The organism is Cryptosporangium sp. NPDC048952, from assembly GCF_043197895.1.
Taxonomy (GTDB): Bacteria; Actinomycetota; Actinomycetes; order Mycobacteriales; family Cryptosporangiaceae; genus Cryptosporangium.
This window is the reverse complement of record NZ_JBICTY010000004.1, coordinates 556772-608744: the sequence shown is the minus strand read 5'-3', so window position 1 is coordinate 608744 and position 51973 is coordinate 556772. Positions and strand designations below refer to the sequence as shown.

Here is a 51973-nt window from a genome sequence, read left to right as displayed (position 1 = left end):
GCTTGAGGGTGGCCGGGGCGATGCTGTGCCAGTCGAACGTCGAGACCGAGACGATGATCATGACCGCGACCAGCGCGGCCATCGGGATCAGCGCGACGACGTCGCCGAGCGCCACGACCAGGATCAGCAGGAACACCCCGGCGAGGAACGTCGAGAGCCGCGTGCGGGCGCCGGACGTCTTCACGTTGATCATCGTCTGGCCGATCATCGCGCAGCCGCCCATGCCCCCGAAGAACCCGGTGACGATGTTCGCCACACCCTGGCCCCAGGACTCGCGGGTCTTGTCGGAGTGGGTGTCGGTGATGTCGTCGACGAGTTTCGCGGTCATCAACGACTCCATGAGCCCGACCAGCGCGATACCCAGCGCGTACGGGGCGACGATCGTGAGGGTGTCGAGCGTCCAGGGCACGTCGGGCAGACCGAACGTCGGCAGGCTGTCGGGCAGCGCGCCCTCGTCACCGACCGTCGGCACGGTGACCGACGCGACGACGGTGAAGAGCGTGAGCACGACGATCGCGACCAGCGGCGCGGGAACCGCGGTGGTCAGCCGAGGCAGCAACCAGATGACGCCCAGCGCGACCGCGACCAGCGGATACACCAGCCATGGCACGCCGATCAGGTGCGGGATCTGCGCCCAGAAGATGAGGATCGCCAGCGCGTTGACGAAGCCCACCATGACGCTGCGCGGAATGAACCGCATCAGCTTCGCCACTCCGAGCGCCGCCAGCACGATCTGCAGCAGCCCACCGAGGACCACCGCGGCGATCAGGTACTGCAACCCGTGCTCCCGCACGAGCGGAGCCACCACCAGTGCGATCGCACCGGTCGCCGCCGAGATCATCGCCGGTCGGCCACCGCAGATCGCGATCGTCACCGCCATCGTGAACGACGCGAACAGACCCACTCGCGGGTCGACGCCGGCCAGGATCGAGAAGGAGATCGCCTCGGGGATCAACGCGAGGGCCACGACCAGGCCGGCCAGCACCTCGGTACGCAACACGCGCCCGGAAGTCAGCCACGACGGCCGGGACCACCGCGGCGGCCGCACGGCCGGAGACAGCGAAGACATGTAACTCATTTCGGCTCAGTCGCGTGCGCCCGGAGCACACGCGGTAACCGCCGCACGCGACAGCAGTCGGAACCCTACCCTCCCGTGAGAGGAGAGTTGCCCTCCCGCCTGCCGCAGCACCGCCAATGCTCGACGTCCGCGGTGGGCCTCACCGCCTCCTTCGTGCCGTCGTGGTCGCAGCCCGATGCCGTCGTCGAGGACTCCTCCGCGCTGCGTCACGCCCTCGTCGGGTAGTCGACGATCCTCGACGTGATCGTGCCCAACTGCTCGACCCCGATCGTCACGGTGTCACCCGGCCGGAGCGACGGATGGGCGTCGAGCCCGTGACGATCCCACAGCTCGGCCAGGCACCCACCGCCGCAGGTGCCGGAGCCGAGGACGTCCCCGGGCCGTACCTCGGTCCCCCGGCTGGCGTGGGCGATCATCGCGCCGAAGGAGAAGTGCATCGACGAGAGACTGTCCGCGCCGATCGGGCGCCCGTTGACCGAAGCGGTCATGCGCAGGTCGTAGGAGGATCCGGAGCGGTAGGGCTCGATCTCGTCGGGGGTGACGAGCACCGGCCCGAGCGTGGTGGAGGTGTCCTTGCCCTTGGCCGGGCCCAGCCGGACATTCATCTCCGTGAACTGCAGGTCGCGGGCCGACCAGTCGTTCATGATCGTGTAGCCCGCGATGTGCGCCTCGGCATCGGGGCCAACGAGATCACGACCGGCACGGCCGATGACCGCGGCCACCTCGAGCTCGAAGTCGAACAGCGAACTGCCCGGCGGCGCGACGACGCCGGCCCCCGCGGCGCCCGTCTCGTCCGCGTAGCTCACGAAACGCATCAGAGGTAGTAGCGGGCCGCGGGCGCGGCATGCAGTCCGAGCGCCCCCGTCGTCGCCACTGCGCTGGCGATCGCCTCCGGGCGGCGCACCGGCTCGAACGCGTGCACGTCCCCCGCCGCCGGGCCCAGCCAGGCTGACATCGCCGCGCTGGTCTTCACCATCGGAGCCCACCGCTGCCCTTCGAGCTCCGACGCGGACAGGCAATCGCGCTCGACCCATGGTGACCACGCGGGAACCACCGCCACGCGCGGCGCGGAGAAGACCACACCTCGGGGCTCTCCTGCTCCAGGGTCTGCCTCGCCGACTTCCACAGCTCGGCGAGGCCGAACCCGAGGACGCCGATCACGAGCGTGTCGTCGCCAGGTGCGTCGTGCTCGTGGGTGAGCTCGTCGAACCGCCCGAGCGCGTCCCGCGCTTTCAGAACGAAAAAAGCTCACCTTTCGACGTCAGCGCGACGCGACGGGAGGAGCGGGTGAAGAGCGCGAAGCCGAGTTCGCGCTCGAGCTGTTTGATGCGCTGCCCGAACGGCTGGGCCGAGATGTAGTGACGCTGCGCGGCGCGGCCGAAGTGCAGCTCTTCGGCCAGTGTGAGGGCGTACCCGGACTGCGCGAAGGTCCATGCCGCTCCTTCCGACCGCTTCGGCGGATTGTAGCCAGCGTCCGCCCTTCACCACTCGAAACGGAACAGCTCGAAGGTCCGCAGCGCGGCCTCGCTGACCCGGGCGAACTGCGTCGACCCGCCGCCGCGGGCCGACCTCCGGATGCCCGGCCGTCGCACGACGCTCACCGACATCGAGCACACTGTGTCGGCCGCCGACCTACGCTGCGCACCATGAAGCTGTTGCTGACGTCGGGCGGCGTCACGAATCCGAGCATCCACTCGACGCTGGTGCAACTGCTCGGGAAGCCGATCGACGAGTGCCGCGCACTGTGCGTCCCGACAGCACAGTGGGGCCATCCGATGTGCCGCCCGACATCGGTGCGAAGCTTCATCGCCGCCCACCCCGGGAGCGATCGGCAGAACCTGACCAGCCTGGGCTGGGCGTCGCTCGGCGTCCTCGAGCTCACCGCGCTGCCCACGATCGGCACGGATCGATGGGTCGACTGGGTCCGCGAGGCCGACGTGCTGCTGGTCGGCGGCGGCGAGGCAACCTATCTGGCCCACTGGATGCGCGAGTCCGGGCTGGTCGACCTGCTGCCTTCCCTCACCGAAACGGTCTGGGTGGGAGTGAGTGCGGGAAGCATGGTGATGACGCCCCGGATCGGGACGCACTTCCTCGAGTGGGCGTCAGCGCCGGACGATCGCGCGCTCGGACTCGTCGACTTTTCGATCTTCCCCCATCTCAATCTCTTCCCCGCGAACACTCCCGCGGACGCGGAGCGGTGGGCCGCCGAGATCGGCATTCCGGCCTACGCCATCGACGAGCAGACGGCCATCCAAGTCGTCGACGGCACGGTCGAGGTGATCTCCGAAGGCCAGTGGACGAAATTCGAATCCTGACTCCCAGATACGCTGGCGACATGGCAGACCTCACCTCGAACCGGCCGACGCGGACCCTCGCTGACGGCAACGAGATTCCGCTGCTCGCCCTGGGCGTGTGGCAGGTCCCCGACGGACCCGAGTGCGAGAACGCGGTGCGGTGGGCGCTGGAGGCCGGCTACCGCCACATCGACACCGCGCAGGCTTACGGCAACGAGGCCAGCGTCGGTCGTGCACTCCGCGACAGCGGCGTGGCCCCGGAAGACGTCTTCCTCACGACCAAGTTCAACCCGGGGCTCCGTGACCCGGAGGCCGAGGTCCAGCGGAGCCTCGAGCGCCTCGGCGTCGAGGCGGTGGATCTCTACATCGTCCACTGGCCCCAGGGCGGGCCGACCTGGGCGTGGGACGGCATGCAGCGCGCTCACGAACGCGGCTACGCCCGCTCGATCGGCGTCTCGAACTTCAACGTCTCCGAGATCGACGCCGTGCGGAAGGTCGCCGACGTGGCGCCGGTCGTCAACCAGGTGCAGTTCAGCCCGTTCGAGTTCCGCCGCGAACTGTGGGAGGCGTGCGAGAGCCGCGGGATCGCGCTGGAGGCGTACAGCCCGCTGGGAACGGGTCGCCACCTGCGCGACCGCCGGGTGGCCGACGTCGCCGAGCGGCTCGGGCGCACCCCGGCCCAGGTGCTCATCCGCTGGGCGCTCCAGCGGAACCTCATCGTGCTGCCCAAGTCCACCCACCGCGACCGGATCGAACAGAACGCCCAGGTCTTCGACTTCGAACTCTCTCCTGGCGACATGGAGACGCTCGACGGATTGGACGGCACCGGCGGCACCGATCGGGCCCTCGAGCGTTCTTGGTGGTGAGCTCCGTTCCCGGGAAACCACCCGGATGGATTCATCCGGGATGAATGACGCTCTCCCGACAGTTGGTCGTAGTCCGACCAGGACGCTGCATACTCTGCCGCCGTGCCCAACCGACTGCGATTCCTGACCCTGGCCGTACTCGTCACCGCGACTGTTCTCGTCGCCGGGTGTTCGGGGCCGTCGGCGGCGGCGCCCACTCCTACCGAGCCGCCCCACTCGCTGTCTCGCGTCATCTGCGATCTGAAAGGCAAGGAGATCGCGATCGGCTGCACGACGGCCAACACGGTCCGGGTCGAAGGCGGACCGCCGGTCGCGAAGGGCACCGACGCCAACCAGACGTACGACAACCTGGGCGCCGCCTACGACTTCTTCGCGACGTACCTGGGGCGGGACTCCATCGACGGCAACGGCATGCCGCTGCGGGCCCTCGTCAATGGCTGCGACGGGCTGAACTGCCCGGTGCGGGGCAGTTTCTGGGCGAACGACTACTTCGTCGTCGGGGTCGACGCCGCGATCGGCGACGACGTCGCCACCCACGAGCTCACGCACGGTGTCACCTCCTACGAAGCCAACCTCGCGTACACCTTCCAGTCGGGCGCGATCAACGAATCGATGTCGGACGTGTTCGGCGAGTTCGAGGACCAGGTCACCGCGGTTCCGGGTACCGACGACAAGCCGCAGAGCGACTGGTTGTTCGGCGAGGACCAGGCCGAGTACAACCCGGTCCGCAGCCTCGCCGACCCGACGAAGGTCCTGGGCACGGACGGCTACCGGTCACCGGACCGGATGCGCTCGCCGTACTACTTCGTCTCCGGTGACGACGTCGACCCGGCGTCGCCCGAGGACAGCGGCGGCGTGCACTACAACAGCGGGGTCGGGAACAAGGCCGCGTGGTTGATCGCCGCACCGGGCACGCACGCCTTCAACGGGCAGCAGGTGACCGGGATCGGCATCCCGAAGGCCGCGAAGCTCTACTACCGCGTGCTGCAGATCCTGCCGTCGGCGGCCAACTACACCGACCTGGCCGATGCACTGACCATCGCCTGCGACGAGCTTCTCACCGACGATGACTGCCTGCAGGTCGAACGGGCCGTCACGGCCACTGAGCTGCGGCTTCCGCCGGTGAAGCCCGGGGCGGCGCTCGTTCCGCCGGCGCCGGTCTGCCCGGCCGGCACCGACGCTTCCGAACTCGCGGCCGACGGTTTCGAGGACGCCGAAGCCGGTCCGTGGGACGTCACCGGGCAGTGGCGCTACCCGCCCGCCCAGGGCAACGACCCGAAGTACACCGACACCCAGTTCCACGTCTACGCACGCGAGGGCAGGCGCTCGCTGGAGTCCTACACACCCAGCGACCTGCTCGACGTCCCGCCGCCCCGGCAGAGCACCGCGACGTGGAGGACCGTGGTCGACGTCCCGACCGGTACCAGCACGTACGTGCGGTTCCAGCACGCCCGGCAGATGTCGGTCGAGGAGGGCAGGAACCTCGGCGCGGGCTACGTCCAGTACCGGCTGGACAACGGCCAGTGGCGCGGCGCCGGGTCGTTGATCACCGAAAACGGGTACACCGGCGCCCTCGACAAGTCGTCGGGGTACGGCACCGCCCGCGGTTTCACCGGGAGCACTCATGGTTACACGGCCAGCCGGCTGGACCTGACCTCGCTGGCCGGACACCAGGTGCAGATACGCTTCGTGTCCGTGCTCGACGAGCACTACTCCTCGGCCTGGTGGCTGGACGACGTCCGTGCGTACAGCTGCGATTAGTCCTTCGCTCGCCTCGCTCGTGTCAAGCTTCCGCTCAAGCCGATACCGGCCCCGCCGTCGATCGGCGCCACGAGTCCGGTGACGAACCTCGAGTTCGGCGACACGAGCGTGGCGACAAGGTCGGCGAACTCCGCGGGCCGGCCGATGCGCCCCATCGGGACCCCGCTGCCCAAGCCCGCCTTCGACAGCTCCGGTTGCCGATCGAGAGCTTTCCCCAGCAGCGGGGTGTCGAAGAACCCCGACATCAACGTGTTGACGGTGATGTCGTGCTCGCCGACCTCCAGAGCGAGGGTCTGCGCGTAACCGACCACTGCCGACCACACCGCGGTGGACGCCGCCATGCCGATGGCCGGTCGCTGCACGACGCTGGAGACCACGTTGAGAATGCTGCCACCGTCGGATTTCAGGTAGGGCAGCGTGGCCCTGACCGACCTGACCACGTAGAAGAAGTGACGGGCCAGAGCCTGCATCCAGATCTCGTCGGTGAGTTCGTCGATCCGGCCGATGGGCGGTCCCCCGTCATTGGTGACCAGCACGTGGACGGCGGGACCGAACCGGTCGACCGTCGACGCCGTCACCCGGTCGATGTCGGCGGCATCCGAACAGTCGGCCGCCAGCCCGAGAACCCGCTCCCGCCCGTGCTTGCTGCCCAGGCGCTCCGCGGCGTCGGACACCTTCTGCGCGCGTCTGGCGAAGATCGTCACGAGCGCACCTTCGCTCAGCAGACGATCGGCGATCGCAAAGCCCAGGCCGTCACTACCACCACCGACGATCGCCACCTTGCCGGTCAGTCCCAGGTCCATCAGTCCACTCCGATCGAAGCGAGAAGCGATTCGGCATTCCCGGAGAACACGCCGTCGAGGACCTCGTCCGAATAGCCCTGCTCACGCCACTCGGTCACGATCCGCTCGTGGCTGAGCATCGGGTAGTCCGCTCCGAACAGCACTTTCTTGCGAAGACGTTTCTTGATTTCGTGCCTGAGTTCGTCGGGGAAGTACCGGGGAGCCCAGCCGTGAAGCTCCATCCAGACGTTGGCCTTGTGGAGCGCGACGGCGATCATCTCGGACTGCCACGGCCACGCCACTCGGGCCGCGATCACGTTCAGATCGGGATACCGGGCCGCGATCCGGTCGACGTAGCGCGGATGACAGTCCTCGAGCACGAGACCCCCGCCCCCGCGCAGGCCGGCACCGGCGGCCGTCATGCCGACGAACATCAGCACCGGGCGGTTGGCCTCGACGCACAGGTTCAGACAGGCCTCCCACGCCGGCCCGTCCGGGAGCCCGGCCGCCGCCGAAAACGGGTGCACCGACAGACCGACGAGCCCCGACCCGTCGCTGAGGCAGCGCTCGAATTCCTTGACGTGGCCCGGTCGCGTCGGATCGATACCGATCCAATTGCCGAGCACCACGTCCGGGTGATTACGAGCGAAATCGAACGCGTAGTCGTGCTGCTCGCGAACCGCACCGACGTCCATCGTGTAGGTGAACCCGAGATCGAGCATCACCCTGACGTTGTCGCGGCGGAACTGAGCCGCCTGCTCTTCCTCGCTGACGAACTTCATGTCCCACTTGAAGTAGTCGCGCACGGCCGCGCGGGCCTCGGGAGACTCGTACGGACTCCCCCGCCAGCCGCGCTCGGTGCCCCAGTGCGAGTGGAAATCCAGCAGTCGGGGGATCATCGAGTTCCTACCTGGTCGGCGAGCTCGCGTTTGAGCACCTTTCCCGTCGGTCCCAGGGGAAGGAACTCGAACAGCTCGAGGCGTTGAGGGAGCTTGTACTTGGCCACTTCGCTCTTCATGAAATCGACGACGTCCTCCAGCGTGAGGGCCTCACCGGATCGCGGCACGACGCACGCGCACACGTTCTCGCCGAAGTAGTCGTCCGGAATGCCGATCACCGCGGCATCTGCGACCGCGGGATGCTTGAACAGAACCTCTTCGAGTTCACGGGGCCAGATGTTCGCGCCACCGTGAATGATCATGTCCTTGGACCGGCCCGAGATCGTGAGCCTGCCGTCGGCGTCGAGGAAACCACGGTCTCCGGAGCGGAACCACCCGTCCGACGTCCAGCTCTCCGCGTTCTTCGCCGGGTTGCGGTAGTACCCGACCGTCAGCGTCGGGCCGGTCTTGACGATCTCGCCCTCGGTGCCGATGGGCGCGTCCCTGTCCTCGGCGTCGAGGACCCGCAGTTGCAACCACGGGTAGGGCCTGCCCACCGTGCCGACCCATTCCTCGTAGGGCTCGTCCGGTGATGTGCACGAGGTCAGCCCCGTTTCGAGCATGCCGTACAGGTCGACGACCGGGCACCCGAGCCGTTCGTTGGCTTCCCGGAGCACTTCCACGGGGGTCGACGAGCCGCCCGATTCCACGACCTTCAAGGACGAGAGATCCCGGTCGCCGAGGCTCTCTTCGGCCAGGATCGCGATGACCGCGGTGGGCGCGGCGCAGAACGTCGTCACCGAATACCGCTCGACCAGATCCAGTAACGCCGTCGCCTGGAACTTCTCCATCAGGACGGCGCGGGCACCGGCGAGTGCGGCTTCGACGATCCCGAAGAAGCCGGCGTTCAATCCGACGGGCAGGAGCACGAGAAGGGTGGCATCCCGATCGATGCCCAGCTCGTCGATCTCGTGCTGAATGGTGAACAAGGTGGTGTTCGCGGTGTGCATCACCGCCTTGGGCTCACCGGTGGTGCCCGAGGTGAACGAAATGCGCATCACGTCGTTGGCGTCGCTGGGCCGATCGGGTGCGGGATCGTCGGGGTCGGGGTCGCGGCGGACCTGGTCGAGCGTGACCCACCCGTCCGCGGGTTCCTCGGTACTGACAGCGACGGTATTGACCAGCCGGGGAAGGCGGCTCCGGATGCCGTCGATCATTTCGACGTGGTCGAAGTTCCGGAACCGGTCCGGCACCACGACGGTGTGCGCCTCGGAGAAGCCGAGAATGAACTCGACCTCGCGTGCGCGGTAGTCCGGCGGGAACTGGCAGAACACCGCACCCAATCGGACGACGGCCGCGAGTACGTGCACGAATTCGAGCCGGTTCGGAAGCTGAACCGCGACGACGTCGCCGCGCCGAACTCCCCGCCTGGCCAAGCCGGACGCCACTTCGCCGCTGATCCGCCACAGCTCGCCCCAGGTGATCTCGGCCCGGTCGTCGACGTAAGCGACGCGGTCCGGGAACTCCTGGGCATTGCGCCGGAAGACGTCGGCGAGAGTCGCGTCCGACCAGTAGCCGGCCGCGGTGTATCTCTCGATCAACTCCGGCGTGAGGAGGGTGTCGTCGCGCGTGATAGCCATGAGATCCCCTTCGTTGGGTGTCAGACCGTGAGGACGAGCTTTCCCGTCAGGTGGCCGCCGTCCAGGAGTCGATGAGCGTCGGCGACGCGCTCGAACGGGAACGTCTCCTGGACGTGGACCCGCAGCTCACCCCGCTCGACGAGGTCGACGAGTCCTCGCAGGGCAACCGGATCCGGGTCGACCGCGACGCCGCTGAACCGCATCCCGGCGGCCTCGAACTCGGCGATGAGCTCCGGATCGTCCTCGGCGGTCGCCGTGACCAGATGCCCACCGGGGCGCAGCACACCGAGCGACCGCCGGACCGTGTCGCCGCCGATCGTGTCGAGCACGACGTCGACGTCGTGGACCACCTCGGTGAAATCGACGGTGGTGTAGTCGATCACCTCGTCGGCGCCGACCCCCTCGACGAACTCCCGCTTGCTCCCACTGGCGGTCGTGATCACGTACGCACCGAAGGCCTTCGCGATCTGGATCGCGACGTGACCGACCCCACCACCGCCGCCGTGGATCAGGACGCGATCGCCCGTGCCCACACCGGCGAGGTCCACCAGCCCCTGCCACGCCGTGAGCCCGACGATCGGCAACGCCGCGGCGTCGACGTGGGAAAGCGACGGCGGTTTGCGCACCAGGTGCAAGGCCGGAGCGGAAACGACCTCGGCGTATCCGCTGGCCACCCGCGGGAAGAGCGGCATGCCGAAGACCTCGTCGCCGGGTCGGAACCGCCACGTCTGCGGTGCTTCGTCGACCACGCCGCTGATGTCCCAGCCGAGGACGAACGGCGGCTCGCCCATCATCGGGAACTCACCGGAGCGCAGGCGCGCCTCCAGCGGGTTCAGCCCGATCGCTTTCACACGGACGAGGACTTCGGTCGGTAACGGCCGAGGCGACGGCGCGTTGACGAGCGTGAGCACCTCGGGGCCGCCGAGTTCGTGCTGGGTGATGACTCGCATGGATCCGACGCTAGGTTTCCGATAGGAACCAGCAGGTACCGGTAGCAGCGGGTAGCTTGGCGTTCGTGAGCGGTATGGGGCCCGGTGACTTGTTTCTCGCCGACTGCCCGGGGCGTCTCGCCTTCGACTTGATCTCCGACAAGTGGTCGGCGATCGTGCTCTACGGCCTCAGCGAGGGTCCGCTGCGCCACGGTGAGCTGATCGAGCTGATCGGCGGCATCTCCCGCAAAGTGCTCACCCAGACGCTCCGGCGGCTCGAGATGCACGGACTCGTCCGCCGCCACGCCTACGCCGAAGCGCCACCTCGGGTCGAGTACGAGCTGACCCCGCTCGGAGCGACGCTGATCGGGCCGATCCACACCCTGACCGAGTGGGCGAGGGCGAACGGGGACGCGGTCCTCGACGCGCTCGACGCCAACTCCGAACCAACCTCCCGCTAGTCCGGTAGGTCGCGAGACTCTCGTCCCTGGGACCGGCTCACGACGCAGCACCTGAACGGATGTCGGTGAGCGCGTGAACGGTGCGCCGGATGCGATCGGCCGCCGCCGGGGCGGTTCCGTCGGTCAGTGCGACGTGATGGACGACGCCGACGACGGCGAGGGCCAGTGCCGCTGCGTCGGCGTCGGCGGGAAGCCGTTGTAGTTGCTGTTCGGCGAGCACGTATTCGGTGGTCACGCGCTCGAGGGCTTGCGGCGGAGCGCTGCCGTCACCCAGCACGCGGCATCGAACGACAGAGCCGTTGAGACGCCGTCACGATTCGGCCGGCAGCAGCCGCCGACCGCGAGTACCACCCTCACTACCAACCTGGGGTGGTACTCGCCGGGGAGCAGTCGGTCCAACCTCGGGGCATGACGCTCACGACGCTCGTCGACATCGCTCTCGGCCTCGCGCTCCTCGCCTATCTGAGCACCCGCCAGCTCCGCTGGGCGCCGGTGGACACCGCACGGATGTGGCGGCTTCCGATCGTCCTCGGCGCGATCGGCCTCGCCTCGATCGCAGCGACCGACAAACCCTTGACCACCGCCGACGTCGCCGTGCTCGTGGTGTCGGGCCTGCTCGCGGTCGGCTCGGGCGTCGCGATGGGCTCGCTGGCCCGGTTCCGGCCGATCCCTGCCGGCGCGACGCCCAAGCGGATGCGTAACGGCGAGCTGCCGGACGTCGAGTCCCGGACCGGGTGGGTCGGTGTCGCGCTCTGGCTCGGGTTGATCGTCGCCCGGATCGGGCTGGACGTGGTCGGTAGCCACCTCGGCGCGTCGCTGGCCACCGGCGCCGGCGTCATCCTGCTGGTGCTCGCGGTCAACCGCGCGGTCCGCGCCCGGGTGGTCACCGGCCGGATCGCTACTGCCCGGGTGAAGATGGTCGCGTGAGCTCATCGCCGTCCAGGCGGTCCACGATGACGACGACGCTGAATCTCGTCGGGGCCGCCTTCATCTCCTACGACCTCGCGGACCGGGCACTGCAGGGTGATCATCCGGTGATCGCCGTGCTCGCCTGGGCCGCGGTCGTGGTGTGGGTGACGGCCACGCTGGTCCCGGAGCGACTCGTCCGGCTGCGGACGGCGCTGTACCTGGTGATGATCGTCGCCGGTTCGTTCGTCGCGTGCGCCACCAACGTCGTCGGCTTCGTTCCCGCGATCGCCGGGCTGCTCATCTACATCGGCAGCCTCGGTCGCCGCTGGCGGGCCGTCGTTCTCGTGGTGGCCGCGTCCGCGGCGCTGGTTTCGGTCGGCGCCCTGGTGGCAGGTTCGTCGGTCAGCACGCTGATCTCGGTCCTCTCGGGTCTGCTGGCCGTCGCGCTCGGCGGGTTGAGCCGGCGGCAGTTCCACGCCGCGGAAGCGCAGACCCGCGCGCTGCTGGAGGAACGTCTGGCCGTCGAGCAGGAACGCGCGCTGGTCTCCGCGCTCACCGAACGGTCGCGCATCGCCCGCGACCTGCACGACGTCCTCGCGCACTCCCTCGGCGGTCTGGTCATTCAACTGGACGCGGTGGACGCGCTGCTCGAGTCCGGACGCGACGCCGAAGCACGCCAACGGGTGATCTCCGCCCGCGAACTGGCGGTGGACGGACTGGCCGAGGCCAAACGAGCGGTCACCGCGCTGCACGAGCCTCCGAGTGACGTCGAGTCCGCGCTCGCGGAGATGGCGGCGACCCACCGCCAGCTCGGAGGTGCGGTGGTCGTGCAGCAGACCGGACAACCGCAGCCACTCGGATCGGACGCCCGGGTCACCTTCCGGCGCGCACTCCAGGAACTGCTGACGAACGCCCGACGGCATGCCTCCGGCTCGCCGGTAATGCTGACGCTGACCTGGCAGCCGTCGCTGCTGGAGCTCATCGTCTCTACTGCGGCGTCAGCGCGGACTCCGAATTCGATTGCTGTCGGTGGCGGTCATGGGTTGGTGGGAATGCGGGAGCGGGTCGAGGCGGTGGGAGGATCGATGAGCGTCCGGCCGGGCGACCCGTTCATGGTCGTGCTGACGCTACCGACCGGCGGAAAGGACGCGCAGTGATCCGTGTGCTGGTGGCCGACGACCAGGCGATCGTGCGTGACGGCCTGGTGACACTGCTGGACCTCGCCGAGGACATCGAGGTCGTCGGTGCCGCCGCCGATGGCGCCGAGGCAGTGCGCCTGGTCGACGAAGCGCAGCCGGACGTCGTCCTCATGGATTTGCGGATGCCGAACGTCGACGGCGTGGAAGCAACAGCACGGATCACGGACCGGTACCCGGCAACGGCGGTGCTCGTGCTGACGACCTATGCCGACGACGACTCGATCGGCGGCGCGCTGCAGGCCGGCGCCCGCGGCTACCTGACCAAGGACACGGGCCGCGTGGAGCTCGCCGCGGCCGTCCGCGCGGTGGCGGCGGGCCAGTCGACGTTCGCGCGCGAGGTCGGAGATCGGCTCGTCCGCGGGTTCGCCAAGCCACCGGCCCCGGTTCGGGACCGGTTCCCCGCGCTGACGTCGCGGGAGGCCGACGTGCTGGACGCGATGACGCAGGGACACAACAACGCGCAGATAGCGGCCGACCTGTTCCTGTCGGTGGCGACAGTGAAGAGCTACGTCAACTCGATCTTCGCGAAGCTCGGCGCACGCGACCGGGCCCACGCGATCGCGATCGCCCTGGGACGGGACTAGGTTCCACCCTCCCCACCACCCGTGGGTGGTGCCCGTCCACCCGGGCGGAATTCCAGGATCACCGCCATGACACGGTTACTCGAACGGCTCGGCGCGTTCTGCGCGCGGCGCAAGTGGTGGGTGGTGGTCGCCTGGGCGCTGATCCTGGTGCTGGCGGTCGGTGCGGCCGGGCGGCTGTCGGAGCCGCTCACCGACGAATTCTCGATCGACGGCATGCAGTCCACGGACACGCTGCAGCAGGTGCACGACGAGTTCGGTGACAGTGACGGCGGCACCGTGGTCTTCTCCACTGACGGTTCCGCGGCCGCGCTCTCCACCTTGCTCACCGAACTGAAAGCCGTGGCCGAGGTGTCCGCACCGACGCTGTCCCCGGACGGTCGCATCGGGCGCCTCTCGGTGAGGCTGACGTCTGATTCGGTGCCGTCCGGCGTTGACGCTGCGATCGCGCACGCCCGGGACGCCGGTCTGACCGTCGAGACCTCCTCGGACCTGGCCGACGCTCCCACATCGTCGAGTAGCTCGGCCGTCGGTCTGATCGTCGCGCTGCTCGTGCTGCTGGTGACGTTCGGGTCGCTGGTCGCCGCCGGCCTGCCACTGCTCACCGCGATCCTCGGCCTGATCACCAGCATCGCGCTGATCCACGCGGCGACCGCGCTGGTGACGCTCAACTCGGTGGCGCCGACGCTGGCGCTCCTGCTCGGGCTGGCGGTCGGCATCGACTACGCGCTGTTCGTCGTCAGCCGGCACCGGCAGCAACTGCTGGCCGGCACCGACGTCCGCGCATCGATCGCCCAGGCGATGGGGACGGCCGGCGAAGCCGTGTTCTACGCGGCGCTCACCGTCATTGCGGCGCTCGCGGGGCTTGCCGTCGTGCGGATCGGCTTCCTCACCCAGATGGGGCTGGCCGCGGCGGCCGCGGTGCTGGTCGCGATGCTGATGACGCTGACGTTGGTCCCGGCGCTGCTCGGCGTCGCGGGCTCCCGGGTCCTCGGTCGTCGGGCGCGTCGTCGGTTGCCGGCCGGGAACCGGGCTCTGCGGTGGGCCCGAGGGGTGAGCCGGCACCGGATCGTCGCTCTCGTCGGAACCGTCGTGGTGCTCACCGTGCTGGCGATACCGGTCGCGGGCCTGCGCCTGGACCTGCCGAACGACGGCACCGACCCGTCGTCGACCACGCAGCGCAAGGCCTACGACCTGATCTCCGAGGGGTTCGGGCGGGGCGCCAACGGGCCGCTGCTGGTCCTGACCAGGGATCCGGCCGCGGTGCGGACGATCAGCGCGGTCGACGACGTCGCCCGGGTCGTGCCCAGCGGGAAGCATGGCAACGACCTCCTGCTGACCGTGATTCCGTCCAGCGGGCCCACGGACGAGGCGACCGCGACGCTGGTCCGCACCCTGCGCGCCGACGGCTGGGTGGTCACCGGTCAGACGGCCGTCGCCATCGACATCTCCCAGCGCTTGGCCGATGCGCTCCCGCTCTACCTGGCGCTGGTGGCCGGGTTCGCCTTCGTGCTGCTGCTGATCATCTTCCGGTCGGTGCTGATCCCGCTCACCGCGACGATCAGCTTCCTGCTCAGCCTCGGTGCCGCCCTCGGGTGCACTGTCGCGGTGTTCCAGTGGGGGTGGCTCGGCTCGGTGTTCGGCGTCGACCCGGCCGCGCCACTTCTGAGCTTCCTGCCGATCCTCGTGATCGGCGTGCTCTTCGGCTTGTCGATGGACTACGAGATGTTCCTGGTTTCCGGCATGCGCGAGGAACACGACGCCGGGGCCGACGCGGCCACCGCGGTGACGGCCGGATTCGCGCACGGAGCACGGGTGGTAGTCGCGGCGGCGCTGATCATGGTGGGCGTGTTCGGTGGTGGGGTGGTCACTGGTGACACGACGATCCGGCCGATCGCGTTCGCGCTCGGGGTCGGGGTGTTGGTGGATGCTTTTTTGGTGCGGTTGGTGCTGGTGCCGGCGACCATGGCGCTGTTCGGAAGGGCTGCGTGGTGGTTACCGGGGCGGTCACGTCACAGGCACGTCTCCGACGGCGAACCGCGCGTCGAGCAGTCTGGTGACCGCCCTCGAACGGCCGGGATCCACTAGACCGACCTCGCCGGATAGTGGACCTCGTTGGGGCGCCGGATCACCCGGATCGGCGCCCCAGCGGACGGACGTCAGCTCGCCGTGGGCCGCGCCGGCCGCCACGGCTCGTGCTCGTGGGGAGCCAGACCAGTTCGGGGTCGGCTCAGCGAGCTCAGCGGGGACTCAGGTCGGCCACGCGGACCGGCGTGATGGTCAGCGGCGGAATCTCGGATGCCACTTCTTCGCCTTTCATCGCGCCCGATCCGCACGAGACACGCGCACCTTCGGGATGGACGTCCCGCGGCAGTAGTCAGCGCACTCCCGGTGAAGGCTTGACCGGTCGGTACCGCACAGTGAGTTCGGCCGTCGGGTCGGCGGCGCCGACCCGGTGCGATCCGCGCCGGTGGTCTTGACGTACTCCTCGATCAGGCCCCGCTAGGGCGAGATGCCGGTCATCATCCAGTCGACGTGTGATTCAGCTACCTCAGCCCGGGAGCGGGCACGCCAGACGATCAGTACGCACGCGGCCGTGCCGTCTCGCATGGCACGCTCATGCGCCATGATCGACGATTCTGCGAAGGACTTCCTGCACGGCCGTCTCACGACGATCCGTGAGGCGCTGGTCTGGAAGCTCGACGCACTGTCCGAGTACGACGTCCGGCGCCCCCTGACAGCGACGGGAACCAATCTCCTCGGCCTGGTGAAGCACATGGCGACCTGCGAGGCCTGGTATTTCGGTGAGGTCTTCGGCCGCCCGTCCCCGGAGCCGCTGGGGCGATGGCAGGACGCCGACGGCAGCGACCTGTGGGCGACCTCGGACGAGACACGCGAACAGATCATCGACTTCTACCAGCGCGCCTGCATGCACGCGGACGTGACGATCGGAGAGCTTCCTCTCGACGCGCCCGGCCACGTGCCGTGGTGGCCGCGGCCCGACGTCGCGCTGTTCGGCGTCCTGATCCATGTCCTGCAGGAGACCACCCGGCATGCCGGCCACGCGGACATCCTGCGTGAGCAACTCGACGGCCGGACCGGGCTGAGGGCCGAGTTCGAAGAGCAGATCGACATAGCAGCCCGCGCGACCCACCGCGCGAAGATCGAGCAAGCCGCCCGAGCAGCGGCTGGCAGCTGATCCGGCCTGTTCCGGCGTGGGGAACGTCCGGCCACCGAGGATCATGCGCACCGTCGCCGAGGCGCTCGACTTCCGCGGCAAGACTGTCGGTGGTGACATTGCTCCGCGAAGTCGGCCTCCGTTGAGCGCCCAGCATCGGGTGACCCTCGGCTGCTGGCACTGAAAGGGGCTGCCTCCGAGCATTCCGGAGGCAGCCCGCGCAGGTAGATCTGTCCGGCGCTACTGCGCGCAGTACAGGTCCCGCTGCGGACGCTTGCCCGTGGTGAGGAAGTTGTTCATCGCGTCGCTGGCACACGTGTTGGCGCCGAATCCGTAGACGCCGTGCCCACCCTGGTCGACCGTCACCATGCGGGCGCGGTCACCGAACGCCTTCCGGAGCTTGCGGGCGTTGACCAGCGGCGTGCCGGGGTCACGCTCGTTCTGCACGATCAGCACGTTCGACGGACCGTTGTCAGTGATCGGGACCTTGGATTCCGCGGACGGGTTCTGCCAGTAGGCGCAGGCGGAGATGTTGGCGGACGCGGCCCCGAGCAGCGGATAGCGGATGCGGTCGATGGCGACATCGCGCTGGTAGTTGGCGACCGAGCTCGGCCAGTCGGACTCTCCGCAGATCACGGCGAACCGGGCGGCGATGACGTTCTGGATGTCCGCGCCGTCGGTAGGCAGCTTCGGCTCGACGCCTTTGTTCAGGAACTGCCACATCGTGGCAAGGGCGTCGAGATCGCTGGTGTAGAGCTTGCTGAAGGTGACTCCTCGGAAGACCGACTCTGTGAACGTGCCGACCGGCTTGCGGTAGAGCCGATCGGCCAGCTCGTGATACTTCTTCGTCACCTGCTCAGGCGTGTCGCCGAGTCCGTACTCCGGGTGCGACGCAGCGAACTCCGCGAAGTCGGGGAACCGGTCTTCCATCCCTCGAGCCAGGCCGCGCATCGCGGTGATGTCGTACCCATTGGGCCCCAGAGCACTGTCCAGGACCACCCGGTCGGTGGTCTTCGGGAACAGGCTGGCGTACACCGCTCCGAGGTACGAGCCGTAGGACACACCCAGGTAGGAGGCAGTGGGTTCGCCCAGCGCCTGCCGGATGGTGTCCATGTCCCGCGCGGTGTTCGCGGTGGTCATGTGCGGCAGCATCCAGCTGGTCTTCGCGTTGGCGCACTGCGCGGCCTCGGCCTTCGCGACCTTCGCCTGGTTCGCCACGTCAGCGGAATTGCGTGCGTAGGGAAGGTTGCTGATCGCGATCTGCTCGGGCGTCACATTGCACGTGACCGGGGTGCTGCGCCCGACACCCCGAGGGTCGATCCCGATGATGTCGTACTGCTCACGCACACTCGCCGGAAACGGCGCCGGGAGGCCCTTCAAGGAGAAGAGCTGCGGGGTATCCAGCCCCGAGCCACCCGGGCCGCCCGGATTGGTCAGTAGCACACCCCGGCGCTTCTCGGGGTTCGTACTCGGCAGCCGCGAGATCGCGATGGTGATCTTCTTACCGTCTCGCTGCTGATAGTCCAGTGGGACCTGCACTGTCGTGCACTGCAACTCCGGCAGACCCGGCGTCGCCGATAAGGCGGTGGCGGGGCACTTTCCCCATTTCAGCTCCTGGGTTGCCCCGGCTGGGGCGGAAGTTGCGTCCGACACCGTCGGAATGACCACAGCGGCCGCCGCCACGGCGCCGCACGCCGTTGCCAGTAATACCTTGCGCATGAAGACCTTCCCTCGTTGTTCCAGCCGTACGTGATCCTCTTTTGCCATAGTCTTTTATGCCAAAACTATGACGTTTGGGCCGGGTACACGATGGCGTTCACGCGTTGGAGGACGTCACGCTGCGCCGAGTTGTGGAGCTCGGCGATCCCTTGGACGACGACCGCCCAGATCCGCGGATCGCCGCCCGACCGGGCCCGTTCGGCGAGCTCGTGCAGCCGCGGGTGTTCGCGGTGCTGACGCTGCACCTCGAGGGCGAACCGCTCCGCGAGGTTCTGCCGGGCCTCCTCGCTCGCGTCCTCCGTCAGCACGTCGAAGTCCTGCTCGGCTGCACTCCGAGGCGTCTTGTGCAGCTCCCGGTAGGCGTCGGATACGCAGTAGCCGGATCAGATGGGCCACTCGGTACCGCTTGTATCCGTTCGCGCCCCGCTCCGGTTCCGGGAGCAAGCCGACCCGGTGGTAGTGCCGGACGGTCTTCACCGTGGTACCGGCGAGGTCGGCCAGCTCGCGGGTGCTCCAGCCCACTTCCACGATCGGTCCTCCCCTCGACGGCGTCTGGTCCCAGGAAAGACCGCGCCCTAGGGGCAGGCTCAAGAGGCAACGCAGTGATCTAGGGCACTAGGCCACTGACGTGATCCGCACCGTGGCGGACCACGACCAACGCTGCGGAGGCCCGTACACCGACTTCCTCGCCGCAACCGCGGTGACGGGGCCTCGAGGTGGCCGACCAGGCCATCAGTGGCCAGGGTAGTGAGTAGCGGGTCAACCGAAGAGCGCGACGGGAATCAGCGCGGGGTGACGTCGTACTTCGCAATGCCGCACGCCCTGGCCCACGAGGCCCGCACCCCGGGCCGGCACGCGAAGGCCCACGCTCGCAGGAGTGACCAGCCGTGCGGCGCCGCCGGGCGCCCGGCGGCGCGCGACCGACCCGGCGTCGATACCAACACCGAGGGCCGGCCGCGCAGAACGCGGCCGGCCCTCGGTGGAGATGCGGGGATCAGACGGAGCGGCGACCGCGACGGCCCCAGAACCCAGCAACCAGGGCGACGCCGACCGCAGCGAGCACGATCTGGAAGATCAGCTCGATCCAGTCGAAGCCATCGGTGTCGGCCACCCCGGCACCGCGGGCGATCGCGGTGCCCAGCAGCGCGGCGACGATGCCGATGATGATGGTGAGCCAGATCGGGATGTTCTGCTTGCCCGGAACCACCAGGCGTCCCAGGGCGCCGATGATCAGGCCGACGACGAGCGCGGAAATGATGCCGGCAACAGTCACTGGTTACTGCCTTTCCTTGTCGCCGCACGGCGTGCGGCGTAGTCGGTCGGCATGATGCCCCGTCCACATTCGCGCAAACCTCAATGACGTTCCGAACCGTCCCCTTCAAGGTCTCGAAATAGTCACGCCGGGGCACGTTTACCTATTCGTTCCATTCACAACACCGGTGCGTGTTTCGCCTGCTGCCTGCGGAGCTATCCCGACGTTGCTCGTAGGCCGACGACGGGAGGGACAAGGCATGACCGGGTCCGGTGACCAGTGGGAGGAGACGTTCCCGCCCGACCCGGCGGTGACTCCCGGCATCCGCCGTCGAATCCGTGGCCTGCTCAGTGAGTGGAAAATCGCGGACCCGGCCGCCGAGGACACGGTGCTGGTGGTCCAGGAACTCGTGGCCAACGTGATCGACCACGCCCGCACACCGTTCCGGGTCATCGTGCAGATGTGCGGGTCAGTGGTGAAGGTGTGCATCCGTGATTACAGTGCGACGCCGATCAATCCGCGCGAGCGGGACACCGGCGCATTCCGGGGCCGTGGACTGCAATTGGTCGCCGGGCTATCGCAACAGTGGGGATGTGAGCCGGAAGAGCCCGGAAAGACGGTGTGGGCAGCTATTCCGGTCTGAACGTCGAATACCCCTATCGGCGCCGGGCATCGGGCGAATCGTCGGCGGTGTCCGCGATGTGGATCACCCGTGGGCGGCGGTCGCCCCAGGTGAAACGCTACGTCCACTGAGGTAAGGGCGTTCCGAATCGATTGAGTCGCCTATCGGCCGGGTATCCCGGGACGAACTTCCGCCCCCGCCACGAGGAGGCCCCATGGCTCAACCCGCCGGCTCCCCTGCCGATCCCGGTGACCTTTCCACCGGCGAACTGATCACCCGCATCACCGGCCAGGTGTCCACCCTGGTGCGCGACGAACTCGCCCTCGCCCGGATCGAACTGACCCAGAAGGGCAAGAAGGCCGGCGTCGGTGCCGGCCTGTTCGGTGGCGCGGGCGTCGCCGCGCTCTACGGGGTCGGCGCGCTGCTGACCGCCGCGATCGCCGCTCTCGCACTCGTCCTGCCGGTGTGGGCATCGGCGCTGATCGTCGCCGCCGTCCTGTTCGTCGTCGCGGGGATCGTCGCCCTGCTCGGCAAGAAGAACCTCTCCCAGGCCACACCGCCGGTGCCGGCCGAAGCCGTCGAAGGCGTCAAGACCGACGCCGCAATCATCAAGGAGCACGCACACCGATGACGACCTCCCCTCCCGCCAAGCCCGAACCGTCCACTGATCCCGACGCCCTTCGTGCCGAGATTGCCGAGACCCGCGCCGACCTCGGCGACACCGTCGACGCACTCGCCGCCAAGGCTGACGTCCGCGGACGCGCCCAGGCCCGCTTGGCCGATACGCGCGCCCGCGCCCGGCAGGCGACCGCCAGAGCCAACGTCACGGTCCGCGCCAAGACCGGCCCGGCGGTGGAGAAAGCCCGCACCTACACCACCACCGCCCGGCAATCGGCGGCCGACAGCAGCCCCCGTACCCGCGCGCTGACCGGCGCGGGTGCCGCAGCTGCGCTCCTTCTCGTGTTGGTCGGTGTCCGCCGCCGGCGACGCGCTGCCCGCACCCCGTGGTACCGACGCTGACCTTCCCATTGGTCAGGCGGGTGGACGGGCGCCCGCCTGACCAGCTGCCCGCGTCAGGCGTCGATGGTTTTCAGCGTGGCGGCACTCCAGCTGAGGGTGGCTGATCCATCCGTGACGCGGACTTCGCCGTCGGTCCATCGGATCTCGAGATCCCCGCTTCCGACGAACGGATTTTTCTCGACGAGATACCGACCGGAGCCGGGGTGGTGATGCCGACGTACAACGCGCGCCGGGGTTTGCGTTGCGCCACACCGAGCGCGTCGGATGCCGTCATGTCCCGCAGAGTACGAACCGCAGGCCACCGGCCCAGGTGGACGACGGGAATCATCGGGACACTGCCCGCTCGATCAGCTCGACGGTCGCGGCCGGGTCAGGGACCTCGACGACGAGGCGGGCGTAGCGCTCGTCGGTGAGGGCGATGACGACGGCTCGGGCGCCGTCGCGGATATTCCAGAAGACGCGCTCACCGTCCTGGTGAAAGGTGCCGGCCGTGAGCACCCCGGGCAGATGCGTGCCCGGCGCCCGCAGGCCTTTCGGGTCGGCCTTGATACCCGGGTCGGCCGTGGCGCCGCGCACGTTGACCAGCGGGATCGCCAGGCGGCTCTTGAGCGACCAGAGCTTGTCCATACCTTCGATCTCAACGACGAGGTCGTCGCCGGCAATGCTCACGGTAGCCATGAGATTGGTCCTTTCATCAGCCCAACGGCACCGGCCGAGGGCAGGGCGAGTCACAGAAACGAGTACTGACCAGCAGCGCGGCGTCTGCCGCCGAACCGCAGCTACGGCTGGTCAGCGGCCGCGCGCCTGCGCAGCCGCGCACCCAGCAGCGCATCCAGCGCGTTCCGCGCAGGCAGCGCAGCCGGCTCCGCCTCCGATCCCGGCAGGGCCTGCTCCAAGGCCTGCCACGCCTCGGACACCAGCGCGGTAACGTCGACATCGACAGGCGCACGCTCCACCGCCGCCAGTAGCAGCAGGTCGAGCCCCGGATCGTCGACAACGTCGTGACCCGCGGCGAGCCGCTCGACCACCAGCGGCAACTGGTGATCGAGGTACCACCGCAGAGCGGTGAGATACAGCCCCCGCTTGCTCCCGAACGTCTTGTACAGACTGTTGCGGTGCACCCCCAACTGCTGAACGAGGTCATCAACAGACACCCCGTCATAGACCCGGCTGGCGAACAACGCCACTGCCGCGGCCGTGACGGCCTGCTCATCGAACCCTCTGGGGCGTCCCACGCCCACGACGTTAGCCATTAAGGAACGACCAGTCAAGAACGATCATTCCTCAATCAGAACGAGCCCTTGACTCGGTCCTAGGGACACGGTTTCTCCTGGAGACCCACGCGTCGACGAGGAAGGCTGGAGAATGCTCAGGTCCCGGTTAGGTGCGGCCCTCGCTGCCGCCGCGATGGTCCTCGCCGCCTGCAGCGAGCCACCCGCGAAGGCACCGACCCCGGACCCCCTCAGCTGGTCCCCGTGCGAGCCGAAGCTCGAGTGCGCCACCGTCACGGTGCCCCTCGAGTACACCGACCCCGACGGAGAACAGATCCCGCTCGCGGTCATGCGCCACCGCGCCACCAACCCGGCCCAACGCATCGGCGCACTGTTCTTCAACCCGGGAGGCCCCGGGGTAGCCGCCACCGACACGGTGACGGCCCTGTTCTCCCCGGACATCCTGGCCCGCTTCGACATCATCGCCATGGACCCCCGCGGCGTAGGACGCTCCCGAGCCGTCCGCTGCCTCACCGACGAGCAACGCGCCGCCGCACTCGCCGCCGACCTCGACGCGAACCTTCCCGGCGGGAAACCGCTCCCGCAACTGATCGCCGACGCCAAGACGTTCACCAAGGGCTGTGCTCAACACCAGAGCCGCGAATTCCTCGCCAGCCTTTCCACCGACAACGTCGCCCGCGACATGGACCAGGTCCGCGAAGCGATCGGCGAGGACCAGATCACCTACTACGGCGTCTCCTACGGCACCGTGGTCGGCCCCACGTACGCCACGCTCTTTCCCGACCGCGTCCGCCAGATGGTGATCGACGCGCCCGTCGACACCGAGAAGTGGCGCGCGAACTCGCTCGAGTTCCTCGACGAGGTGGCAGTGGCCAGCGAGAGGACCCTCGACGCCTGGCTGGCGGCCTGCCGCGCCGAGAAGTGTCCTTTCGACACAGACACCCTCGACGCGCTGATCGTCCAGCTGGAAGCGCGCCCGTTGAAGGTCGAGCCGGTCCAGGGCCTCACCCCGGGCGGCACGCTCGACGGCGCCAAGGCACGCGAGGCCATCCGCGCCGCTGCCGGTGCAGCGGCCACCTGGCCGGTGCTGACGGCTGCTCTCCTCGCCGCGCAACAGGGCAATGGCACTCCCCTGCTCTTCCTGTGGACGGCAATCACCGTGTCGCCGTTCCCGGTACCGACGGCCGGTAACGAGGTCCACAACGCGGTCCGCTGCGTCGACTGGAGCACCCCGACCGACGTGGCCGCGCACACTGCCGCCGCCGCCGAAGTCCAGGAACACGCGAAACGCATCGGTACCGAAGCCGCCTACGCCGCCCTGAACTGCGCCTTCTGGCCCACGGAGAACAAGGACCGCTACACCGAGCCGCTCACCGCAGCCGGCGCCCCGCCCATCCTGGTGATCGGCGGCCGCCTCGACCCCGTCACCCCACACCACTGGGCCGAAGCCGTCGCCCACACCCTGCACCACGCGGTCCTGCTCACCCGCGAGGGCGTCGGCCACGGCTCCTACCGCTCCAGCGGCTCCTGCGTCGACACGGCAGTGGACGAAGCACTGATCAGCAAGAAGCTCCCCACCGACGGAACCGTCTGTCAGCCGGACAAGCCCGCTACAACGATCCCCACGAAGTAGCCACCTCTGCGGAGGTTCTCAGGGGCTCGAGGGCGGCAAGGAGCAGGTCGAGGCCGAAGATGAACTCCTCCGCCGGGTCGTAGCCGACAGCGACGAGCGCCGCGGCGGACTCGTTGAGGCTGGGGAATTCTGCTGGCCTACTACGCGGCCAACCGCGACGCGGTCGCGATCGTCTCCGGTCTGGTGGCCCTCCGCCGACGGGCTCACCGAGCCGACGGCCGCGTTCGAGCTCGGCTGGCGGATTCACGCGGCGGCGTTCGCGCTGGCGCTGCCGACGCTCGGCACCACCTGCATCGGCTCGGCCCTCGCCGCGCACGCGAGTGGGCTGACTCCGGCTTGGCTGCGCCTGCTGGGCACGGTGGGCGGGAGCCTGCTGCTCGCCGCGGGGCTGGGCAACCTCGCGATCGCCGTCGGCTCGCCGCTGATCTTCGTCGGACTCCTCGGGTTCCTCGCCTGGCTCGTCTGGCTGCTGGCAACCGGCGCGCGCCTCGTCCGAGCGTGACCGAGATGAGAGCGGCGCAGGCCGCCGACGATCTCACGAGCACCTGGAACGATCGACCACCATGAGGAACCTGTACTCGGAAGTCGCCGGAAACGGCGACCCCGTGCTCCTGCTGCACGGCGGCTTCTGCTCGCTGGAGTCCCTGAGAGCCCAGTCCGACGCGCTGGTCCCTGATCACCGCGTCCACGCGTTCGAGCGCCCCGGCCACGGCCGCTCCCCCGACATCGACGGCGAGTACAGCTACGCGCAGGGCCTCGCGGACACGATCGCCTACTGTGAATCCGCCAACGTCACGAACGCGCACGTCATCGGCTACAGCGACGGCGCGATCATCGGCCTCCTGCTCGCCCTCGCACATCCCGAGCGAGTGCGCTCACTCACCGCCATCAGCGCCAACCTCGACCCGTCCGCCTTCACGGACACCAGCGCTCCCGTGCTCGATACGCCCGAACAGAACCCGCGGCCCGACGTCGAGCGGATGCATTTTGAACGCCTGTCGCCCGACGGACCAGAACACGCCGACGCCGTACTCGCCAAACTGTTCCGCCTGTGGACCAGCGAGCCCCACATCACCCCCGAGCAACTAGCCCGGATCACCGCACCGGTCCTCGTCATGTCCGGCGACCGCGACACGATCCCACCCGGCCACAGCCTGAAAATCGCCGCATCGATCCCCGGCGCCCAGCTGTGCATCGTCCCCGGAACCACTCACCACCTGATCGCCGAGCGCCCCGACCTGATCAGCGACCTCATCCGGACCTTCCTGACCGACGCAGCAGCCACACGAAATACGGGGCTCCGATCAGCGCCATCATGAGCCCCGCCGGGATCTGCGCCGGAGCGATCACCGTCCGCCCCAACGTGTCGGCAACACCCACGAGCAGTGCGCCGATCAGCATCGCCACCGGCACGATCCGCCCGTGCCGCGCGCCCACCAGCCCCCGCGCGATGTGCGGCGCCACCAGCCCGACGAACCCGATCACCCCGACCGCGATCACGCTCACCACCGCCGCGGACGCCGCGATCGTCAGCAGCGACAGACGCGTGACCTCCCGGCGCACCCCGAAGATCGCCGGCGTGTCCTCGTCGATCGCCAGCAGATCCAGTTCACGCCGCATGCCCAACACCACGGGCGTCGCCACCAGCAAAGCAACACCCACCGGCAGCACGTCGACGAACGTCCGGCCGTAGGTGGTGCCCGACAGCCACGTCAGGATGCGCGGGGTGTCCCACGGGTCGGCGCGCAGCAGCAGGAACGTGCTGATGTCGGTGAGCGCGTAACCGCAACCGATGCCGATCAGCAGGAACCGGTCGGGAAGCAGGCCACCACGCCACGCCAGCGCGACGATCACAGCGAACGTCGCGAGTCCGATCGCGACCGCAGCGACGATCAGTGCCGGACGCCCGCCGACACCCGACGTCACCACGATCACCGCGCCGAGCCCCGCACCAGCCGTGATACCGAGAATCCCTGGCTCGGCCAGCGGATTCCGGACCGTCCCCTGCACCACCGTCCCGGCCAGCGCAAGCGCCGCACCGGCGGTCACCGCAGCCGCCACCCGCGGAGCCCGGTCGTCGAGCGCACTGGCGATCAGATCCGGCGCCGTGCCCTGCAGCCAGAGCGCGATGTCACCGGTCCGCAACCACAGACTGCCGGCCAGCAGTCCCACCACAGCAACTGCCACCAACAGCACAACCGCCACACTGACGACGCTCAGAAAGCGCCGCCGCGAATGAACGGCGACGTGCGCCCGCGGCGCCTCCCGAGCGGCCCCCGCGTCCCGCAACCGGAGCGCGAGAACCACGATGACCACGGCCCCGAGCAGCGACGTCGGAATGCCGGTGGGAATCGACGCAGCGGCCCGCGCGCCCATCACCGCGCGGAGCACGACGTCGGCCACGAGCACGAGCAGAGCACCGGCCAGCGCGCACGCCGGAATCAGGAACACGTGCCGGCCGTTACCCCTGGCCACCAGCCGCACGATGACCGGCGCGGCCAGACCGACGAATGCGATCGGCCCGGCCAGCGTCACCGAAACACTCGTCAGCAGCACAGCGGAGACCACCGCAACGATCCGCGTCGACCGGATCGGCACACCCAGCGAGGCAGCCGCGTCGTCCCCCAGACTCAATATGTCGAGCCGTCGAACAAGCACAAAGGCAACTACCAGTACGACGACGATAATCGGCGCGGCGCGGAGAGCGGCATCGATGTTGAGTTGGGCCAGTGAGCCGCTCCCCCACGCGTACAGGCCGGTGGTGCTCTCCTTGAACAGGATCAGCAGCATGGCGGTCGCCGCATCGAGCGCCAGCGCGACCGCCGACCCGGCCAGGATCAGCCGCGTCGAGCCGATGCCCGACGCCGTACCGGCCAGGCCGAGCACGAGTCCCGCGGCGAGCAGACCACCGCCGAACGCCACGGCGCCCGACGCCCACAGCGGCACGGCGAGCCCGAGGACCGCGACCACGGACAGGGCGAAGTACGACCCGGCGGTGACCGCGAGGGTGTCCGGAGCGGCCAACGCATTACGGGTGACCGACTGCAGCAGCAACCCCGCCGAACCGAGCGCCACGCCGACCGCGATCCCGGCGAGCACGCGCGGCACGCGGGAGCCGGTCAGGATGTCGCTGAGCGGTACGCCCCCGACCTCGTCGCGCCCGGAGACCAGGTCCCAGAACCCGACCCCGGACGTGCCCTGCGTGACGTGCCACAGCCCGGTGACCACAACCGCGACGAACAGAACAACGAGGACGATCGCCCCGCTGCGCCGCCTCACTTCGCGGTCAGGATCTTCACGTACGCGTCGACCGCCTCCTCGTTCGACTTCGGGCCGCCGGCGCCCCACACACCCGCGGGGAACGGGTACGCGCGTCCCTCTTTCACGGCCGGCAGCGCGGTCCAGATCGAGCTCTTGCGCAGCTCCTTGACGTAGCTGTCGGGAGTGTCGTCGTCGCCGTAGAAGAGGGTCGCGTTGCCGACGGCGGTGAGACCCTCGATGTCGGTCTGCGCCAGACCGTAGGCGGGATCGACGCCGCCGCTGCCGTAGGCAGCATTGATCTTGTCGGTCCAGGCCGGGGTCATGCCGAGTTGCGCGCCGAGTTCAGTGAACAGCGCGCCCGTGCCGTACGGGCGGATGACGACGTTGCCGCTCTCGATCCAGCCGTCGAAGAACAGGAAGTTCGTGCCGGTGACGTCGACCTTCTTCTTCGCCTCGGCGAGGTGCTGGTCGAACTGGCGCAGCACCAGGTCGGCGCGCTCGGACCGGCCGGTGGCCCGGGCGATCATCGAGAACACCTTCTTCATGTTCGCGATCTGCCCGGACGTGTCGGCCCCGACGGTGGCGAGCACGGGGACGCCACGCTTCTCGAGCTTGGTGATCATCTCGTCGTCGGCTTTGAACGCTTCGACGACGATCAGGTCGGGCTTCGTCGCGTAGAGCGCGTCGAGGTCGGGCTCACCGCGCTCGCCGGCGTTGACGACGCTCGCGGGCAGCTTCTCCGCCTTGACGTAGGTGGCGTAGCCCTTGGGGTCGGCGGCGGCGACCGGGGTGAGGCAGAGCGTGAGCAGGTCCTCGGTCTGCTGCCACTCCAGCACCGCGACGCGCTGGGCGGGCTTGGGCAGCGTCACCGTGCGGCCGACGCCGTCGGTCAACGTCACCGGGCCGGTCGACGTCGTCGTGGTGTCGTCGGCGCAGCTCTGCGAAGCCGGGGCCTTTTCGCCGGCGGGGGCGGCCTCGTCGACCGACGTGGTGCCGCAGGCCGTCACCGTGACGGCGAGCGCGGCAAGAATGACCGCGAGGCGTTTCATGGGTGTCTCTCTCCGGAAATGGTGCGGGTACGGGCGGGATGCCGCCCGACCGGGTCGATGCGCAGACGGCCGGTGCGCGCGTCGACGTCGACGTCGACGCGCAGGTCGTAGACCTCGGTGAGGTTCTCGGCGGTGAGGACGTCCAGCGGGTCACCCGCGGCGTGGATGAGTCCGGCGCGCAGGAGCAGGAGCGTGTCGGCGACCCGTGCCGCGTGGTCGAGGTCGTGCAGCACGATGCCGATGGCGATGCCCTGCTCGTCGGCGAGGTCGCGGACGAGGTCGAGGATCTCGACCTGGTACCGCAGGTCCAAGTGGTTGGTCGGTTCGTCGAGGAGCACGGCGCCGGTCTCCTGGGCCAGGCAGGCGGCGAGCCAGACCCGCTGCATCTCACCGCCGGAGAGCTCGCCGACCGGCCGCTCGGCCATGTCCTGCACACCGGTGACGGTCATCGCGCGGCTCACCGCGTCGCGGTCCGCCGGTGACGGGCCGGCGAAGCGGCGTCGGTGCGGGTGGCGTCCGAACGAGACGACCTCGTGGACCGTCAGCCCGTGCGGTGCCGGGCGCGACTGCGAGAACAGCGTGACTTCCCGCGCGAACTCGCGGGCGTTGAGGAGCGACGCGGGCTTCTCCCCGACCAATACCTGGCCGCCGTCGACCTGGTGCAACCGGGCGAGGGCCCGCAGCAGCGTCGACTTCCCGCTGCCGTTGGGCCCGACCAGCCCGGTCACGCGACCGGGCGTCAGCTCCACCGAGACGCCGTGGACGACAGCCGTCTTCCCGTAGCGGAGCTCCAGCTCGTCTCCGCGCAAGAAGGCGGCCGTGGACATGCGTCAGCTCCGAATCGTCAGGCAGGTAAGGGTTGCCTTGCCTTCGGGACGCTAAGCGATGTTCCCGATGTCGGCAATCCCGCAGTCAGGACAGCGGATACGGGATTCGGGACATCAGCCGCGAAGCGAGAGCGCGCCGGGGGTCACCTTCATCACTCGGCGGAACGCTGCGATGAACGTGCTCGGCTGCGAGTAGCCGAGCCGCTCCGACACCTCGCGCACGTCGGCACCCTCGGACAGCAGCGTCAACGCCTGGTGGATGCGCAGCGCCTGCCGCCACTGCGCGAACGACAGCCCGGTCGCCTCACGGAACGCCCGGGTGATCGTCCGGTCGCTCACTCCGAGTAGTGCCGCCCACTCCTGGAGGCCGCGCTCGTCGGACGGGTCGCGGAGGAGCGCCTCGGCGATCGTGTCGATCCGCGGATCTCCGGGCAGCTCCAGGGCGAACTGCCGGTCCGCGGGCTCGAGCACGTCGAACACGACCGTCTCGGTGCGGACCCTCGCTCCGGCGTCGAGGTCGCTGCGCCTCAGGCGCTCCAGCAGCGACTCCAGCAAGGGCGTCATCGCGATCGACGTCGGCTCGGCGAACTGCACCGGTGTGCGGTCGGGGGCGAAGAACGCGTTGGACAACTGGGAGGCCGCGGTGAGCCGGCCCCCGTGGACCACGCCGGCCGGGAGCCACAGGCCGAAGCCGGGCGGCACGGTGACGATGTGTTTGCCGATCCGGGAGGTCAGCGTCCCGCCGCGCGCCCACACCAGCTCGTGCATCGGGTGCGAGTGCGGCGGCCACTCCGTCGGCACGCCGGTGGTCTCCGACTCGGCGACGATGACGTGCGGCGTCGAATCCCCCGCTGGCGTCACGGCGCGTCGGACCACAGTGCCGGGGTCACGTCGCCAGGTGCTCAGACTCAACCCGGCGTGGACGTGCGCGACCATGTCGACGAGCCTACGCGCGAGCGATCACGAGGTCCTCGCCTCCGATCGGACCGAGGAGGCGCGGCGATGGGCGAAGTAGCGTCCCGACGTCGACGTTCCGGAGCCGCACCCCGGGCCACGATCGAAGCGCGGTTGACGCCGCAGCGCCGTACGAACCGCAGTGGAGTCAGGACCCCCGGTGATCGTTCCGGCGCGCTGGCCGACGCGCGCGTCGGCGCGCCGGGGGCCCAGACCGACTGGTGATCAGTGTCCGATGTTGACCTGCGCCCGGTGGTACTCGCCCTTCTCGATCAGGTCGACGAAACCCAGCGCGTAGTCCGGGGCGGAGATCGCACCCCCGTCCTCGGGCGCGACAGCGACCTCGTCGCCGAGCCGGTAGCTGCCGGTGCGCTCGCCGGGCAGAAACGCGCCGAAGCGGAGTGCCGGGCTCACGAACACCCAGTCGAGGCTCTCGGGCGTGGCCGGTAGGTCCTCGAGGATGATCGCCGCGCCCATCCGGATCTCGTCGTGGAACTGCTCCGGGTAGCCGCTCAGGTCGGTGACGAAGCGGTCCGCGCCGGGTGCCGGGCGGAGCGTCGAGTAGCCGCCGACCACGTACAGCGGCACACCCGCGGCGTCGACGAGACGCGCGAGCGTGCGGTTGACGTCGCGAAAGGTGTGGGAAAGCGAGCCGCGGGGCGCGAGGGCAGCCACGACGACCTCCGCGCCCTCGATGGCCCGGGCGAGCGATGCTTCGTCGGAGGCGTCGCCCTGGAGGTAGGTCACGCCCGAGACGGGCGCCTCGGGGAGCGAGCGGCTCAGCACGGTGACCTGGTGACCGCGGCCGGCGGACTCCGCGACGATCGCGGAACCGGCGTATCCGGTGCCGCCGATGACGGTGATGCGAGACATGTGATGCCTTCCTTCGGAGCAGCTTGTGCACTTACCGTAGGAAAGCTGGTCTCTACTGGGAAGAAGGCACCTTGTGGTAACCACCCCGCCCGAGTTCGTCCTCCGGGGCGGCCCGTACCGCGCGGACTGCCCGACGCGGCGCATCATGGACCGCATCGGTGACCGTTGGACGGTGCTGATCGTGGTCGCGCTCTGGGACGGCAGCGCCCGCTTCTCGGAGCTGCGCCGGCGCATCGAGGGCATCTCGCAGAAGATGCTCACGCAGACGCTGCGCGGTCTCGAGCGCGACGGGCTCGTTCACCGCACGGCGTATCCCGAGGTTCCGGTGCGGGTCGAGTACTCGCTCACCGAGGCGGGCCGAACCCTGCGCGAGCCACTGCGCGCCCTGCAGGACTGGTCGATCGCCCACGTCGAAGACATCGCCGCAGCCCAGGAGGCCTACGACAGCGCCGACCGCTAGGGCCGGAGGCGCAGGCCGTCCATGAGGATGTCGAGCAGGCGGCTCGCGCGGGGAGCCGGCGGGCGGGCCACGGTGAAGATGCCGATGAGGTTGGCAGCGATGTCCTCGGCGGTGACGTCGGCGCGGAGCTCACCCGCCGCGCGACCGGCGTCGAGAATGTCGTCGATGGCGTGGAGCAGTTGCTTCTGGGTTTGAGCGTGGGCGATCTCGCCTGCCTCGACCATCGCGAGCAGCGTGTCGACCATGCCGTTCTTGGTCGCGATCCAGTCCCCGAACAGGTCCATCCAGCGGCGCAGGGCCACCGCGGGCGGATGCTCGGCGAGCAGCTCGCGGGCGCCGGCGGTGAGCCGCTCGACCTGGTCGCAATAGACCGCATCGACCAGCGCCTCCCGGGTCGGGAAGTGCCGATAGAGCGTGGCGATGCCGACCCCGGCTTCGCGCGCGATCGCGCGCATCGACGGCTGGGCGTCGGCGGACACGAACACGCGGGTGGCCGCTTTCAGCAGCTCGTCGCGGTTACGGGACGCGTCTGCCCGGAGTTCGCTCATCAAAAGGATCATGCTCCGGTTACGTGTTACGGTGGATGACGTAAACGGAGCATAGTCCGTTTCGAGTTCTTGGAGATGCGCAGTGACTTCCCACGCTGTTCTGCTCGATTCGTTCGGCGGCCCCGAGGTTCTCGACGTCCGCGAGGTGCCGGCGCCCGAGGCAGGCCCGGGCCAGCTCCGCGTGCGCGTCGCCGCGGCGGGACTGAACCCGATGGACTGGTTCATGACGTCCGACGCCGCCACCGCCGCCCGCTTCGGCCTGAGCCTGCCGTGCGGGTTCGGATCCGACTACGCCGGAATCGTCGACCAGGTCGGTGACGGCGTGACCGGCTTCGCCGTCGGCGACCGCGTGTTCGGCTGCGCGATCTCCCGCTCGATCGCCGACCACGTCGTCGTGGATGCGGCCGGAAGGGTGGCGGCGGGCAGCGACGTGCACCACACGCCCGACGGCGTCGACGACCGCACCGCGGCGACGCTGGGCATCGCGGGCTGCACGGCCGCCGCCGCCCTTGCCGTGGTCAATCCCGGTCCCGGCGACACGGTGCTGGTCGGCGGTGCGGGAGGCGGCGTCGGCGTGTTCACCGTCCAGCTCGCCCGCCGCGCAGGCGCGCGGGTGATCGGCACCGGATCAGCGACGTCGGCCGACGCTTTGAGGGCCCTCGGCGCGGAGCCGGTGGTCTACGGCGACGGTCTGGTCTCGCGGCTCCGCGACGCGGGCGTCACTGCGGCGATCGACCTCTACGGGACCGAGACGGTGCTGGCGGCCCGGGAGCTCGGGGTTCCCGACGAGCGCATCACGACGATCGCGGGCCAGATCGACGGGATCACGTCCGCGAACGGCGCCAATGCCGCACCGAGCGCGATCGAGGAGATCGCCCGGCTGGTCGCGGCGGGCGAGGTTCGGGTGCCGATCGAGGCGACCTACCCGGTCGAGCAGATCCGCACCGCAGTGGAGCTCCAGGCCGGCCGCCACGTGCACGGCAAGATCGTCATCGACCTTTGAAGTCACACGGTGGATTTCCGCGAAGCGACAGCCGACGACGTTCCACAGCTCACCGCCATGATCCGCGCCCGTGGCGAGTGGATGACCGCCCGCAACATCCGGGGCGGCGAGGGCTGGTCCCGACGCGCCGACAGCCTCGCGCGGCAAGCCGCCGACCCGACCTTCCCCGTCTGGGTTCTCGTCGACGGCAACCGCGTCGTCGGCTGCACCAGCTTCTACGACGCCGTGCCGGCGTGGCTGTGGACCGACGAGGCCGACCGCGCCGAACCGTCGATCTTCCTCGCCACGTCGGTCACCGATCCCGACTACGCCGGACGACGGCTGGCCTGCCTGATGGCGTGGTCAGCCCTCGACCTCGCCGACCGACGCGGCCAGAAATGGGTGCGACGCGGGACCGGCCCCGACCCTGGTTTGGTGCGGTACTACAGCGAGGTTCAACGCTTCGACCTGGTGCGGACCGGCGACTTCCACGGCGACACCGGCTACGGCCTCCAACGCCGCGCCGCACGCCAGCCACACCTCGCCGAATGGCTCGCTGCGGGCGCGGTGCCTGCCGGCGCCATGCCCGCCGGACCCGGCTAGGCCGCTGCGGCTATCGCCAAGTGCATCGCGGCGACCTCATAGAGCTCGACGTCCCGGCTTGCGGCCTTGCCGGCGTTGACACGCCCGACAGCACTGCGGAGACCATCCGGGTCGATCAGCCGCTGGTCGAAGAGCGGCGACCCGGTCGCGAGCATCCCCGTCAGAAGTGGGGTGATGTTGCGCGGCAGGGCCCACTCGACCACCGTCCGGAAGTTCTCCCGCAGCAGCGGGTTGGTGATCTCGGGACCGAACCCCGCCCGGGTCAGCCTCGCTCGGTGCAGGTACTTCAGACGCCGCCACTCTGGCGGCAACCATTCACCGAATCGCGCCAAGCTCGGATCCGCGAGCGGATGGATCGGCCATAGACCGGCATGCAGTATGAGCGGCGCACCGCACCCGAACGCCAGCAGCGACATCTCGTTCACGACGCTCGCCGGGGCGATTCCCTCGTCCGGCGTCCTGGCGAGCTCCACTGCATCGGGTCCGACCCATTCCTGAATTGGACGGTCCGCACCGACGGCTGGCTTCGGTTCTTCTTCTTCGGTCACGGCGACCATCTCGTCACCGCCCACGCCGGTCACAACGGTCGTGATCCCTGCACTGGCCAGTCGACTCAGCATCTCGACCGTCGCCGGTTGATGCGGATCGTCGAACGGTCTCATCCGGTGTCCGTGCTCGGCGACCCAGCTCGACGCAAGCGGCGTGACCCCGGATTCGATGACCGGGACCTGGATGTCGCTGGCGTACACGCCATCGCCGGTAAGGATGCCGCGACGGCGTCGCTGCTGTGCACCGGACGCCCCTGGCAGCAACATCGCCGCGGCGGTTGCCCGGCCCGGCCACAGGTGCGCAACCGACAATGCTGTATTCGCCGAGTCCAACCCGCCAGAAAGTTGTACTCCGAGCAGGCAAGGGTCGAGTGGCCGGCGCCGGAGGACGTCAGCCAAGAGATCTTCGTAAGCGTCGAGAATCTGATCCGAGTCGACTCCGTCAGCTAGCGACCGTGCAATTGAATGTGGGGCCGGCTCGGGAAGATCAAACCTGAGCCGCGCTCCGTCCCAGATGGCAACCGCACGTTCGGTGAGCCGGCGCACGTCAACGAACAATGTGGCCGCGGTATATCGGAATCGCATCGTCAAGTGGCGAGCCGCTTCTCGCGCATCGAGCCGCTCAGCGTCGACGGAGTCGGTGAGGTCGAGAATTTCCCATGAGCCGCGCAGCGTGTCGTCGTCCACAGCGAGATAGATCGGGGCAACCCCCAGAACTCCTGCGGCTATGCGGACATGATCCGCTAAGACTTCAACAAGAACGTAATCTCCTGGCCAGTCGACGGCACCAGCCCTGACTCGGTCATAAGCGGTAGGGCTGACCGAGGAAACCGCGATCGGGACAGGCCCAGGCCCGGCCAGTCGCTCGCGAACGACGGCGAGCATGCGATGCCCGTCGTCATAGACAGCCGTCTCGAGCATGGAATGTGGGTACGGCCTGAGAACTGAGCGGCCATCGGTCAATCGCCGTCCGTCCCAGACCCAGACTCGCGGACCAGGGGACGTGCGCAATGAAAACGTAAGCATGCGAAGCTCCTCCATTACGTGACCTGAATGGACAGGTGCTCGGCCGAGCCATTGCCGGTCCGGCCGAGCACCTGAATCAGTCCTTGATCTCGTCGCTGGTGTGGTTGGTGTCGCTGCTGCCGTTCTCCTTCTTGTAACCGTGGCGGTTCGCGACCGACGGAACACCGAGAATTACCTCGCCCCCGAACAGTGCGGCGACGAATGGCGGCATTGTGACGTGCTCCATGACGGACTCCCTGTCGGAGGTGTACCGCCCGGCGTGTCCGGGCGGCCCCTTCAGGACAGCGCGTCATCGGGTTCAAATCGAGAACTCATGCAGGCTGTGCACCTCGTATGCAACGTCTGCACGGAGCCTGTGTTCGGGAGATCCCACAGCGTAATCTCGATAAGCCTGCGCGCGGAGGGAGACCCCCCGATGAACGTTGCGCTCCACCCCACCACTAGTCGCATTCCTCGCCGATGCACCGTGATGCGCACCTACCGGGGCAGGGCAGGGCTCACTCAAGCCGAACTCGGCGACCTTCTCGGCTGCTCAGCTTCCACCGTGTCCCGACTCGAGGCACGCGGTGCTGAGCGCGCCGACGTCGACACGCTCCAGCAGATCGCCAACGTGCTGCGCATTCCGCCGGACGAACTCGGCCTGGCACCGCGCGGCAGGCCCACCACCGGGGGGCGGACCGGTATGGTCGGCGCGACGACGAGGGGAGAGGACATGCGACGCCGGATTCTGCTCGGCGGAATGCTCGGAATCGCCGCCACCGGAGCGACCGCTGGCCCTCACCTCGTGTCCGCCGTCCTCAACCCCAGCGGCGACCTCCCGGCCGCCGAGATCCCAGCGCAACTCCGTCGTGCCATCACCGCGTTCGCCACCGGACATTACGGCGACGCCGCCCGGCTCCTTCCTCCGGTGATCGCCGCTGCCCAACAGTCCCCGAGGCTCGCATCGGCCCTCATCCACGGCTATGCACTTGCATCACAGGTTGCGGTCAAGACCAATGAGAACGATCTCGCGGGCGTCGCCGCCGATCGAGCACTAGCCGCAGCACATCGAGACGGTGATCCTGTATTGATCGCGGTCGCAGCACAGCGCGTAGCAGTGGCCCTGCGTCGCGACAATCATCCGACGGAAGCCCTCGCGCTTCTCACCGGCGCAATCGACAGCCTTACCGAACCCACGACGTTGCCGCTACGCGGGCAGCTCTTGCTCACCGCGTCGTACACCGCGGCGGTCGGCAACGACAGCGCCGTGGCCACCTCGATGCTCACCGACGCCGAGCACATCGCGTCGCGCGTGCCCGCAACCGCTCGATTCAGCCCGGCGATCGCCGCTGGATACGGGATCTCGATTCATACCGTGCTCGGAGACACTGCCACTGCTCTGGACTACGCGGCCGGCATTCGGGCAGGGCAACTCCCCACGCCAGAACGCATCGCACGGACCGCGGTCGACGCCGCACACACCTGGGACCTTCACGGCAAACCTCAGCGAGCAGTCGCCGCGCTCGTCGCTGCGGAACGTGCCGCTCCTGAAGAACTCCGCCGTGCCAGCGTCCGTCGACGTGTGGTCGGGATGCTTGACCGGCCCGGACCGATCCCTCCCGGCCTCCGCGAACTCGCTACGCGCACAGGTGCGTTGGTCTGAGGGACGACCATCGAATCGTCCGACTGAGACCGTAGCCGCCCGCTCACGGGCGCGTTTGGTGACCAGCCCCGTCTCGGCGGACTGCAGTGTCGCTGGACGGGCCGCCGGTCGCGGCGTGGCTGGCCAGCAGGGCGAGCGCGTCGGCGTCCGGGCTGCCTGGCTCCGCGTGGTGAACGGTCAGCGTTAGCCCGCTGCCGTCCTCGAGCCGGAACGTCTCGTAGTCGACCGCGAAGTCGCCCACGACAGGGTGCCGGAACGTCTTGCGGCCGGTCGACTTCACCCGCACGTCCTGCTGCGCCCCCAATTGGGCCTGCACGACGCGGTCGACCCGGCGGCCTATCCGGTGCTCAGCGGCATCGACCGCTACGGCCCGTCGACGGCCGCCGCGCTCGGCCACCGCATCGGTCTCGACCGCTCGATCGTCAGCCGCCGAGCAGCCCGCCTGACCGCCGCCGGCCTCGTGTCGGCCGCTCCCGACGCGTCCGACGCTCGCGCCGTGATCCTGACGTTGACCGAGCCCGGGGCCGCGATCGTGGACGTCATGCGCCAACGGTTGGCCTCGGCGATCGACGAGCGCCTGGCCGACTGGGACGAAGCGGATCGCGACGCCTTCGCCGCACTGTTGCACCGCTTCGTCGCCGAGGGGCCGCTGCGTCAACCAGGGGGCCGCGTCACCGACCCGGCCAGCCGGAGCAACCGGGACGGGCGGGCGTCCCAGACCGCGGCGCCCTCATCGGAACACGCGTAAGCGGGGTAGCCGTTCCGGAGCACACCGCGCAGACCTGGGGCGCCCAGCGCGTCCGCAGACCACTCGAACAGCGGGCCCAACCGGGGAAGGATGACGCCGAAATCGAGCAGCCGCCCGAACCCCGAGTTCGCTCTTCAGGTAATGAGCGACGTCCTCGGACAGCGGATACTTGTCCGGAAGGATCCGGGACAGCTGCATGAAGATCCCGGTCATCCCCAGCCTCGGGTCACCCAGCACCGGGGCGAGCAGCCTGAGCCGGCCCAGCGCCAACCGGGGCGCGGCAACCAGCGCATGGGCGAAAAGCACACGCACAAGGATGACGTTCATGAAGAACTGCTCGGTCGACGACTCCGAGACCGCTAATTCCCGGTGCCGCAGATAGCCACCCACGACGCTGGCATTGTGAGCCCGATACCAGGCCACGGCGGTGGGCCGGTCCGCGAAGTCGAGCCAGTACTCGACCGCAGGTGACGACGGCTGCCCGGCGCGTCCGGAGAGCAGCGCGATCGTCTCGCAGCCGTCCCGGAGCAGTCCCTCGTTCACCGCACGGAACCAGGGGCTACCCGGACGTACGGCGCCGTCGGGCTCGAGAAGCCCCCGACGGATCTGCCAGTGCATGAACGACCGTGCCGCCCGGCGGTACGGCAGGTGGCGCGGGGCGACGCCGGTCGGGCCGAAGTACGTCCGGTCGTGCAGGGCCAGGCGAGCGGCCGGGTCGTCGCGGGCGGCGGAGACCTGCGCGTCGGCCCAGGACACAGCGTCGTGGCCGGTCATCAGACGAGGTGCGCCACGGTCGTCGCCGCGCGCCCGAAGGCCGCCACGGCGGGAGAACGGCTCCCCTCCTGCCACGCCACCGCCGGCGTGACCGACGGGGCGTCCTCGATCACCCGGTAGGCGATCTCAGCGTCCGGGTCCACGGTGTCGTTCGCCTGCGCGAGCAGTTCGACCGGATCGGCGGGGCAGCCGTTGGGGAGCGTCCGGCCGGCCGGATCGGCTATCCGTCCGTGCGATCGCGACGCCAGCGGGTCGCTCGCCGCGAGGACGGCCATCCAGGGCTCGTACACCAACTCCCGCCCCTCGCGTACGGCCTGTGCTGGCGATGAGCCGCGGACCGTCACCAATTCAGCATCCCCGAGTCACGTCCGCCTTGATCGCCAGCCGCAGCGTCGGCTCGACCCGCCCGTGGTGGCGGGCACGCCGATCCGCCGCGGCGAGGGCTGCGACGGCGGCGACGTACTGAAGTTGCCGAGGCGCCCGGTCGCTCATCTCGGCCCGCTCCGCTCCGTAGTACCGAATTCTCTGTTTTCGCAGCTGGTACGGACACGTTGATCGTAACTGCTTAGCGGAAAGGGCTAGTCACATCACCGCGATTCTCAATCGTCGGCAGATTGATCCGGCAGGCGATGCGCGCTGCGGGTCGACCGGCAGCGGATACGGATCAGACGTGAGTTCGGACGCCCGCCGCTGCCGAGTTGACTCCGTTCGATTCGTGTCGTCGGGCGATTCCACGACGGCAGTCCTACCGCAGTCGGGGCAGGTAGGTGCCGGGAGTATGGCCGGTGACCCGGCGGAACGTGGCGATGAACGCGCTGGGCTTGCGGTAGCCGACTGCTCGGGCGGTGGCGCTGACCGAGGTGCCGCCAGCCAGCATGTGGATCGCGGCGCGGATGCGGACGTGGGCGCGCCAGGTGGCGAAGTTGAGTCCGGTCTCGGCCGTGAACAGCCGGGACAGGGTGCGGACGCTGGCATGGACGTGATCGGCCCAGGCGGTCAGTTCGCGCTGGTCGTCCGGGTGGGCGATGAGTTGTTCGGCGATCGCGCGGGCCCGCGGGTCGTCGGGCATCGTGACGTGGACGTGATGCGCGGGCAGCGGGACGAGCAGTTCGTACATGAGCGTCTCGGCGGCTGGACGGCTGTGGTCGTCGGGAGCGATGCGGTGCAGGTGGGTGATGATCTCGCCCAGCAGCGACCCAACGGTGAAGCAGGTGGGCCCGGTCCAGGTTATGGGGCAGCGATCGGCGGCGAAGGTGATGGTCATCGTTTCGCCCGCGTGCAGCACCGCACCGGCGTGCCCGATGCCGCCGGGCACCCAGAGCCCGTAGCCCGGCGGGATCAGCCAGTCGCGACCGGCGACGGTACCCATCAGCGTCGCGGTCGAACTCCACGTAAGCATCGGTTCCGGGTGCGAGTGCAGATGCAGCAGCTCGTGGTCCTGGGCGGTGTCGCGGTCAATGCACAGGATGGGCGAGGCCGCTGTTTCCGGCGGACCACTCGCGGTCCGCCCCGCCGAGTTGGCCGGTTCGGGGTATCGGTTGGCCTCTACGCGCACAACAGTCAACCTAGCTTGGGCTGATGAACGACGTGACGACCAAGGCCGCAGGCCTGGTGAAGCGGTACGAATCGACCCGGGCGGTGGACGGGGTGCCGGCATGACCGCCGCCACTGAGCCGTTCTCGACAGCTCTGCGCCGGTCGGTAGGGGTGGTGATGATCGGCGCGTCGTTGTCGTTTCTGGACTCGACGATCGTCAACGTCGCCCTGCACACCCTCTCGGTCGACCTGCACGCCGGACTAGGAACGGTGCAGTGGGCGGTGACCGCATACCTGCTCGCGCTCGCGGCGGTCATCCCCGTGACCGGCTGGGCGGCCCGCCGGTTCGGCGCCGCCCGGCTGTATGTCGCCGCGCTGGTGCTGTTCACCGCCGGGTCGGTGCTGTGCGCATGCTCGCAGAACGTGGAGATGCTGATCGCCTCCCGGGCACTGCAGGGCATCGGCGGTGGAGCGATCATGCCCGTCGGCACGATCATCTGGACCGCCCAGTCGACCAAACCGCAGATAGGGCGGGTGATGAGCCTGCTCGCAATACCGATCATCCTCGCCCCGACGCTCGGACCCGTGACCGGCGGTCTGCTCGTTCAAGGCATCGACTGGCGGGCGATCTTCTGGCTCAACGTCCCCTTCGGCGCCGCCGGTGTCGTACTCGCTCTGCGGCTGCTGCCCATGGCAAAGGGAGGCGACGCCGGACGACTGGACGTGATCGGCCTGGTCCTGGCCCCGACCGGGATCATGGGCGCCACTTACGGCCTGGCAGAACTCGGCGACAGGGCCGGACCGGACCCGGCCGCCATCGTTGCGCTGCCGGTCGGACTGGCCGTCCTCGCCGGCTTCGTCGTCCACGCCCTACGGGTGAAGCGGCCGCTGTTCGACCTCCGGCTGTATGCCAGCCGCGCGTTCACTGCCGCCTCGGTCGCCCAGTTCGCACTCGGCGCCGCGAATTTCGGGGGGATGATCCTCATGCCGCTGTACTTCCAGACCGTCCGCGGCGAGAGCGTGGTCCTCGCCGGGCTCCTGCTCGCACCGACCGGGCTCGGCGCACTGCTCGCAGCACCGTTCATCGACCGCTACAGCGCCGGGATCACCGCCGCCACGCGCGCCGCCATCTTGGTGGTCGCGACCGTCCCGTTCGGGTTCCTGACCGCCACCACCCCCTACCTGCTGCTGTGCCTCGTCATGGTCGTCCGGGGCGTCGGGTTCGGTATGTCGATCATTCCGGCGATGACTGCCGCCTACGAAGCCCTGCCGCCGAACAAGATCCTCGACGCCACTCCGCAGCTCAACGTCCTCCAACGCGTCGGCGGCGCGGTCGGCACCGCCGTGCTCACCGTCATCCTCGTCGACCGGCTCCGCCACCACCCCACGCTCGCCGGACAAGCCAGCGGATTCGCCGCCACGTTCTGGTGGGTGCTCGCGATCACGATCGCCGCCGCCATCCCGACCATCGTGCTCGCCCACACCGAACGCCAGGGCCATCGCCGCGCCGACGCGTCCACGCTCGATGAGGCCGCCGAGGCTGACCACTGACACCCACTGTCGGTACACCCGGCCGAGCGTGGACGGCGATCCGGCCCGACGAGATCCACAGGTGACGAACCTGGACACTGTGTTTTATGCGCCAACCTGAAGTCGTCGTGATCTTCGACTGTGACGGTGTTCTCGTGGACAGCGAGCGCCTCATCCAAGAGGTCGAGATGGAGCTGATCGGGGATCTGGGCTGGCCCATCACGCGCGCGGAGATCTTCGCTCAACATCTTGGACGCAGCGAAGACGCCGTGATCGCCAACATCGAGCGGCGGCTGGGGCGTGCGGTGCCGGCCGGCTTCCATCAGGCGAGGATGGCGGCGTTCGACGCGGTGCTGCGCGAGCGGTTGGTGGCGGTGCCGGGTGTGGCGGAGGCGATCGCGGTTCTGCGTGAGGGCGGCATGCGTATGTGTGTGGCGTCGTCGTCGCGGCACGCCAGGATCCGTCTGAGCTTGGATCTGGCCGGTCTGCGGGGATGTTTCGCCGAGGAGCACATCTTCAGCTCCGAGGACGTGGCCCGGGGCAAACCGGCTCCGGATCTGTTCTTGCATGCCGCGGCGAGCCTGGGCGCGCTGCCGGAGCTCTGTGTCGTCGTCGAAGACAGCCCTGCGGGTGTCGAGGCGGCGAAGGCCGCCGGCATGCGCGTCATCGGGTACTGCGCCCTGACCCCGTCGGAGCTCCTGCGCGACGCCGACACGCTTCTCACCCGCATGACCGACCTCCCCACCACGATCGCCGCCCTCTGAGGATCTTGTGGGCTGCCATACCGGCAGTCTGCGGGCCCGGCAGATGCGAGCGATGGCGCTGCTGCTCGTATCGCCGGGCCGCGGTGGCTCGGAGGGGCCGCGCTCGCTCGGACCGGGCCGCGCTCGGTCGGACCGGGCCGCGCTCGGTCGGACCGGGCCGCGCTCGGTCGGACCGGGCCGCGCTCGGTCGGACCGGGCCGCGCTCGGTCGGACCGGGCCCCGGTGGCGGATCAGGCCCTGGAGAGGCGGACCTTGGCCTGTAGGCGCGTCACCTTGAGCACCTGGATGACCTGCCGGTTCAGCTGCAGCCACGAGCCGGCGGTGCCACTGGACGTGAGCGACGTGTTCGACGTCGTGATCCTGAACGTCACGACGCCGCGGCCCACGGTGACCCTCGCGGTGCCGGTGGAGGTCGGGACTCTGTCACCGGTCCGGACGATGACCTCGCAGCGCCCGTCCCGGCACGCCGCAAAGTTCCGCCCGTTGGCGGCAGTCAAGGGAGGCGGAGCCACGACCGCCGCAGAGACGGCTCGAGGAGCCGCCTGCGCCGCTTGGGCCGAACCCGATTGAATGACGAAGGCGCCCGTCCACAGCAGTGCGAAGGCCGCGAGAAGCGCTGGTACCCGTCGCATGGTTTCCCCTGTCGAGAGTCGGTGATGATCTCCGTCGAGAAAGGAATCAGGGCGTTCTACACAAGTCCTATACGGGAGACGAATGATGTTGGCCGCTCTGCACGTGAGCAACGGAGACAGCACGGATCTGCCCGGGACCGGCCTCGCATCCAAAATTTCGTACTGGCGTGACGCGCTGCACGAGGGGCCAGTACCGGCAGTGGCTCCGGAGTAGCTGCGCCGGATCCGAGCCGCGCTCCACCTCGCGACCGAAGCCTGGGCCGCCTTCCGCGCCCCGACGTCGGACGGCCTCCGCGCCATCGCCGCCAGTCGCTCCGGCGAGCTGAGGTTCCTGGGCGAGGCCTTCGACCGGCTCAGCAGGGAGTACCCGTCGACCCGCGACGGGTTGTCGCTGGCCGAACGACGCATCCTGGCCGCAATGGCCGACGGATCGCACGGTCGACAGCGAGACCAGCCTGTCCCTCACCGACGCCGGAGCCCGAGTGCTCGTCGGCGCCGCGGACAATGTGACGCTCAATGGCGTCGATCGGTGGATCGGTGGCGTGCACCTGCGCGGGGACAGCACACCCTGGCGCTGGAACGACGCAACCGAAACCAGTACCCCCGCCTGACCAAAGCCAGTTGACAGGTGGGCATGCGCCCATTTGGGTGAGTGCATGAGCAACTGGCAGTCCTGGTTCACCCTCGGCGCCGCGTTGCCCCTCGCGCCTGGCGTCCACGCGCCGTCGCGGTTCTCCGCTCTGCTCGCAGCCACCCTGGGTGACTGCGCCGGCCGCACGGTCATCGACGCCGGATGTGGCGCCGGGCTCATCACCATCGCCGCTCTGCGCGCCGGCGCCGAGCACGTCGTGGCCATCGACGCGGACCCTGCTGCGGTCGAGCTGACACGCGACAACGTGGCCCGCACCACGGGAGACGTCTCCCCCACCCGCCTGGAAGCCCTCCAACTCGACTTCCGCGAGCTGGCCCGGTTCGACGCGGACCTGCTCGCCGTCAACCCGCCGCAGCGCCCGGAATCCATCCTGCAGGCGGTCGAACCCGACCAACGACATCTCCACGAAGGCGGCGGGCCCGACGGGCTCGACACCCTGCGGCTCGTTCTCAAGCACACCACCGCAGCCATCGTCCGTACCACCGCTGCCGACGTCCTCCCGATCCACACGGTGGAGGTCAGGACACCCCGCCGTGTGCTGACGGCCACCCTCCCGATGCACCTCGCCTGGCATCCACTCACCGGTCCGGAGGCGCCGGTCAGCGTGTGGGACCTCCATGCTGTTCGTCCGGGGTGACGTAGAACAGCCGGGCAATCGCCGCGGCGAGACCGCGGGCCAGCCAACCTCGGTGGCTGTTGAACCGGAAAGATCAAATCCTTCGGTATTCATCCCGGACGTGCCATGAGTCCGATTGACGATGACGCGGACAATCGCTCATTGTCCGAGGGGCTTACTCCGCCAGTGATTTACTGCCACTCTTCTGAGAATTGGTTAAGAATCCGGGCGCTGTCCGGCTATCGTGTCGCGTTCGATCACCTCAATCCAACGGGGACAGCGCAATGCGTGACAAGTTACAGACAAAGGCATTCGAGATCGTCGCTCCGACACTCCAGCCCGGGGAGCAGCCGGTCGCGGCGGTGCGCACGAGCGTCGGCAAGTTCGATTCCAGCCGGGCGGGCACCCTCGTGAAGAAGGGCCTGATCATGGAGGGCGTGGGCGGAGTGGGCGCGGCCGTGCTCCAGGCCCGGAAGGAACAGTTCGTCGTGCTCACCGACCGCCGGCTGATCTTCCTGCAGCAGACCATGCTGGGCGGACCGGGCAAGAAGATCCTGGGCGAGGTGCCGCGCCAGCAGGTGTCGCTGGTGGAGGCGCAGATCGGCATGTTCACCCTGCTGCGTCTTGCATTCGGTAACCAGGGCGACGGGGTGGCGCTGACATTCCCGCGTCAGGACAAGCGGAATGCGGAGGCGCTGGCCGCGGCGCTGGGGCACCAGCGCACCACCGCCTGACGGTTCGCCGAGACGGGCCGGTCGCGACAACCGACCGGCCCGTGCACATCCGTATTCGTCAGTGTCTGGACGGCATGCCAGGCTGACGCGGCGGCTCGAGTGCTCCGTGTCGGGATCGATGTCGTGGGCGGCTCGCTGACCCAGTTTTACGACGCTCTGCGATGGCCTGGGTGGGAGGCCGACGTGGCCGCTCTTGATCTCGACCAGGGATTCAGTCTGTGGCCGCCGCCGTTCACGGTCGAGGGAAAGACCCTGCCACGGTCTCCCGGAAGGCGATTCCCTCCGCCGAGCTGACCTCGTTCTATCAGGACGCCGCTCGGCGGTCCCGCACTGACCTCTAGCAGCGGCACGAGGATTCGTCGGTCCGTTCCGAACACCTTGCCACGGCCGGAGCGGCAGATCCATGCCGCACAAGTGCGGCATGGAAACCCCACCGGCGGCGGGTCATCATTCTGTCGAGTGTGGATCCCACGGCGGACCGGCGCTCGTCCGACCCGAGCCGATGGGGGACTCATGCACCGAGGTGGCCTGCTCGTCAGTGGAATGGCCGCACTCCTGCTGGTTGCCGGCTGCGGCGACGACTCCGACAGTACCGCCCGGTCGGCAGCGGCTACCGGCACGACGTCCGCTCCCAGCGCCACGGTCTCAGCGAGCGCATCCCCAACGACGAGCCAGGGCGACCGCTTCTCCGCGCTGCCGCCGTGCAACGAATTCCCGGCCGAACTCGCCGGGACCTTCCAGGGCAGCGTCATTCAGGTCGTGCCGTCGAAAAAGGCGGGCGACACCTGGGCCGAGGGCGCCGCCTGCATCGCCATGGTGGCGGCAGCACGACAACCCCTCAGCATGGAGACGTACCTGTTCCAGCAAGGGTCGGACGGGCAGGGCTCCACGCTGGCCGCAACCTACGCGGCGGCGAAAGCACCGGCCGCCGAAACGATCGCGGGATGGGGCGACGACGCGCTGTGGTCCGCCAGCTCGTGTCAGTTGGCCGTCCGGTACAGCAACGTCGTGGCGTTCTTCCGACAACTGCGTTCGACGCCGAACTGCCGGGCGACCATCGAACCGATCGCCCGAGGCTTCACGGCCTTACATCTGAAGTAGGCACAACTCACGGAGAATCGTCATGAGCGAGAACGGGCCGGAGAAAGCTCTGAAGCCCCATCTGCGACAAGAATCTTTGAAGGCTGCCCTGACTGGTTACACCAGCGCCGGTCTCCGACGTGTCGTACTCGGGGTCACCGACCGTCGTGTCCTCCTGGTCAAGAGCGCTTATTGGTCGGTTCAGAGTAAAGGCTTACTGTGGGCGGACCCGCTCGACGAGGTGGCGTTGGGCGGCAGGCCCAGTGAGTTCTACGTCAATGGCGCTTATACCGGCAATACGTACGTTCGCATCCGTCGCGCGGATGGAAGCGTCTTTCGTCTCAACCCCCGTACGAACTTCGTCGGCGGGAGCGACGGCACCCGACGCAGCGTCGAAACTCTGTTCTCATCGATCGAGGGCCGCTTCTGATCTACGAAGGACTTGCCATGGCTGTCTACGAGCGTCGCGCGGAAGCGGTTCGGATCGTCTTGATCACCGCGTCGTGGGCATGGGTCCCCGCACTGGCGTCCCGGGAAAGCGCGACGGCGTTCTTCCTGATGTGGCAGGGAATCGTAGTGGTGCCGATCTGGTACTACCTGTGCGACGCGCGTCGTTGGAGTCTGCGCACCATCTTCTGCGGTTCGTTCGTGCTGGTCGGCGCCGCATTGATCGCCTGCTTGGTGATCGTCGTCGGATGGCTGGCCGGGCTATTGGCGCTGCTGGTGTTCGCGCCGATTGCGATAGTCGTGCCGTTCACCGATTTCGACCAAGGCGGCAGCGGCCTCGACATGCAGGACTAGCACCGCTATGGACACTGAACCCCTCAGGGATAGCTGTCGACGGTGACGGCGTCGTGCAGGCGGGCGGACTTCGTGGCGAGGCGGAGCAGCACTCGACTGGGACCGGACGGAAGTGCGGAGATCAGGCGGGCGCCTTGAGCCAACCCCGCCACCCCCAGCCGCGACCGAGGAACGATGGTCCTGGCCGCGCGCAACGCAACCTCACGACTGCCACGCACATACGAGGCCATCGCCCGCTCGTACGCGGGATAAGCACGTTTGTGATCACCTCCGGCACGGGCCAACTCCCCCGCCAGAACGTACGCGCCGACGATGGCCAGACTGGCGCTCCCGCCGACCGCAGGGCCGGGAGAGTAGCCCGCGTCGCCGACGAGCGTGACTCGCCCACGTGACCAGGTGTTCATGTGCACCTGGGTGATGGCGTCGAAATAGAACGCTGGAGTCCGATGGAGTTCGTCCAGCCAGCGGTCGACTTCGGCATGCATGCCGGTGAATGCGGCACGCAGGATCCCCATCTGTCGGGGAACGCCCCGGTCCGCTATCTGCTCGCGCCGGAACAGAAAGAGCGCACGCGCCTCGCCCAGATGCGGCACACCGTACATCCCAGCGGTGCGGCCGACGCCTACGTGCATGCGCAACTCATGGTCCGACCCGAAGTCATGAGGAAGCGTGAACGTACCGAGGTACGCCCCAATGAAACGACTGGACTCCTCACCGAAGACGAGCCGGCGGGTAGTGGAATGCAGGCCATCCGCGCCGACCACGAGGTCGAACCGCCGGGGCGCGGCATTCTCGAATTCCACGTCGCCGTCCGGGCTGATCGCGGTGACCGAGTCACCGTAGACGTAGGAAACGTCGTCGCGCCCGGCTGCGGTGTAGAGCTCGCTCAAGTCGTCCCGCATCACCTCGAGATGCTGGTCGCTGAACACCTTGGTGAGGTCCGCCCGAACAGGACGCCGCTTGCCCTCGCGGTACAGCGTCATCCGTGTTGTTTTGATGGCGCGCTCGGCAAGAAGCGGGAGTAAGCCCATCTTCTCCGAGATCTCCACCGCGGGCCGGAACAGGTCGACCGCGTGTCCGCCCGTCTTGCGTGGAGTCGGCGAGCGTTCGACGACGGTGACACTGAAGCCGTGCCTGGTCAGCCAGTACGCCAACACCGGCCCGGTGATGCTCGCGCCGGAAACCAGGACCTGTTTTAACTTAGACATGCTGTAAGATTTAGCGAAGTCTTACAGGTTGTCAAGGAAGAGACGCATGGCAAACCCACCGCCCCGCCGCCGCCGCGCCGACGCTCAGCGCAGCATCGACGCCATCCTCGACGCGTCCCGCACGCTGCTCGGCCAACGCCCCGATGCCAGCATGGAAGAGATCGCCACCGCGGCCAGCGTCACCCGGCAGACCGTCTATTCGCACTTCGCTTCCCGCGAGGCACTGCTCTCTGCACTCGTCGCGGCCGCCGGCGTCGAGACCGTCTCCGCCTTCAAAGCCGCCGACCTCGACGCTCTCGCCCCTCCCGAAGCGCTCAGCCGCTACCTCGACATCGGCTGGCAACTCATCCGCAGCTATCCGTATCTGCTCGGCGTCGCGCTGTCCCGGACCCCACCCGGCCACGCGCCCACGCACGAGGAGGGCAGTGCCGTGCTCGAGCACCTGATCGAACGCGGCCAGCAGACCGGGGACTTCGACCGCGCGCAGCCTGCCGACTGGCTGGCCTCCGCCGTCATCGCGCTCATCCAGACCGCCGCCGAACAGGTCCTCGCCGGGAGGCTCCGCGCCGAGGACGCACTCACCATTCTGCGGCCCGGCGTCCTACGCCTGTGCGGAGCGGTCACATCGGCTCCTCGTCGGCCTGTCTAGACTCGCCCTCATGCAGAGGCAGTCGATTCGGCAGCGCATCGGGTAAAGCCAGGGACCCGGTGCGCTCGACGCTCAGGCCGGCCCCTGGTCCGGCTCAGTCGTCCGGTCCGAATGGGGAGTTCCGCCATGCCTGCTGCAACTGCTTTCCCCTCCGACGTCGCCTCGCTCACCGTCAAGGGCGTCGGCGGCCTCCTCGTCGTGGAGCGCGTGATCGGCCTGCTCCGGCAGCGTCGCTACCCAGTCCGCAGTCTCGACGTTCGTCTCGCCACCAGCGGCGCCTCGGAAGGGTGGGTCCTTCGTGGTGAGCTCGAGCCGGTGGATCGGCTGGAACTGCTGCTGGACCGCCTGCATCGGCTGCCGTCGGTGACGGATGTCGTCATGTCTCCGGGGCTCGTGCTGACTTCACCCCAGCGGTGCCGAGAGACTTAGAGAGGCCAGTGCCTCCGCGCTCGGCGACCCCGGCGCCGGGGTGCCGCCGGGCAGCCCGACGTCGCCCCGCTCGACGCGGGACCGCGCGGCCCGCCGGAACGAGCCCAGGCGGCGCATCGCCGTGGCGGGGGACGGCACCGTCGTCGACATCGTGGCCTACGACACCATGGCCCACGCGAGGCCCGGCGCCGCTGGCATCACCGGCGAGGTGGCCGACTCACCGGTACATTCCACGATCGACCACAGCACCGTGGAGTGGCGGCTGACCACCGTCCTCCAGCACATCGAATAACGTTGCTGGCCATGACCGACTTGGGCACCGATGAGGCCGAGTTCATCGCAGCCACCGAGCGCCACCGGCGTGAGCTGCAGGTGCACTGCTACCGGATGCTCGCGAACTACGAGGACGCCCGTGACGTCACGCAGGAGACGTACCTGCGGGCGTGGCACAAGCGGCAGTCGTTCCAGGGCCACGCCACGGTGCGGACCTGGCTGTACCGGATCGCGACGAACGCCTGCCTCGACTTCCTCGAGAAGCGCAACGACCGCACACCCGTGCCTGCGGGCTTGGAACTGCCCTACCTGCAGCCCTACCCCGACCGGATGCTCCCCGAGGACCCGCAGGAGTCCGCGGTGGCGCGGGAGACGATCGAGCTGGCGTTCGTCGTCGCCGTTCAGCACCTGCCGCCGCGGCAGCGGGCGGTGTTCATCCTGCGCGACGTCCTCGGCTGGCCGGCGTCGAAGGCAGCCGAGGACCTCGAGCTGACCGTCGCATCGGTCACCAGCGCCCTGCAGCGGGCGCGGGTGACGATGCGCGAGCAACTGCCCGACCGTCGCCTCGACTGGCGCAGCCCTGCGACGCACGAGCTGTCGGAGGACGAGCGCGGCACGCTGAAGTCCTATATCGACGCCCACGAGCGCAACGACCTCGTCGGGCTGACGTCCCTGCTCCGCGACGACCTGCGGTTCGCGATGCTGCCTGATTCGGGCGTCGTGGTCAGGGGCGCCCAGGACTCGGTGGACGGCTGGGTCGGCGGTGGGCTCTTCCAGCCCGGTTTCGACGATTGGCGCGGTATCGCCACGACGGTCAACCGCATGCCGGCCGCCGCGCTCTACCGCCGCACGGCCGACGACCCGGTGTACCGGCTGTTCACCATGGCGGTCCTGCACGTCGCCGACGGCAGGATCGCCGAGCTCACCGGATTCGACGTCACCGACAAACCGTGGCTGGGTTTGCCCACGATCATCGGCGCGACTCGTAGCGAGTAAGCACTACACCGCCCGGGAACGTCCGCGTTTCGACCAGGTCCAGCATCACCCGGCGGTCCAGCGTCGTGAAGAACGGCGCGCCGCCGCCCACCAGCGCCGGATGGGTCACGATCTCGTACTCGTCGACCAGCCCGGCGCGCATGGCCGCGCCGGCGAGCGTCGCGCCGCCGACCCTCATCGGCCCGCCGTCCTCGGCCTTGAGCCGGGCGATCTCCTCGACTGCGTCGCCGGTGAACAGCCGGGCGTTCCAGTCGACCTTGTCGATCGTCGACGAGAACACCACCTTCGGGGTGTCACGCCAGTTCACCGCGAACGCGATCTGCGCCGGGGTTGCGTCGGGCGACTGATCGCCGGTCGGCCAGAAGGAGCTCATTTCCTCCCACAGCTTGCGCCCGTACAGAAACTGGGTGATCGCCAGCTCCTGGTCGAGCCAGAACTGGAACAGCTCGTCGCTGGGTGCGCTCCAGTCGTGGTCCTCGCCCGGCGCGGTGATGTAGCCGTCCAGGGACACGTTCATGCCGTAGATCAATTTCCGCATCGTGCAAGCCTCCGTGAGTCGATCTCACACATACAGACGGGCGCGGCGAGGAAACCTGATCGGTGCTGCTCAGACGACCGGGACAGGATGCGGTTCCAGCAGCGTGCGGTCCCCGTCGGCGCCGCTGCTGAGCGCGGCGGCGACGTCCTCGTGCGGGGTTCCCCGCGCCGGCGTGCGTGGCCCGACGATCGGGACGAGGGCGGTGGTGGCCAGTGCTGCCCGGTGCCGCAGCCAGGCCAGGGAGACCTGTGCCGCAGTGGCGCCGACCTCGTCGGCAACAGCCAGCACGGCGTCGACGATGGCGGTGCGGCCCTCGATCGCGTCACCTCGGGCACTGAGACCGCCCTGTTCGCCCCGCCGGTACTTGCCGGTGAGGCAGTCCCCCGGCCAGCGGCGAATACGTCACCACCCCCCAGGCCGTGAGCCTGCGCCATCGGCAGCAGCTCCCGCTCGGCGGACCGCTCGGCCAGGCTGTACTCCGTCTGGCCGCTGGGAGCCGTGGTCCGGCGACAGCTCGCCGCCATGCGCGCAGCGGTCGCCGAACTGGTCCCCGACGCCCGGCGTCCGCAGGCCGAGCAGATCGCCGAAGCGTTCGTGGGCCTCTGCATGAGCTACAACCAGCAGTTGGCCATCCGCAGCGACCTGGACCCTGCCCCGTTCACCGCAGCGCTGATGGCAACCATCAACGGCTAGCTAGGATGGAGCCCCATGCCGGAGCTCCTCGGAATCAATCACCTGACGCTTGCGACGACCGATCTCGAACGACTCGTGCGCTTCTACACCGAGTTCCTCGGGGCGCGAACCGCGTTCGAGCGCGCCGCGAACCCGCCCGCCCCTCGCATCGCGGTCCTCGACGTCGGCGGGGACGACCACCTCATGATCGCGGAGACGGCTACCGCGTCCAACGTCGATCTTGATCCGTTGGGCCGGGCGGGGTGGGGGCTCCGCGTCGGGACGCACGACCAGTTGAGCGAGGCTCGGTCGCGGTTACTCGCTGCAGGTTGGCCTGCGGGCGAGATCGAGGTACTCCCGACGCAGTGGACGATGTCCGTCACCGACCCGGACGGACGACCGGTGGACGTCCGGGCCCATCGCCCCAGCCGGGCGGCCAAGGCCTGATCACTGCTCGATGCGGGTGCGCAGGCCGGCGATCACCGTCTCGATCGCGAAGGCCCAGGAATCCTCCGGCCGTGCGGTGACGGCGACC

At 68.9% G+C, this 51973-nt stretch carries 68 protein-coding genes and 1 pseudogene (2 of these 69 cut by a window edge); 35 read left to right on the top strand and 34 right to left on the bottom strand.

The window, feature by feature from the left end:
* On the bottom strand, positions 1-1069 hold the 5' portion of the coding sequence (locus ACGFY5_RS25635) for a SulP family inorganic anion transporter (RefSeq protein ID WP_392723558.1). It extends 428 nt beyond the left edge of the window; only the first 1069 of its 1497 coding nucleotides appear in the window; the start codon lies at positions 1067-1069; its stop codon lies beyond the left edge, outside the window.
* A gap of 84 nt (positions 1070-1153) precedes the next feature.
* On the opposite strand from ACGFY5_RS25635, the gene ACGFY5_RS25630 reads away from it, so the two are divergent.
* Positions 1154-1303 (top strand): hypothetical protein, encoded by a 150-nt coding sequence (locus tag ACGFY5_RS25630; RefSeq protein ID WP_392723556.1) that lies wholly within the window; start codon positions 1154-1156, stop codon positions 1301-1303.
* On the opposite strand, the gene ACGFY5_RS25625 is transcribed toward ACGFY5_RS25630, so the two are convergent.
* The 4 genes from ACGFY5_RS25625 to ACGFY5_RS25610 form a co-directional block, all read right to left on the bottom strand.
* Positions 1285-1893, bottom strand: coding sequence for a fumarylacetoacetate hydrolase family protein (locus ACGFY5_RS25625; protein ID WP_392723554.1), 609 nt, complete (start codon positions 1891-1893; stop codon positions 1285-1287). The two genes, ACGFY5_RS25630 and ACGFY5_RS25625, sit on opposite strands and share 19 nt — an antisense overlap.
* Complete coding sequence (locus ACGFY5_RS25620; protein ID WP_392723553.1) at positions 1893-2054, bottom strand: hypothetical protein; 162 nt, start codon at positions 2052-2054, stop codon at positions 1893-1895. The genes ACGFY5_RS25625 and ACGFY5_RS25620 overlap by 1 nt, the downstream gene beginning before the upstream one ends.
* Positions 2055-2310: 256 nt before the next feature.
* Positions 2311-2433, bottom strand: a complete 123-nt coding sequence (locus tag ACGFY5_RS25615; protein ID WP_392723914.1) for a LysR family transcriptional regulator — start codon at positions 2431-2433, stop codon at positions 2311-2313.
* Positions 2434-2559: 126 nt separating this feature from the next.
* A complete protein-coding gene (locus tag ACGFY5_RS25610; protein ID WP_392723552.1) occupies positions 2560-2685 on the bottom strand; it encodes a hypothetical protein in 126 nt (41 codons plus the stop codon).
* Positions 2686-2724: 39 nt separating this feature from the next.
* On the opposite strand from ACGFY5_RS25610, the gene ACGFY5_RS25605 reads away from it, so the two are divergent.
* The 3 genes from ACGFY5_RS25605 to ACGFY5_RS25595 all read left to right on the top strand — a co-directional run bounded on the left by ACGFY5_RS25605 (position 2725) and on the right by ACGFY5_RS25595 (position 5999).
* Positions 2725-3393 carry a Type 1 glutamine amidotransferase-like domain-containing protein gene (locus ACGFY5_RS25605; RefSeq protein ID WP_392723550.1) on the top strand — a complete coding sequence of 223 codons (669 nt, stop codon included), beginning with the start codon at positions 2725-2727 and terminating at the stop codon, positions 3391-3393.
* Positions 3394-3413: 20 nt separating this feature from the next.
* The gene (locus tag ACGFY5_RS25600) at positions 3414-4238 is read left to right on the top strand and encodes an aldo/keto reductase (protein ID WP_392723549.1); all 825 of its coding nucleotides are present in this window, start codon (positions 3414-3416) and stop codon (positions 4236-4238) included.
* A gap of 102 nt (positions 4239-4340) precedes the next feature.
* On the top strand, positions 4341-5999 hold the full coding sequence (locus ACGFY5_RS25595; protein WP_392723548.1) for a M4 family metallopeptidase: 1659 nt from the start codon (positions 4341-4343) through the stop codon (positions 5997-5999).
* On the opposite strand, the gene ACGFY5_RS25590 is transcribed toward ACGFY5_RS25595, so the two are convergent.
* The 4 genes from ACGFY5_RS25590 to ACGFY5_RS25575 are packed head-to-tail and all read right to left on the bottom strand — an operon-like array spanning position 5996 to position 10249.
* Positions 5996-6802 carry an SDR family oxidoreductase gene (locus ACGFY5_RS25590; RefSeq protein WP_392723547.1) on the bottom strand — a complete coding sequence of 269 codons (807 nt, stop codon included), beginning with the start codon at positions 6800-6802 and terminating at the stop codon, positions 5996-5998. The genes ACGFY5_RS25595 and ACGFY5_RS25590 overlap by 4 nt on opposite strands.
* Entirely contained in the window at positions 6802-7680 is an 879-nt protein-coding gene (locus tag ACGFY5_RS25585; RefSeq protein ID WP_392723546.1) for an amidohydrolase family protein, read from the bottom strand. Before ACGFY5_RS25585 ends, ACGFY5_RS25590 begins: the two co-directional genes overlap by 1 nt.
* Positions 7677-9299, bottom strand: a complete 1623-nt coding sequence (locus ACGFY5_RS25580) for a class I adenylate-forming enzyme family protein (RefSeq protein WP_392723545.1) — start codon at positions 9297-9299, stop codon at positions 7677-7679. The genes ACGFY5_RS25585 and ACGFY5_RS25580 overlap by 4 nt, the downstream gene beginning before the upstream one ends.
* Before the next feature lie 20 nt (positions 9300-9319).
* The gene (locus ACGFY5_RS25575) at positions 9320-10249 is read right to left on the bottom strand and encodes an NADP-dependent oxidoreductase (protein ID WP_392723544.1); all 930 of its coding nucleotides are present in this window, start codon (positions 10247-10249) and stop codon (positions 9320-9322) included.
* 65 nt (positions 10250-10314) lie between these two features.
* On the opposite strand from ACGFY5_RS25575, the gene ACGFY5_RS25570 reads away from it, so the two are divergent.
* Positions 10315-10689, top strand: a complete 375-nt coding sequence (locus ACGFY5_RS25570) for a winged helix-turn-helix transcriptional regulator (RefSeq protein ID WP_392723543.1) — start codon at positions 10315-10317, stop codon at positions 10687-10689.
* Between the two features lie 37 nt (positions 10690-10726).
* Here the strand turns inward: ACGFY5_RS25570 and ACGFY5_RS25565 are convergent, their stop codons facing one another.
* On the bottom strand, positions 10727-10924 hold the full coding sequence (locus tag ACGFY5_RS25565) for a hypothetical protein (protein WP_392723542.1): 198 nt from the start codon (positions 10922-10924) through the stop codon (positions 10727-10729).
* A gap of 173 nt (positions 10925-11097) precedes the next feature.
* On the opposite strand from ACGFY5_RS25565, the gene ACGFY5_RS25560 reads away from it, so the two are divergent.
* From ACGFY5_RS25560 to ACGFY5_RS25540, 5 genes are all read left to right on the top strand, one after another.
* Positions 11098-11616, top strand: a complete 519-nt coding sequence (locus ACGFY5_RS25560; RefSeq protein WP_392723541.1) for a hypothetical protein — start codon at positions 11098-11100, stop codon at positions 11614-11616.
* Positions 11617-11642: 26 nt separating this feature from the next.
* Positions 11643-12755, top strand: a complete 1113-nt coding sequence (locus ACGFY5_RS25555; RefSeq protein ID WP_392723539.1) for a sensor histidine kinase — start codon at positions 11643-11645, stop codon at positions 12753-12755.
* Complete coding sequence (locus ACGFY5_RS25550; protein ID WP_392723537.1) at positions 12752-13381, top strand: response regulator; 630 nt, start codon at positions 12752-12754, stop codon at positions 13379-13381. Before ACGFY5_RS25555 ends, ACGFY5_RS25550 begins: the two co-directional genes overlap by 4 nt.
* Before the next feature lie 66 nt (positions 13382-13447).
* Positions 13448-15466 (top strand): MMPL family transporter, encoded by a 2019-nt coding sequence (locus ACGFY5_RS25545; RefSeq protein ID WP_392723536.1) that lies wholly within the window; start codon positions 13448-13450, stop codon positions 15464-15466.
* A gap of 538 nt (positions 15467-16004) precedes the next feature.
* A complete protein-coding gene (locus ACGFY5_RS25540; RefSeq protein WP_392723534.1) occupies positions 16005-16577 on the top strand; it encodes a DinB family protein in 573 nt (190 codons plus the stop codon).
* Between the two features lie 219 nt (positions 16578-16796).
* Here ACGFY5_RS25540 and ACGFY5_RS25535 read toward each other — a convergent pair whose 3' ends face one another.
* The 4 genes and pseudogenes from ACGFY5_RS25535 to ACGFY5_RS25520 form a co-directional block, all read right to left on the bottom strand.
* Positions 16797-18275, bottom strand: coding sequence for an alpha/beta hydrolase (locus ACGFY5_RS25535; RefSeq protein WP_392723532.1), 1479 nt, complete (start codon positions 18273-18275; stop codon positions 16797-16799).
* Positions 18276-18340: 65 nt separating this feature from the next.
* Positions 18341-18583, bottom strand: coding sequence for a hypothetical protein (locus ACGFY5_RS25530; RefSeq protein ID WP_392723934.1), 243 nt, complete (start codon positions 18581-18583; stop codon positions 18341-18343).
* A 43-nt stretch (positions 18584-18626) separates the two neighbouring features.
* A pseudogene (locus tag ACGFY5_RS25525) lies at positions 18627-18806 on the bottom strand (MerR family DNA-binding transcriptional regulator); the annotation flags it as partial.
* Between the two features lie 463 nt (positions 18807-19269).
* A complete protein-coding gene (locus ACGFY5_RS25520; protein ID WP_392723531.1) occupies positions 19270-19548 on the bottom strand; it encodes a GlsB/YeaQ/YmgE family stress response membrane protein in 279 nt (92 codons plus the stop codon).
* A 238-nt stretch (positions 19549-19786) separates the two neighbouring features.
* On the opposite strand from ACGFY5_RS25520, the gene ACGFY5_RS25515 reads away from it, so the two are divergent.
* From ACGFY5_RS25515 to ACGFY5_RS25505, 3 genes are all read left to right on the top strand, one after another.
* The gene (locus ACGFY5_RS25515) at positions 19787-20170 is read left to right on the top strand and encodes an ATP-binding protein (RefSeq protein WP_392723529.1); all 384 of its coding nucleotides are present in this window, start codon (positions 19787-19789) and stop codon (positions 20168-20170) included.
* A 193-nt stretch (positions 20171-20363) separates the two neighbouring features.
* Positions 20364-20780 (top strand): phage holin family protein, encoded by a 417-nt coding sequence (locus ACGFY5_RS25510; RefSeq protein WP_392723527.1) that lies wholly within the window; start codon positions 20364-20366, stop codon positions 20778-20780.
* A complete protein-coding gene (locus ACGFY5_RS25505) occupies positions 20777-21169 on the top strand; it encodes a DUF3618 domain-containing protein (RefSeq protein WP_392723526.1) in 393 nt (130 codons plus the stop codon). The genes ACGFY5_RS25510 and ACGFY5_RS25505 overlap by 4 nt, the downstream gene beginning before the upstream one ends.
* Positions 21170-21493: 324 nt before the next feature.
* On the opposite strand, the gene ACGFY5_RS25500 is transcribed toward ACGFY5_RS25505, so the two are convergent.
* Both ACGFY5_RS25500 and ACGFY5_RS25495 read right to left on the bottom strand, forming a co-directional pair.
* Positions 21494-21847: a hypothetical protein gene (locus ACGFY5_RS25500; RefSeq protein ID WP_392723524.1), complete on the bottom strand. Its 354-nt coding sequence runs from the start codon at positions 21845-21847 to the stop codon at positions 21494-21496.
* 101 nt (positions 21848-21948) lie between these two features.
* A complete protein-coding gene (locus ACGFY5_RS25495; RefSeq protein ID WP_392723522.1) occupies positions 21949-22404 on the bottom strand; it encodes a TetR/AcrR family transcriptional regulator in 456 nt (151 codons plus the stop codon).
* Positions 22405-22534: 130 nt separating this feature from the next.
* Between ACGFY5_RS25495 and ACGFY5_RS25490 the strand changes: the two genes are divergently transcribed.
* The 3 genes from ACGFY5_RS25490 (at position 22535) to ACGFY5_RS25480 (ending at position 25353) form a co-directional block, all read left to right on the top strand.
* Entirely contained in the window at positions 22535-24034 is a 1500-nt protein-coding gene (locus ACGFY5_RS25490; RefSeq protein ID WP_392723521.1) for an alpha/beta hydrolase, read from the top strand.
* Positions 24035-24275: 241 nt separating this feature from the next.
* Positions 24276-24536 (top strand): hypothetical protein, encoded by a 261-nt coding sequence (locus tag ACGFY5_RS25485; RefSeq protein WP_392723913.1) that lies wholly within the window; start codon positions 24276-24278, stop codon positions 24534-24536.
* A gap of 61 nt (positions 24537-24597) precedes the next feature.
* Positions 24598-25353: an alpha/beta fold hydrolase gene (locus ACGFY5_RS25480; protein WP_392723519.1), complete on the top strand. Its 756-nt coding sequence runs from the start codon at positions 24598-24600 to the stop codon at positions 25351-25353.
* Here the strand turns inward: ACGFY5_RS25480 and ACGFY5_RS25475 are convergent.
* The 5 genes from ACGFY5_RS25475 to ACGFY5_RS25455 form a co-directional block, all read right to left on the bottom strand.
* A complete protein-coding gene (locus ACGFY5_RS25475; protein WP_392723517.1) occupies positions 25286-27313 on the bottom strand; it encodes an iron ABC transporter permease in 2028 nt (675 codons plus the stop codon). The genes ACGFY5_RS25480 and ACGFY5_RS25475 overlap by 68 nt on opposite strands.
* Positions 27310-28344, bottom strand: coding sequence for an iron-siderophore ABC transporter substrate-binding protein (locus ACGFY5_RS25470; RefSeq protein ID WP_392723516.1), 1035 nt, complete (start codon positions 28342-28344; stop codon positions 27310-27312). Before ACGFY5_RS25470 ends, ACGFY5_RS25475 begins: the two co-directional genes overlap by 4 nt.
* Complete coding sequence (locus ACGFY5_RS25465) at positions 28341-29171, bottom strand: ABC transporter ATP-binding protein (protein WP_392723514.1); 831 nt, start codon at positions 29169-29171, stop codon at positions 28341-28343. Before ACGFY5_RS25465 ends, ACGFY5_RS25470 begins: the two co-directional genes overlap by 4 nt.
* 114 nt (positions 29172-29285) lie before the next feature.
* Complete coding sequence (locus ACGFY5_RS25460) at positions 29286-30107, bottom strand: AraC family transcriptional regulator (protein WP_392723512.1); 822 nt, start codon at positions 30105-30107, stop codon at positions 29286-29288.
* A gap of 243 nt (positions 30108-30350) precedes the next feature.
* Positions 30351-30998, bottom strand: coding sequence for an NAD(P)-dependent oxidoreductase (locus ACGFY5_RS25455; protein ID WP_392723511.1), 648 nt, complete (start codon positions 30996-30998; stop codon positions 30351-30353).
* A 73-nt stretch (positions 30999-31071) separates the two neighbouring features.
* On the opposite strand from ACGFY5_RS25455, the gene ACGFY5_RS25450 reads away from it, so the two are divergent.
* On the top strand, positions 31072-31458 hold the full coding sequence (locus ACGFY5_RS25450; protein WP_392723509.1) for a winged helix-turn-helix transcriptional regulator: 387 nt from the start codon (positions 31072-31074) through the stop codon (positions 31456-31458).
* On the opposite strand, the gene ACGFY5_RS25445 is transcribed toward ACGFY5_RS25450, so the two are convergent.
* The gene (locus tag ACGFY5_RS25445) at positions 31455-32006 is read right to left on the bottom strand and encodes a TetR/AcrR family transcriptional regulator (RefSeq protein ID WP_392723508.1); all 552 of its coding nucleotides are present in this window, start codon (positions 32004-32006) and stop codon (positions 31455-31457) included. The genes ACGFY5_RS25450 and ACGFY5_RS25445 overlap by 4 nt on opposite strands.
* Positions 32007-32088: 82 nt before the next feature.
* On the opposite strand from ACGFY5_RS25445, the gene ACGFY5_RS25440 reads away from it, so the two are divergent.
* Together ACGFY5_RS25440 and ACGFY5_RS25435 are read left to right on the top strand one after the other, a co-directional pair.
* Positions 32089-33009, top strand: a complete 921-nt coding sequence (locus ACGFY5_RS25440) for an NADP-dependent oxidoreductase (protein ID WP_392723506.1) — start codon at positions 32089-32091, stop codon at positions 33007-33009.
* Positions 33010-33018: 9 nt separating this feature from the next.
* On the top strand, positions 33019-33591 hold the full coding sequence (locus tag ACGFY5_RS25435) for a GNAT family N-acetyltransferase (protein WP_392723505.1): 573 nt from the start codon (positions 33019-33021) through the stop codon (positions 33589-33591).
* On the opposite strand, the gene ACGFY5_RS25430 is transcribed toward ACGFY5_RS25435, so the two are convergent.
* Together ACGFY5_RS25430 and ACGFY5_RS25425 are read right to left on the bottom strand one after the other, a co-directional pair.
* Complete coding sequence (locus tag ACGFY5_RS25430; protein ID WP_392723503.1) at positions 33588-35060, bottom strand: asparagine synthase; 1473 nt, start codon at positions 35058-35060, stop codon at positions 33588-33590. The two genes, ACGFY5_RS25435 and ACGFY5_RS25430, sit on opposite strands and share 4 nt — an antisense overlap.
* A 181-nt stretch (positions 35061-35241) precedes the next feature.
* Positions 35242-35391, bottom strand: a complete 150-nt coding sequence (locus tag ACGFY5_RS25425) for a hypothetical protein (RefSeq protein ID WP_392723501.1) — start codon at positions 35389-35391, stop codon at positions 35242-35244.
* An 87-nt stretch (positions 35392-35478) separates the two neighbouring features.
* Here ACGFY5_RS25425 and ACGFY5_RS25420 point away from each other — a divergent pair, with 87 nt between their 5' ends.
* Positions 35479-36807, top strand: a complete 1329-nt coding sequence (locus ACGFY5_RS25420; RefSeq protein ID WP_392723499.1) for a helix-turn-helix domain-containing protein — start codon at positions 35479-35481, stop codon at positions 36805-36807.
* 43 nt (positions 36808-36850) lie between these two features.
* Here ACGFY5_RS25420 and ACGFY5_RS25415 read toward each other — a convergent pair whose 3' ends face one another.
* Positions 36851-37123, bottom strand: coding sequence for a hypothetical protein (locus ACGFY5_RS25415; RefSeq protein ID WP_392723498.1), 273 nt, complete (start codon positions 37121-37123; stop codon positions 36851-36853).
* On the opposite strand from ACGFY5_RS25415, the gene ACGFY5_RS25410 reads away from it, so the two are divergent.
* Positions 37112-37555: a MarR family winged helix-turn-helix transcriptional regulator gene (locus ACGFY5_RS25410; RefSeq protein ID WP_392723496.1), complete on the top strand. Its 444-nt coding sequence runs from the start codon at positions 37112-37114 to the stop codon at positions 37553-37555. The two genes, ACGFY5_RS25415 and ACGFY5_RS25410, sit on opposite strands and share 12 nt — an antisense overlap.
* Here ACGFY5_RS25410 and ACGFY5_RS25405 read toward each other — a convergent pair.
* From ACGFY5_RS25405 to ACGFY5_RS25390, 4 genes are all read right to left on the bottom strand, one after another.
* Positions 37538-38329 (bottom strand): hypothetical protein, encoded by a 792-nt coding sequence (locus ACGFY5_RS25405; protein ID WP_392723494.1) that lies wholly within the window; start codon positions 38327-38329, stop codon positions 37538-37540. The genes ACGFY5_RS25410 and ACGFY5_RS25405 overlap by 18 nt on opposite strands.
* Positions 38329-38673 carry a hypothetical protein gene (locus tag ACGFY5_RS25400; protein ID WP_392723492.1) on the bottom strand — a complete coding sequence of 115 codons (345 nt, stop codon included), beginning with the start codon at positions 38671-38673 and terminating at the stop codon, positions 38329-38331. Before ACGFY5_RS25400 ends, ACGFY5_RS25405 begins: the two co-directional genes overlap by 1 nt.
* A gap of 4 nt (positions 38674-38677) precedes the next feature.
* Positions 38678-38821 carry a hypothetical protein gene (locus tag ACGFY5_RS25395; RefSeq protein ID WP_392723491.1) on the bottom strand — a complete coding sequence of 48 codons (144 nt, stop codon included), beginning with the start codon at positions 38819-38821 and terminating at the stop codon, positions 38678-38680.
* Between the two features lie 253 nt (positions 38822-39074).
* Entirely contained in the window at positions 39075-39728 is a 654-nt protein-coding gene (locus tag ACGFY5_RS25390; RefSeq protein ID WP_392723489.1) for an AraC family transcriptional regulator, read from the bottom strand.
* Between the two features lie 256 nt (positions 39729-39984).
* On the opposite strand from ACGFY5_RS25390, the gene ACGFY5_RS25385 reads away from it, so the two are divergent.
* Positions 39985-41415, top strand: a complete 1431-nt coding sequence (locus ACGFY5_RS25385; protein WP_392723487.1) for an MDR family MFS transporter — start codon at positions 39985-39987, stop codon at positions 41413-41415.
* An 86-nt stretch (positions 41416-41501) separates the two neighbouring features.
* Positions 41502-42158 (top strand): HAD family hydrolase, encoded by a 657-nt coding sequence (locus ACGFY5_RS25380; protein ID WP_392723486.1) that lies wholly within the window; start codon positions 41502-41504, stop codon positions 42156-42158.
* Positions 42159-42388: 230 nt separating this feature from the next.
* Here the strand turns inward: ACGFY5_RS25380 and ACGFY5_RS25375 are convergent, their stop codons facing one another.
* Entirely contained in the window at positions 42389-42529 is a 141-nt protein-coding gene (locus ACGFY5_RS25375) for a hypothetical protein (protein WP_392723484.1), read from the bottom strand.
* A 917-nt stretch (positions 42530-43446) separates the two neighbouring features.
* Between ACGFY5_RS25375 and ACGFY5_RS25370 the strand changes: the two genes are divergently transcribed.
* The 6 genes from ACGFY5_RS25370 (at position 43447) to ACGFY5_RS25345 (ending at position 46673) form a co-directional block, all read left to right on the top strand.
* On the top strand, positions 43447-44079 hold the full coding sequence (locus ACGFY5_RS25370) for a 50S ribosomal protein L11 methyltransferase (RefSeq protein WP_392723483.1): 633 nt from the start codon (positions 43447-43449) through the stop codon (positions 44077-44079).
* Positions 44080-44342: 263 nt separating this feature from the next.
* Entirely contained in the window at positions 44343-44792 is a 450-nt protein-coding gene (locus ACGFY5_RS25365; RefSeq protein WP_392723481.1) for a hypothetical protein, read from the top strand.
* A 99-nt stretch (positions 44793-44891) separates the two neighbouring features.
* On the top strand, positions 44892-45086 hold the full coding sequence (locus ACGFY5_RS25360; protein ID WP_392723479.1) for a DUF2625 family protein: 195 nt from the start codon (positions 44892-44894) through the stop codon (positions 45084-45086).
* Between the two features lie 219 nt (positions 45087-45305).
* Positions 45306-45893 (top strand): hypothetical protein, encoded by a 588-nt coding sequence (locus ACGFY5_RS25355; protein ID WP_392723477.1) that lies wholly within the window; start codon positions 45306-45308, stop codon positions 45891-45893.
* A 22-nt stretch (positions 45894-45915) separates the two neighbouring features.
* On the top strand, positions 45916-46302 hold the full coding sequence (locus ACGFY5_RS25350; protein WP_392723476.1) for a hypothetical protein: 387 nt from the start codon (positions 45916-45918) through the stop codon (positions 46300-46302).
* Positions 46303-46319: 17 nt separating this feature from the next.
* Positions 46320-46673, top strand: coding sequence for a hypothetical protein (locus ACGFY5_RS25345; RefSeq protein ID WP_392723475.1), 354 nt, complete (start codon positions 46320-46322; stop codon positions 46671-46673).
* A 23-nt stretch (positions 46674-46696) separates the two neighbouring features.
* Here ACGFY5_RS25345 and ACGFY5_RS25340 read toward each other — a convergent pair whose 3' ends face one another.
* Positions 46697-47881 carry an FAD-dependent monooxygenase gene (locus tag ACGFY5_RS25340; protein ID WP_392723473.1) on the bottom strand — a complete coding sequence of 395 codons (1185 nt, stop codon included), beginning with the start codon at positions 47879-47881 and terminating at the stop codon, positions 46697-46699.
* A 46-nt stretch (positions 47882-47927) separates the two neighbouring features.
* On the opposite strand from ACGFY5_RS25340, the gene ACGFY5_RS25335 reads away from it, so the two are divergent.
* The 4 genes from ACGFY5_RS25335 (at position 47928) to ACGFY5_RS25320 (ending at position 50228) form a co-directional block, all read left to right on the top strand.
* Positions 47928-48530 carry a TetR/AcrR family transcriptional regulator gene (locus ACGFY5_RS25335; RefSeq protein ID WP_392723471.1) on the top strand — a complete coding sequence of 201 codons (603 nt, stop codon included), beginning with the start codon at positions 47928-47930 and terminating at the stop codon, positions 48528-48530.
* Between the two features lie 126 nt (positions 48531-48656).
* Entirely contained in the window at positions 48657-48959 is a 303-nt protein-coding gene (locus tag ACGFY5_RS25330; RefSeq protein WP_392723470.1) for a hypothetical protein, read from the top strand.
* A 121-nt stretch (positions 48960-49080) separates the two neighbouring features.
* Complete coding sequence (locus tag ACGFY5_RS25325) at positions 49081-49251, top strand: hypothetical protein (protein ID WP_392723469.1); 171 nt, start codon at positions 49081-49083, stop codon at positions 49249-49251.
* Positions 49252-49262: 11 nt separating this feature from the next.
* On the top strand, positions 49263-50228 hold the full coding sequence (locus ACGFY5_RS25320) for an RNA polymerase subunit sigma-70 (RefSeq protein WP_392723468.1): 966 nt from the start codon (positions 49263-49265) through the stop codon (positions 50226-50228).
* Here the strand turns inward: ACGFY5_RS25320 and ACGFY5_RS25315 are convergent.
* Positions 50203-50766 (bottom strand): dihydrofolate reductase family protein, encoded by a 564-nt coding sequence (locus ACGFY5_RS25315; protein ID WP_392723467.1) that lies wholly within the window; start codon positions 50764-50766, stop codon positions 50203-50205. The two genes, ACGFY5_RS25320 and ACGFY5_RS25315, sit on opposite strands and share 26 nt — an antisense overlap.
* Before the next feature lie 69 nt (positions 50767-50835).
* Positions 50836-51054: a hypothetical protein gene (locus ACGFY5_RS25310; RefSeq protein WP_392723466.1), complete on the bottom strand. Its 219-nt coding sequence runs from the start codon at positions 51052-51054 to the stop codon at positions 50836-50838.
* A 210-nt stretch (positions 51055-51264) separates the two neighbouring features.
* On the opposite strand from ACGFY5_RS25310, the gene ACGFY5_RS25305 reads away from it, so the two are divergent.
* Complete coding sequence (locus tag ACGFY5_RS25305) at positions 51265-51459, top strand: hypothetical protein (RefSeq protein WP_392723464.1); 195 nt, start codon at positions 51265-51267, stop codon at positions 51457-51459.
* Between the two features lie 15 nt (positions 51460-51474).
* On the top strand, positions 51475-51885 hold the full coding sequence (locus ACGFY5_RS25300) for a VOC family protein (protein ID WP_392723463.1): 411 nt from the start codon (positions 51475-51477) through the stop codon (positions 51883-51885).
* Here the strand turns inward: ACGFY5_RS25300 and ACGFY5_RS25295 are convergent, their stop codons facing one another.
* On the bottom strand, positions 51886-51973 hold the final stretch of the coding sequence (locus ACGFY5_RS25295) for a TetR family transcriptional regulator (protein ID WP_392723462.1). 515 nt of this gene lie beyond the right edge of the window; only the last 88 of its 603 coding nucleotides appear in the window; its start codon lies beyond the right edge, outside the window; it ends in the stop codon at positions 51886-51888.

What these genes read in the sequence shown, in the direction of transcription:
- ACGFY5_RS25610 (WP_392723552.1), bottom strand. Translation starts at nt 2,685, where the DNA reads ATGTCGGTGAGCGTCGTGCGACGGCCGGGCATCCGGAGGTCGGCCCGC.
- ACGFY5_RS25370 (WP_392723483.1), top strand. Translation starts at nt 43,447, where the DNA reads ATGAGCAACTGGCAGTCCTGGTTCACCCTCGGCGCCGCGTTGCCCCTC.
- ACGFY5_RS25620 (WP_392723553.1), bottom strand. Translation starts at nt 2,054, where the DNA reads ATGGTGAAGACCAGCGCGGCGATGTCAGCCTGGCTGGGCCCGGCGGCG.
- ACGFY5_RS25420 (WP_392723499.1), top strand. Translation starts at nt 35,479, where the DNA reads ATGCAGGCTGTGCACCTCGTATGCAACGTCTGCACGGAGCCTGTGTTC.
- ACGFY5_RS25460 (WP_392723512.1), bottom strand. Translation starts at nt 30,107, where the DNA reads ATGGTCGCGCACGTCCACGCCGGGTTGAGTCTGAGCACCTGGCGACGT.
- ACGFY5_RS25575 (WP_392723544.1), bottom strand. Translation starts at nt 10,249, where the DNA reads ATGCGAGTCATCACCCAGCACGAACTCGGCGGCCCCGAGGTGCTCACG.
- ACGFY5_RS25605 (WP_392723550.1), top strand. Translation starts at nt 2,725, where the DNA reads ATGAAGCTGTTGCTGACGTCGGGCGGCGTCACGAATCCGAGCATCCAC.
- ACGFY5_RS25470 (WP_392723516.1), bottom strand. Translation starts at nt 28,344, where the DNA reads ATGAAACGCCTCGCGGTCATTCTTGCCGCGCTCGCCGTCACGGTGACG.
- ACGFY5_RS25535 (WP_392723532.1), bottom strand. Translation starts at nt 18,275, where the DNA reads ATGCGCAAGGTATTACTGGCAACGGCGTGCGGCGCCGTGGCGGCGGCC.
- ACGFY5_RS25540 (WP_392723534.1), top strand. Translation starts at nt 16,005, where the DNA reads ATGATCGACGATTCTGCGAAGGACTTCCTGCACGGCCGTCTCACGACG.
- ACGFY5_RS25340 (WP_392723473.1), bottom strand. Translation starts at nt 47,881, where the DNA reads ATGTCTAAGTTAAAACAGGTCCTGGTTTCCGGCGCGAGCATCACCGGG.
- ACGFY5_RS25490 (WP_392723521.1), top strand. Translation starts at nt 22,535, where the DNA reads ATGCTCAGGTCCCGGTTAGGTGCGGCCCTCGCTGCCGCCGCGATGGTC.
- ACGFY5_RS25315 (WP_392723467.1), bottom strand. Translation starts at nt 50,766, where the DNA reads ATGCGGAAATTGATCTACGGCATGAACGTGTCCCTGGACGGCTACATC.
- ACGFY5_RS25510 (WP_392723527.1), top strand. Translation starts at nt 20,364, where the DNA reads ATGGCTCAACCCGCCGGCTCCCCTGCCGATCCCGGTGACCTTTCCACC.
- ACGFY5_RS25390 (WP_392723489.1), bottom strand. Translation starts at nt 39,728, where the DNA reads ATGCTTACGTGGAGTTCGACCGCGACGCTGATGGGTACCGTCGCCGGT.
- ACGFY5_RS25350 (WP_392723476.1), top strand. Translation starts at nt 45,916, where the DNA reads ATGAGCGAGAACGGGCCGGAGAAAGCTCTGAAGCCCCATCTGCGACAA.
- ACGFY5_RS25555 (WP_392723539.1), top strand. Translation starts at nt 11,643, where the DNA reads ATGACGACGACGCTGAATCTCGTCGGGGCCGCCTTCATCTCCTACGAC.
- ACGFY5_RS25505 (WP_392723526.1), top strand. Translation starts at nt 20,777, where the DNA reads ATGACGACCTCCCCTCCCGCCAAGCCCGAACCGTCCACTGATCCCGAC.
- ACGFY5_RS25430 (WP_392723503.1), bottom strand. Translation starts at nt 35,060, where the DNA reads ATGCTCGAGACGGCTGTCTATGACGACGGGCATCGCATGCTCGCCGTC.
- ACGFY5_RS25500 (WP_392723524.1), bottom strand. Translation starts at nt 21,847, where the DNA reads ATGGCTACCGTGAGCATTGCCGGCGACGACCTCGTCGTTGAGATCGAA.
- ACGFY5_RS25560 (WP_392723541.1), top strand. Translation starts at nt 11,098, where the DNA reads ATGACGCTCACGACGCTCGTCGACATCGCTCTCGGCCTCGCGCTCCTC.
- ACGFY5_RS25425 (WP_392723501.1), bottom strand. Translation starts at nt 35,391, where the DNA reads ATGGAGCACGTCACAATGCCGCCATTCGTCGCCGCACTGTTCGGGGGC.
- ACGFY5_RS25515 (WP_392723529.1), top strand. Translation starts at nt 19,787, where the DNA reads ATGACCGGGTCCGGTGACCAGTGGGAGGAGACGTTCCCGCCCGACCCG.
- ACGFY5_RS25625 (WP_392723554.1), bottom strand. Translation starts at nt 1,893, where the DNA reads ATGCGTTTCGTGAGCTACGCGGACGAGACGGGCGCCGCGGGGGCCGGC.
- ACGFY5_RS25405 (WP_392723494.1), bottom strand. Translation starts at nt 38,329, where the DNA reads ATGACCGGCCACGACGCTGTGTCCTGGGCCGACGCGCAGGTCTCCGCC.
- ACGFY5_RS25345 (WP_392723475.1), top strand. Translation starts at nt 46,320, where the DNA reads ATGGCTGTCTACGAGCGTCGCGCGGAAGCGGTTCGGATCGTCTTGATC.
- ACGFY5_RS25445 (WP_392723508.1), bottom strand. Translation starts at nt 32,006, where the DNA reads ATGAGCGAACTCCGGGCAGACGCGTCCCGTAACCGCGACGAGCTGCTG.
- ACGFY5_RS25365 (WP_392723481.1), top strand. Translation starts at nt 44,343, where the DNA reads ATGCGTGACAAGTTACAGACAAAGGCATTCGAGATCGTCGCTCCGACA.
- ACGFY5_RS25380 (WP_392723486.1), top strand. Translation starts at nt 41,502, where the DNA reads ATGCGCCAACCTGAAGTCGTCGTGATCTTCGACTGTGACGGTGTTCTC.
- ACGFY5_RS25395 (WP_392723491.1), bottom strand. Translation starts at nt 38,821, where the DNA reads ATGAGCGACCGGGCGCCTCGGCAACTTCAGTACGTCGCCGCCGTCGCA.
- ACGFY5_RS25580 (WP_392723545.1), bottom strand. Translation starts at nt 9,299, where the DNA reads ATGGCTATCACGCGCGACGACACCCTCCTCACGCCGGAGTTGATCGAG.
- ACGFY5_RS25585 (WP_392723546.1), bottom strand. Translation starts at nt 7,680, where the DNA reads ATGATCCCCCGACTGCTGGATTTCCACTCGCACTGGGGCACCGAGCGC.
- ACGFY5_RS25455 (WP_392723511.1), bottom strand. Translation starts at nt 30,998, where the DNA reads ATGTCTCGCATCACCGTCATCGGCGGCACCGGATACGCCGGTTCCGCG.
- ACGFY5_RS25300 (WP_392723463.1), top strand. Translation starts at nt 51,475, where the DNA reads ATGCCGGAGCTCCTCGGAATCAATCACCTGACGCTTGCGACGACCGAT.
- ACGFY5_RS25590 (WP_392723547.1), bottom strand. Translation starts at nt 6,802, where the DNA reads ATGGACCTGGGACTGACCGGCAAGGTGGCGATCGTCGGTGGTGGTAGT.
- ACGFY5_RS25545 (WP_392723536.1), top strand. Translation starts at nt 13,448, where the DNA reads ATGACACGGTTACTCGAACGGCTCGGCGCGTTCTGCGCGCGGCGCAAG.
- ACGFY5_RS25335 (WP_392723471.1), top strand. Translation starts at nt 47,928, where the DNA reads ATGGCAAACCCACCGCCCCGCCGCCGCCGCGCCGACGCTCAGCGCAGC.
- ACGFY5_RS25320 (WP_392723468.1), top strand. Translation starts at nt 49,263, where the DNA reads ATGACCGACTTGGGCACCGATGAGGCCGAGTTCATCGCAGCCACCGAG.
- ACGFY5_RS25480 (WP_392723519.1), top strand. Translation starts at nt 24,598, where the DNA reads ATGAGGAACCTGTACTCGGAAGTCGCCGGAAACGGCGACCCCGTGCTC.
- ACGFY5_RS25330 (WP_392723470.1), top strand. Translation starts at nt 48,657, where the DNA reads ATGCCTGCTGCAACTGCTTTCCCCTCCGACGTCGCCTCGCTCACCGTC.
- ACGFY5_RS25600 (WP_392723549.1), top strand. Translation starts at nt 3,414, where the DNA reads ATGGCAGACCTCACCTCGAACCGGCCGACGCGGACCCTCGCTGACGGC.
- ACGFY5_RS25355 (WP_392723477.1), top strand. Translation starts at nt 45,306, where the DNA reads ATGCACCGAGGTGGCCTGCTCGTCAGTGGAATGGCCGCACTCCTGCTG.
- ACGFY5_RS25465 (WP_392723514.1), bottom strand. Translation starts at nt 29,171, where the DNA reads ATGTCCACGGCCGCCTTCTTGCGCGGAGACGAGCTGGAGCTCCGCTAC.
- ACGFY5_RS25385 (WP_392723487.1), top strand. Translation starts at nt 39,985, where the DNA reads ATGACCGCCGCCACTGAGCCGTTCTCGACAGCTCTGCGCCGGTCGGTA.